This is a genomic window from uncultured Allobosea sp. (assembly GCF_945957345.1).
In the GTDB taxonomy this organism is placed as follows: Bacteria; Pseudomonadota; Alphaproteobacteria; order Rhizobiales; family Beijerinckiaceae; genus Allobosea.
In genome coordinates this window covers 1-43945 of record NZ_CAMFKW010000045.1, presented here as the reverse complement: position 1 = coordinate 43945, position 43945 = coordinate 1, and the positions used below count along the sequence as shown (strand labels likewise).

Annotated in this window: 41 protein-coding genes and 1 pseudogene; 20 read left to right on the top strand and 22 right to left on the bottom strand. The window is 66.3% G+C overall.

Translation table 11 applies throughout. From position 1 onward, the window contains the following. Both Q0Q36_RS19625 and Q0Q36_RS19620 read right to left on the bottom strand, forming a co-directional pair. Nucleotides 1-1062, bottom strand: a 1062-nt coding sequence (locus Q0Q36_RS19625) for a Re/Si-specific NAD(P)(+) transhydrogenase subunit alpha (RefSeq protein ID WP_293800608.1), incomplete at its 3' end; no start/stop codon positions are given. Nucleotides 1063-1099: 37 nt separating this feature from the next. Beyond that, nucleotides 1100-1384 (bottom strand): aa3-type cytochrome c oxidase subunit IV, encoded by a 285-nt coding sequence (locus tag Q0Q36_RS19620; RefSeq protein ID WP_265056010.1) that lies wholly within the window; start codon nt 1382-1384, stop codon nt 1100-1102. 269 nt (nt 1385-1653) lie between these two features. On the opposite strand from Q0Q36_RS19620, the gene Q0Q36_RS19615 reads away from it, so the two are divergent. After that, the gene (locus Q0Q36_RS19615) at nt 1654-1872 is read left to right on the top strand and encodes a hypothetical protein (RefSeq protein ID WP_293800605.1); all 219 of its coding nucleotides are present in this window, start codon (nt 1654-1656) and stop codon (nt 1870-1872) included. 11 nt (nt 1873-1883) lie between these two features. On the opposite strand, the gene Q0Q36_RS19610 is transcribed toward Q0Q36_RS19615, so the two are convergent. The 3 genes from Q0Q36_RS19610 to Q0Q36_RS19600 all read right to left on the bottom strand — a co-directional run bounded on the left by Q0Q36_RS19610 (nt 1884) and on the right by Q0Q36_RS19600 (nt 5443). Next, nucleotides 1884-3245, bottom strand: a complete 1362-nt coding sequence (locus Q0Q36_RS19610) for an AarF/UbiB family protein (RefSeq protein WP_293800603.1) — start codon at nt 3243-3245, stop codon at nt 1884-1886. Between the two features lie 75 nt (nt 3246-3320). Further along, nucleotides 3321-4550, bottom strand: coding sequence for a peptidase T (pepT, locus tag Q0Q36_RS19605; RefSeq protein WP_293800601.1), 1230 nt, complete (start codon nt 4548-4550; stop codon nt 3321-3323). After that, complete coding sequence (locus Q0Q36_RS19600; RefSeq protein ID WP_293800599.1) at nt 4547-5443, bottom strand: 3-keto-5-aminohexanoate cleavage protein; 897 nt, start codon at nt 5441-5443, stop codon at nt 4547-4549. Before Q0Q36_RS19600 ends, pepT begins: the two co-directional genes overlap by 4 nt. A 118-nt stretch (nt 5444-5561) precedes the next feature. On the opposite strand from Q0Q36_RS19600, the gene Q0Q36_RS19595 reads away from it, so the two are divergent. Next, the gene (locus Q0Q36_RS19595) at nt 5562-7187 is read left to right on the top strand and encodes an acyl-CoA synthetase (RefSeq protein WP_293800597.1); all 1626 of its coding nucleotides are present in this window, start codon (nt 5562-5564) and stop codon (nt 7185-7187) included. 202 nt (nt 7188-7389) lie between these two features. Here the strand turns inward: Q0Q36_RS19595 and Q0Q36_RS19590 are convergent, their stop codons facing one another. Genes Q0Q36_RS19590 through Q0Q36_RS19580 form a run of 3 tightly spaced genes read right to left on the bottom strand, consistent with a single transcriptional unit; the run spans nt 7390 to nt 10756 of the window. After that, nucleotides 7390-8241 (bottom strand): DUF296 domain-containing protein, encoded by an 852-nt coding sequence (locus tag Q0Q36_RS19590; RefSeq protein WP_293800595.1) that lies wholly within the window; start codon nt 8239-8241, stop codon nt 7390-7392. Next, complete coding sequence (locus Q0Q36_RS19585) at nt 8238-9872, bottom strand: acyl-CoA synthetase (RefSeq protein ID WP_293800593.1); 1635 nt, start codon at nt 9870-9872, stop codon at nt 8238-8240. The genes Q0Q36_RS19590 and Q0Q36_RS19585 overlap by 4 nt, the downstream gene beginning before the upstream one ends. Then, a complete protein-coding gene (locus tag Q0Q36_RS19580) occupies nt 9869-10756 on the bottom strand; it encodes an IclR family transcriptional regulator (protein WP_293800591.1) in 888 nt (295 codons plus the stop codon). Before Q0Q36_RS19580 ends, Q0Q36_RS19585 begins: the two co-directional genes overlap by 4 nt. Nucleotides 10757-10990: 234 nt before the next feature. On the opposite strand from Q0Q36_RS19580, the gene Q0Q36_RS19575 reads away from it, so the two are divergent. The 8 genes from Q0Q36_RS19575 (at nt 10991) to iolB (ending at nt 21755) form a co-directional block, all read left to right on the top strand. After that, the gene (locus tag Q0Q36_RS19575; RefSeq protein ID WP_293800589.1) at nt 10991-12859 is read left to right on the top strand and encodes a TRAP transporter large permease subunit; all 1869 of its coding nucleotides are present in this window, start codon (nt 10991-10993) and stop codon (nt 12857-12859) included. A 61-nt stretch (nt 12860-12920) separates the two neighbouring features. Next, nucleotides 12921-13940, top strand: a complete 1020-nt coding sequence (locus Q0Q36_RS19570; protein WP_293800587.1) for a TRAP transporter substrate-binding protein — start codon at nt 12921-12923, stop codon at nt 13938-13940. 238 nt (nt 13941-14178) lie between these two features. Next, nucleotides 14179-14982 (top strand): SDR family NAD(P)-dependent oxidoreductase, encoded by an 804-nt coding sequence (locus Q0Q36_RS19565; RefSeq protein ID WP_293800585.1) that lies wholly within the window; start codon nt 14179-14181, stop codon nt 14980-14982. A 250-nt stretch (nt 14983-15232) separates the two neighbouring features. Further along, nucleotides 15233-16102, top strand: coding sequence for a MurR/RpiR family transcriptional regulator (locus tag Q0Q36_RS19560; RefSeq protein WP_293800583.1), 870 nt, complete (start codon nt 15233-15235; stop codon nt 16100-16102). 106 nt (nt 16103-16208) lie between these two features. After that, nucleotides 16209-18143 (top strand): 5-dehydro-2-deoxygluconokinase, encoded by a 1935-nt coding sequence (gene iolC / locus Q0Q36_RS19555; RefSeq protein WP_293800581.1) that lies wholly within the window; start codon nt 16209-16211, stop codon nt 18141-18143. A gap of 21 nt (nt 18144-18164) precedes the next feature. Continuing rightward, complete coding sequence (gene iolD, locus Q0Q36_RS19550; protein ID WP_293800579.1) at nt 18165-20015, top strand: 3D-(3,5/4)-trihydroxycyclohexane-1,2-dione acylhydrolase (decyclizing); 1851 nt, start codon at nt 18165-18167, stop codon at nt 20013-20015. A gap of 32 nt (nt 20016-20047) precedes the next feature. After that, nucleotides 20048-20932: a myo-inosose-2 dehydratase gene (gene iolE, locus Q0Q36_RS19545; protein ID WP_293800577.1), complete on the top strand. Its 885-nt coding sequence runs from the start codon at nt 20048-20050 to the stop codon at nt 20930-20932. A 25-nt stretch (nt 20933-20957) separates the two neighbouring features. Next, the gene (gene iolB, locus Q0Q36_RS19540) at nt 20958-21755 is read left to right on the top strand and encodes a 5-deoxy-glucuronate isomerase (RefSeq protein ID WP_293800575.1); all 798 of its coding nucleotides are present in this window, start codon (nt 20958-20960) and stop codon (nt 21753-21755) included. A gap of 46 nt (nt 21756-21801) precedes the next feature. On the opposite strand, the gene Q0Q36_RS19535 is transcribed toward iolB, so the two are convergent. Beyond that, on the bottom strand, nt 21802-22110 hold the full coding sequence (locus tag Q0Q36_RS19535; protein ID WP_293800573.1) for a hypothetical protein: 309 nt from the start codon (nt 22108-22110) through the stop codon (nt 21802-21804). Nucleotides 22111-22366: 256 nt separating this feature from the next. Here Q0Q36_RS19535 and Q0Q36_RS19530 point away from each other — a divergent pair, with 256 nt between their 5' ends. Further along, complete coding sequence (locus Q0Q36_RS19530) at nt 22367-22663, top strand: hypothetical protein (RefSeq protein ID WP_293800571.1); 297 nt, start codon at nt 22367-22369, stop codon at nt 22661-22663. Between the two features lie 103 nt (nt 22664-22766). Here Q0Q36_RS19530 and Q0Q36_RS19525 read toward each other — a convergent pair whose 3' ends face one another. Next, the gene (locus tag Q0Q36_RS19525; protein ID WP_293800569.1) at nt 22767-23429 is read right to left on the bottom strand and encodes a hypothetical protein; all 663 of its coding nucleotides are present in this window, start codon (nt 23427-23429) and stop codon (nt 22767-22769) included. Between the two features lie 175 nt (nt 23430-23604). On the opposite strand from Q0Q36_RS19525, the gene Q0Q36_RS19520 reads away from it, so the two are divergent. Continuing rightward, complete coding sequence (locus Q0Q36_RS19520; RefSeq protein ID WP_265056030.1) at nt 23605-23814, top strand: hypothetical protein; 210 nt, start codon at nt 23605-23607, stop codon at nt 23812-23814. Nucleotides 23815-23902: 88 nt separating this feature from the next. Here Q0Q36_RS19520 and Q0Q36_RS19515 read toward each other — a convergent pair whose 3' ends face one another. Beyond that, the gene (locus Q0Q36_RS19515; RefSeq protein ID WP_293800567.1) at nt 23903-24280 is read right to left on the bottom strand and encodes a DUF1232 domain-containing protein; all 378 of its coding nucleotides are present in this window, start codon (nt 24278-24280) and stop codon (nt 23903-23905) included. Nucleotides 24281-24419: 139 nt separating this feature from the next. On the opposite strand from Q0Q36_RS19515, the gene Q0Q36_RS19510 reads away from it, so the two are divergent. Beyond that, nucleotides 24420-24740, top strand: coding sequence for a polyhydroxyalkanoic acid system family protein (locus Q0Q36_RS19510; RefSeq protein ID WP_293800565.1), 321 nt, complete (start codon nt 24420-24422; stop codon nt 24738-24740). A gap of 197 nt (nt 24741-24937) precedes the next feature. Then, nucleotides 24938-26797, top strand: coding sequence for a YbaL family putative K(+) efflux transporter (gene ybaL / locus Q0Q36_RS19505; RefSeq protein ID WP_293800563.1), 1860 nt, complete (start codon nt 24938-24940; stop codon nt 26795-26797). 55 nt (nt 26798-26852) lie between these two features. Here the strand turns inward: ybaL and Q0Q36_RS19500 are convergent, their stop codons facing one another. The 3 genes from Q0Q36_RS19500 to Q0Q36_RS19490 all read right to left on the bottom strand — a co-directional run bounded on the left by Q0Q36_RS19500 (nt 26853) and on the right by Q0Q36_RS19490 (nt 29258). Then, on the bottom strand, nt 26853-27269 hold the full coding sequence (locus tag Q0Q36_RS19500) for a DUF3830 family protein (protein WP_047578809.1): 417 nt from the start codon (nt 27267-27269) through the stop codon (nt 26853-26855). Between the two features lie 133 nt (nt 27270-27402). Next, nucleotides 27403-28476, bottom strand: coding sequence for a patatin-like phospholipase family protein (locus Q0Q36_RS19495; RefSeq protein ID WP_293800560.1), 1074 nt, complete (start codon nt 28474-28476; stop codon nt 27403-27405). Then, nucleotides 28473-29258 (bottom strand): 3-hydroxybutyrate dehydrogenase, encoded by a 786-nt coding sequence (locus Q0Q36_RS19490; protein WP_265056034.1) that lies wholly within the window; start codon nt 29256-29258, stop codon nt 28473-28475. Before Q0Q36_RS19490 ends, Q0Q36_RS19495 begins: the two co-directional genes overlap by 4 nt. Before the next feature lie 112 nt (nt 29259-29370). Between Q0Q36_RS19490 and Q0Q36_RS19485 the strand changes: the two genes are divergently transcribed. From Q0Q36_RS19485 to Q0Q36_RS19475, 3 genes are all read left to right on the top strand, one after another. Further along, complete coding sequence (locus Q0Q36_RS19485; RefSeq protein ID WP_265056035.1) at nt 29371-29919, top strand: Fur family transcriptional regulator; 549 nt, start codon at nt 29371-29373, stop codon at nt 29917-29919. Between the two features lie 13 nt (nt 29920-29932). Continuing rightward, nucleotides 29933-31207 (top strand): flavodoxin-dependent (E)-4-hydroxy-3-methylbut-2-enyl-diphosphate synthase, encoded by a 1275-nt coding sequence (gene ispG / locus Q0Q36_RS19480; protein ID WP_293800557.1) that lies wholly within the window; start codon nt 29933-29935, stop codon nt 31205-31207. A gap of 78 nt (nt 31208-31285) precedes the next feature. Then, nucleotides 31286-33250: a potassium transporter Kup gene (locus Q0Q36_RS19475; protein ID WP_293800555.1), complete on the top strand. Its 1965-nt coding sequence runs from the start codon at nt 31286-31288 to the stop codon at nt 33248-33250. 316 nt (nt 33251-33566) lie between these two features. On the opposite strand, the gene Q0Q36_RS19470 is transcribed toward Q0Q36_RS19475, so the two are convergent. The 5 genes from Q0Q36_RS19470 to Q0Q36_RS19450 form a co-directional block, all read right to left on the bottom strand. Next, entirely contained in the window at nt 33567-34490 is a 924-nt protein-coding gene (locus Q0Q36_RS19470; RefSeq protein ID WP_293800553.1) for a DMT family transporter, read from the bottom strand. A 94-nt stretch (nt 34491-34584) separates the two neighbouring features. Next, a complete protein-coding gene (locus tag Q0Q36_RS19465) occupies nt 34585-35067 on the bottom strand; it encodes a MarR family winged helix-turn-helix transcriptional regulator (RefSeq protein ID WP_265056038.1) in 483 nt (160 codons plus the stop codon). 103 nt (nt 35068-35170) lie between these two features. Then, nucleotides 35171-35752: an NAD(P)H-dependent oxidoreductase gene (locus tag Q0Q36_RS19460; protein ID WP_293800550.1), complete on the bottom strand. Its 582-nt coding sequence runs from the start codon at nt 35750-35752 to the stop codon at nt 35171-35173. A 5-nt stretch (nt 35753-35757) separates the two neighbouring features. After that, on the bottom strand, nt 35758-37182 hold the full coding sequence (locus tag Q0Q36_RS19455; RefSeq protein ID WP_293800548.1) for an FAD-binding oxidoreductase: 1425 nt from the start codon (nt 37180-37182) through the stop codon (nt 35758-35760). Continuing rightward, on the bottom strand, nt 37179-38501 hold the full coding sequence (locus Q0Q36_RS19450) for a cytosine deaminase (RefSeq protein WP_293800546.1): 1323 nt from the start codon (nt 38499-38501) through the stop codon (nt 37179-37181). The genes Q0Q36_RS19455 and Q0Q36_RS19450 overlap by 4 nt, the downstream gene beginning before the upstream one ends. A gap of 190 nt (nt 38502-38691) precedes the next feature. On the opposite strand from Q0Q36_RS19450, the gene folD reads away from it, so the two are divergent. Next, nucleotides 38692-39552: a bifunctional methylenetetrahydrofolate dehydrogenase/methenyltetrahydrofolate cyclohydrolase FolD gene (gene folD / locus Q0Q36_RS19445; protein ID WP_293800544.1), complete on the top strand. Its 861-nt coding sequence runs from the start codon at nt 38692-38694 to the stop codon at nt 39550-39552. Nucleotides 39553-39653: 101 nt separating this feature from the next. Then, on the top strand, nt 39654-40445 hold the full coding sequence (locus tag Q0Q36_RS19440; RefSeq protein ID WP_293800542.1) for a trans-aconitate 2-methyltransferase: 792 nt from the start codon (nt 39654-39656) through the stop codon (nt 40443-40445). Between the two features lie 109 nt (nt 40446-40554). Here the strand turns inward: Q0Q36_RS19440 and lpdA are convergent, their stop codons facing one another. After that, nucleotides 40555-41955, bottom strand: coding sequence for a dihydrolipoyl dehydrogenase (lpdA, locus tag Q0Q36_RS19435; protein WP_293800610.1), 1401 nt, complete (start codon nt 41953-41955; stop codon nt 40555-40557). A 228-nt stretch (nt 41956-42183) separates the two neighbouring features. Here lpdA and Q0Q36_RS19430 point away from each other — a divergent pair. Next, nucleotides 42184-42504: pseudogene (locus Q0Q36_RS19430) on the top strand (L-lactate permease); the annotation flags it as partial. A gap of 211 nt (nt 42505-42715) precedes the next feature. Here the strand turns inward: Q0Q36_RS19430 and Q0Q36_RS19425 are convergent. Together Q0Q36_RS19425 and Q0Q36_RS19420 are read right to left on the bottom strand one after the other, a co-directional pair. After that, entirely contained in the window at nt 42716-43120 is a 405-nt protein-coding gene (locus Q0Q36_RS19425; RefSeq protein WP_293800540.1) for an MAPEG family protein, read from the bottom strand. A gap of 100 nt (nt 43121-43220) precedes the next feature. Continuing rightward, on the bottom strand, nt 43221-43945 hold a 725-nt coding region (locus tag Q0Q36_RS19420; RefSeq protein ID WP_293800538.1), incomplete at its 5' end, for an SDR family oxidoreductase.

Genomic DNA, 43945 nt, shown 5'->3' with positions numbered 1-43945 from the left:
CCAGTTCACCGCGAGCTTCTTCTCGGCCTTGTCGATCAGCGTCTCGACGAAGGCGTAGAGGTTCTTGGCATAGAGTGCCGACGAGGTTGCCGCGAGACGGCCGGGCACGTTGAGATGACCGACGATCTTGACGCCGTTATCGGTCGTCACGACCTCACCCGCCTTGGCCAGCTCGCAATTGCCGCCGCGCTCGACCGCAAGGTCGACGATCACGGAGCCGGGCTTCATGCTCTCGACCATAGCCGCCGAGATCAGCTTCGGCGCAGGCCGCCCCGGGATCAGCGCAGTCGTGATGACGATATCCTGCTTGGCGATATGGCTGGCGGTCAATTCCGCCTGCTTCGCCTGGTATTCCTTGGACATCTCCTTGGCGTAGCCGCCGGCGGTCTGCGCCTGCTTGAACTCCTCGTCCTCGACGGCGAGGAACTTGGCGCCGAGCGATTCGACCTGCTCCTTGGTGGCGGGGCGCACGTCGGTCGCGGTCACGATGGCGCCGAGGCGGCGCGCGGTCGCGATAGCCTGCAGGCCGGCGACGCCGACGCCCATGATGAAGATCTTCGCGGCCGGGACCGTGCCCGCCGCCGTCATCATCATCGGCAATGCCCGGCCATATTCGGCAGCGCCGTCGATCACGGCGCGATAGCCGGCGAGATTGGCCTGCGAGGAGAGGACGTCCATCACCTGCGCGCGGGTGATGCGCGGCATGAACTCCATGGCGAAGGCGGCGACATTGGCCTTGGCCAGGGCCTGGACCTGCGCCTCGTTGCCATAGGGGTCCATCGTCGCGACGACGAGGGCGCCGGCCGGCAGGCCGGCGATCTCGCCCTCGCCCGGACGGCGCACCTTCAGCACAATGTTCGCGCCGGCGAGCGCTTCCGCCGCCGTTTTCGCGATCGTTGCCCCCGCTGCCTCATAATCCGTATCGAGGATGCCGGAGGCTTTACCCGCCCCTGCCTCGACCACGACCTCGGCACCGAGGCCCTTGAACTTGCGGACGGTCTCCGGCGTCGTTGCGACGCGGGTTTCCGCCCCTTGCGTTTCGGCTGGGACAGCAATGCGCATGGCGGGGGCAGGCCTTTCCGGCGTTATGGGGAGACGGTCAGAGCAGGAGCAGCGCGAGAAGCATCAGGACGAGCGAGACGAGAGGCGCGCGCCAGCCGATCGAGGGGGCGGCAATGCCGACGCCCGTGCCGAGGACGGCGAGCAGCGTGCCGATCAGCGCCGTGCCCCAGGCATGCTTCGTGCCACCGACGGCGAGCGCCGCGACGATGGCAAGACAGGCGACCGTCCCAACCTCGGCGAAATGAATGAAGCCGACATAGGTCCGCTCATGCTCGGCATAATCCATCGCGGGAGTGTCGGCGGAATGGGCGTGGTCGGCCATGGTCTCAATCCTGAAAAAGACACAGTCTCTTTAAGCCTGTAGCGCACCCGCGACGCACGGGCAACGCAGCAGCGCGCCGCAACCGTGGAGCTTTGCGTCGCAGCGCCCCATAGCCACCGTCTAGCGAATGGAATGAAGCAATTCAATCGATTTAAATAGAAAGGAATTCTCTTTTCTCGTTCGATTTCAGAGGCCCTTAACGCCCACAGGCAAAGGCTGAGCGCTGCCCCAAGATTCGTCTATCCTTGAATCCGCGAAAGGACGGAGCGATGGACGGTCGCAGGAAGCCAATCGCGAAGGGCCGTCTCCTGGACCTCGACCCTGCCCTGCGCGAGAAGGCGAAGCGCTGGTTTGCCGAAGCGCGAGAACAGACGAAGCGCGACGACGAGGATATCGCCGCTTGGCGCCGCACATCCGGCGGCGGTGACGGAGGAAGCGGAAGCTTCGGCGACGACGGCGGCGGCGATTGCGGCGGCGGGAGCGACTGAGCCCTGCGAGGCTAGTGTTTCAAACCCGCCGCAACCAATGCCGCGCTCTGCCGCTGCGCGACGCGCTCCACCGAAAAGCCCTCGATCTCCGCCTCGAACAGCTGGTGGAAATTCAATTCGGTGTCGAGATGCAGGAAGACGCCGCCGAGCCCGATCGCGGCGCGGTCCATGAAGACGAACTCGCGCGGCACCGTCACAGGCCCGCGCGCCTTCAGCGCCTGATGCACCTGGAACGCCTGTTTGCGCCCGTATTCGGCCGGGCTGACATCCTCGGCGATGCGCCTCACCCGGTCTTCCAGCAGCGGCCCGTAGATGAAGCGTGCCCAGATGTTCAGGGTGTCGACGAGGTCTTTGGTCAGGCCCTTGAAGCCCCAGGTCTCGTAGGCATGGACGACGCGGGCCTCCTCGCCGTCGCGCAGGCCCTTGTAGAGATCGACCACGCCGCCCACGAAGCTCTCCGGGAAGATGCGGATACAGCCATAGTCCAGCAGGTTGATTCCCTGCGGCTCGCCGCCCTCAGCGAACACCGTGTAGTTCCCGAGATGCGGATCGCCATGGATGACGCCGTGGTGGCTGAACGGTCGCCACCACGCCTTGAACATCGCGGTCGAGATCCGGTCGCGCACCGCCTGCCCGTCCTGCTTGTGCGAGAGGATCGGGCTGCCCTCCAGCCAATGCATGGTCAGGAGCCGCCGGGTCGATAGCGCGGGCTCCAGCGCCGGCACGCGCACTTCCGGCGTATCCGACAGGATCGCCTGATAGAGCGCGGCATGCTTCGCCTCGCGCCGGTAGTCGAGCTCCTCGCGGACGCGGGCGCCGATCTCCTTGGCGATCTCGGTAGTATCGATCACCGCGCCCATGCGCCGGTGCAGCGAGAACAGCACCTCGAGCTGCGCGATATCGGCCTCGACGGCCGATTCCATGTCGGGATATTGCAGCTTGCAGGCCAGCGCCGCGCCGTCCAGCGTCGTCGCGCGATGGACTTGCCCCAAGGAGGCCGCCGCAGCCGGCTTCAGATCGAACTCGCCGAAGCGCTCGCGCCAGCTGGCGCCGAGCTCGGCCATCATCCGCCGCTTGACGAAGGCCGCGCCCATCGGCGGCGCCTGCGATTGCAGCTTCTGCAATTCGGCGGCGTATTCAGGCGGCACGACATCGGGAATGGTGGCAACGAGCTGCGCCACCTTCATGATCGGGCCCTTCAACCCGCCCAGCGCCTTGGCCAGGGCTTCGGCGTTGGTGGCGTCGCGCCCCTCGACGCCGAAGAGCCGCGCACCCGCGATCCGGGCCGCTACGCCGCCGACATTGGCGCCGACGCGAGCATAGCGCGCCGCGCGGGCAGAGAATCGGTTGGCTTCGGCGTCGCGTTCGGACATGCGTATGGCGCTTTCGCTGTTCCTGCCCACCTCATGTAGGTGCCGGTTCGCCCGGCGCCAATGCGACAAGCCGCGCTAGCCCTCCTGACCCGCCAGCAGGCAGATCCGCCGCGCGACCTCGTAGGAGGTCTCGAAAGCCGGCAGCGGCAGGAACTCGAAGCGCGAGTGGAAATTATGTGCGCCGGTGAAGAAGTTCGGCGTCGGCAGCCCGCGCGCCGAGAGCGCCGCTCCATCCGTGCCGCCGCGCATCGGAATCTGCTTCGGCGCGATCTGCAATTCAGCCAGCACCGCCATCAGCAGATCGACGGAGCGCCGGTCCTCGCCCAGGCTGTCGGCGATATTGCCGTAGACGTCCGCCACCTCCGACCTGACGCGCCCGGTCGGGTAGCGCCGGGCGATCTCGGCCGCGACCTCACCGATCCGGCGCTTGCGCGCAGCGAAGGACGCCTTGTCGAAGTCGCGGATATTGGCCCTGAGCACCGCCTCCGCCGGCGTGGCGACGAGTTCGAGGAACCAAGTGTAGCCCTCGCGCCCCTCCGTATGTTCCGGTGTCTGCGCCCGGTCGAAGGCTGCCATGAAATCCTGCGCCATCATCAGCGGGTTCACCAGCACGCCCTTGGCCGACATCGGGTGGGCGGTGACGCCGGTGAAGACGATCTCGGCCATGGCAGCGTTGAAATTCTCCCAGACGACCTCGCCGACCTCGCAACTGTCGATCGTGTAGGCGAAATCGCAATCGAACCGGGCGAGGTCGAGCGCCTTGGCGCCGCGCAGGCCGATCTCCTCGTCCGGTACGAAGGCGACGAGGATGTCGCCATGCTGGTCCTCGAGACGCAACTCCGCCAGCAGCGTCATCACGATCGCGACGGCCGCCTTGTTGTCGGCGCCGAGCACGCTGGTACCGTCGCTGAAGACGATCGAACTGCCCTTGTAGGGAGCGATCTCCGGATGCTCGGCGACGCGCAGCCAGATGTCCTTCTCCGCATTGAGGCAGAGATCCTCGCCCGCGAAGCGCAGCAGCTGCGGCTTGATCACCGGCGACAGGCCGACATCGACCGTATCGACATGGGCGATGAAGCCGATACGCGGCGCGCCCGGCTTCGTGCCGCGCTTCAGCGCCGTCACCGTGGCATGGTCGTCGATGACGACATTCTCCAGCCCGAGCGCGCGCAGCTCCTCCGCGAGCAATTCAGCCAGAACTTGCTGGCCGGGCGTGCTCGGCAGGCTCGTCGCCTTCATGTCGCTCTGGCTCTCGATCGCGACATAGCGCAGGAACCGTTCGAGCAGTTTGTCGCGCACGCTCATCGCGCCTCTCCCTTCGCCTGTCGCGACAGCCAATCCCGCACCTCGGCCGCGCTCGCAGGCTTTCCGCCGGCAGCCTCGACCAGGCGGACGGTGTCCGCGATCAATTCACGATTCGTCTTTTTGCAGCCAAAGGGCGCATCCTCCAGCCCGCCGCGGACATGGACGCCCCGCGCCACCGCCGGGCCGATGAGGTCGGCGAGATCGACCCCGAGCCCGGCGATCATCACCGGCGCTTCGGGCGCATCCTCGGCGAGCAATTGCAAATGCGCGTCCAGCGCCCATTCGCGCGGCGGAAAGCCCCAGGCGAAAGCATCCGAGAACATCAGCCGGTAGATCGGCATCGGCATGCCCGGATAGGCCTTGGCTAGCGCGGCACCGAGCCGCGTGAAGCCGGGCTCGTAGATCGCATAGCTCGGATGGACCTTGTGGCGCTCGGCGACCTCCATCCCCTCGCGGATATGCTCGCCCGGGTTCTGGTAGATGAAACCGGCTTCACCCTGCGGAATACCGGCAAAGGTCGTCCAGTTGCAGGAGCCGGGATCGAGCACGCCCCATTCGGCGAGGCCGCGCTTCGCCAGCTCTTCGAGATGGGTGTAGCGGCCGGACCCGATCATGTCGCCGGCATAGCCGGAGCCGAGAATCGGGATGGTCGGATAGACGATCGCATCGGCCTTGGCCCGGATACCCTCGATCGCCTGCGCATAGAGCTCCCAGTCGTCGCGCTGGCGGCCGGTCGCCATGTCGTAGACATGCAGATGCACGATCGCCGCGCCCGCCTCCACCGCGGCGATGCCGTCGGCGACGATATCGGGAATGCTGATCGGGATGCCGGGCTGGCGCTCCTTGCCCCAGGGGCCGTTGATCGCGGCCTCGACCCAGATCGGCTTGGTCACGGCGTTTCCTCTCGTCCCGCAATTTTGCGCAAACCGTAAGCTGCTCCGCTCGGGCTTGTCAGCCCACAGGCCGGCTGGGCAGGATCGGCATAAACGCATGCGAAGACCGGAGCCGACCATGCTCGAACGCCGCGCGACCTATCGCGAAACGCTGGACGCCTTCGCCTGGCGCATCCCCGAGCGCTTCAACATCGGCACCGCCTGCTCGGACGCGCATGCCGACGGCTCGGGCAAGCCTGCGCTGATCTTCGAGGAGGATGGCGGCAAGGTCGCGAAGCTCTCCTTCGACGATCTCGCCCGCGCCTCGAATCGCTTCGCCAACCTGCTCGGCGCTCACGGCGTCGGGCCGGGCGAGCGCGTCGGCATCCTCTTGCCGCAATCGCCGCAGACCGCGATTGCGCATCTCGGCTCCTACAAGCTGGGCGCCATCGCCCTGCCGCTCTTCATCCTGTTCGGACCGGAGGCGCTGGAGCACCGGCTCGGTCATAGCGGCGCCAGCGTGCTCGTCACCGACGCCGAGAACATCGGCAAGGTCGAGGCGATCCGCGACGCCCTGCCGAACCTGCGCAAGATATTCGTCGTCGGCGGCGCCGGCCATCTCGATTTCGAGGCGGAGATGGCGAAGGCCTCCGACCGCTTCACCGCAACCGACACGCGCGCCGACGATCCGGCCGTGATCATCTACACCTCCGGCACGACGGGGAAGCCGAAGGGCGCGTTGCATGCCCATCGCGTCCTGCTCGGTCATTTGCCGGGCGTGCAATTGCCTCAGGAATTCTTCCCGCAGGCGCAGGACCTGTTCTGGACCCCGGCCGACTGGGCCTGGATCGGCGGCCTGCTCGATGTCTTGCTTCCCAGTCTCTATTGCGGCGTGCCGGTGCTCGCCTCACGGGCCCGCAAATTCGACCCCGAGGCTGCCTTCGCACTGATGGGACGGCACAAGGTGCGCAATGCCTTCCTGCCGCCGACGGCGCTCAAGCTGATGCGACAGGTGCGCGATCCCCGGCGCTTCGGCTACGCAATGCGCTCGATCGGCACCGGCGGCGAGACGCTCGGCGCCGACATGCTCGACTGGAGCCGCGAGACCTTCGGCTTCCCGGTCAACGAGTTCTATGGCCAGACCGAGGCGAACCTGCTCGTCGCCAACTGCGCGAGCCTCTATCCCGTGAAGCCGGGCTCGATGGGTCGCGCCGTGCCCGGCCACCGCGTCGCGGTGATCTCCCCGGAAGGCCGCGAACTGCCCCCGGGCGAGCAGGGCCTGATCGCCGTCGCCAAGCCCGATCCGGTGATGATGCTGGAATACTGGAACCAGCCCGAGGCCACGGCGGCGAAGTTCATCGGCGACTGGCTCGTCACCGGCGATAGCGGCGCGTGCGACGATGACGGCTATTTCTGGTTCCAGGGCCGCGACGACGACATCATCTCCTCGGGCTCCTACCGCATCGGGCCCGGCGATATCGAGGATTGCATCATCCGCCACCCGGCCGTGCTGATGGTGGCGGTCGTCGGCGTGCCCGATCCCGTCCGCACCGAGATCGTCAAGGCCTTCGTGCTGCCGAAACCGGGGGTGACGCCGACGGCGGAACTGGCGGCAGAAATCCAGGCCTTCGTGCGCGACCGGCTTGCGGCCTACCAGTACCCGCGCGAAGTCGAGTTCGTGACGGAGCTGCCGCTGACCGCGACGGGGAAGATCATGCGCAAGGATTTGCGCAACCGGGAGATCGCGAAGCAGCGGGGCGGTTGAAAGGCGCGCCGCTAAGGTCCCAAGGCTCGGTATCCCCTCTCCTGTAAGGAGAGGGATAGGGGTGAGGTGTAGGCCCACGGATGAGTGAGCGACGCCCTCACCGCTACGCAGCGACCACCTCACAGCAAAAGCGGTGAGCGGCCTACCCCTCACCCTGCCCTCTCCCTCCGGGAGAGGGTTCCCCGCGGGTTCTGAAGAGCTGTCAGCGCGCCTCCAGCACCAGCTCGAACGTCATCAGCACAGGATTGTCGCCGCGAACCAACCGTCCACTCGCCAGCGCGCCGCTATAGTCGACCAGCGCAACATCGATTGCCGCTTCGAAGCCATCAACACCCGGAGCGACCCGCCCCTCAGTAATCACAACCTCCGTCGCGAAATTCTCGACCCCGCCGCCATCAACGAAGCGCGCACCAATGGTCGAGCCGACGCCGCCATGGATCACCGCCTCGCGTATGTCTTGCTCTGCGCAGAACGCTTCCAGCGCTCCGCAGAAATCGACATTCGGCTTCACCCGCAGCGCAAAGAAGCGACCTCCCCCGGCGCCACCGGGCACAGCGACCGCCGGCCCGAACAGCTTGAAATGCGTCTCGCTATCCGGCTCGGCTGCGAAGACCGCGCCGTCGAGCCCGACAGCCTCCACCGTGATCGTCTCGGCAACCGTCGTCTCGTCCGGCAGGATATGGCCGCCGCTGCGCTTGCCGTCGCGCTCTGCCCATAAGGCATGAGCATGGAAGAACGGCGCCCCGTCGCGCTGGCCCAAGGTCATCGCACCGACTTCGATCCGCGCCCCGCCCTCCGGCCGATACGTATCGCTGTAGAAAGCCGCATGCTCGGGCGTCTTCGACAAGGCCGGCATCACATAGGCGAAAGGCGAGAGCTTCAGCCCGTCGAGCTTCACGACACCCGAGGTAAACCCTTCAGCCTCAAAGCCGCTCCTCACCGCTTCCAAGAGCGGCACGCCGGCCGGCAGGGTCAGCGAAAACGCCCGCCCGCCACACGCCGCCCACTGGATGCGCTCGGGCGTACCGGTGCCGGGCTGCTCGATCCTCCTCACGACGCCTTCCCCTTCAGGAAATCGAGCTCGCCGCGCTTCTCCAGCTCATCCTTGACCAGCCGCTTCGGCACCTTGCCGTAGCCGGATTTCGGCAAGGCATCCCAGAACAGGAAGCGCTTCGGCATCTTGTAGCGGGAGATCTTCGGCCCGAGGAAATCCGCGATCTCGGCTTCCGTCGCGTTCTGGCCCGGCCGGTTGACGCAGACCGCGATGCCGATCTCGCCCCAGACCGGATCGGGCACGCCGAGCACCGCGACCTCGGCGATCGCCGGATGGGTCAGGATCTTCTCCTCGATCTCGCGCGGATAGATGTTCGAGCCGCCGGAAATGTACATATCCGAGGCCCGACCGGTGATGTAGACGAAGCCCTGTTCGTCCATATGGCCGAGATCGCCGGTCCGGAACCAGCCATTGCGGAAGGATTTCGCATTGGCTTCCGGGTTGTCGTAATAGCCGGCGAAGACCGCAGGCCCGATCACGCAGATCTCGCCCTGAACGCCGGGTTCGACCTCTCGGCCCGCCTCGTCCTGAATCTGCACCTGCATGCCGGTGCGCTCGAAGCCACAGGTGCCGATGCGGGCGTTCGGCCCGTCCTCGGCCTCGTGCAGGGCCGGCGGCAGCACGGTGATGTTACCGGTGACCTCGCCCAGCCCGAAATACTGCACGATCACCTTGCCGAGCTTTTTCAGCGCGGCCTTCTGGTCCTCGCGATACATCGGCGCGCCCGCATAGATGATGTAGCGCAGGCTCGAATGATCGTGCTGGTCGGCGGCGGGATGCTCGACCAGCATCTTCAGGATCGTCGGCACGGTGAAAATGTTGCTGATGCGGTGCTTCGCGATCAGGCGATAGGCCTCGTCGATGTCGAAGCGCTCGGTCGGCAGCAGGATCGAGGTCGCCCCGCGCGCCGAGATCATGAGCTGGTGCACGCCCGCGCCATGCGAGAGCGGCGCCACGACCAGAGACGCATCCTTCTCGGTCGAGCCGGGCACGAGATCGCAGAGATGGTTGGTGATGACGAAGCCCATCTGGCCATGGGTGAGCACTGCGGCCTTGGAGCGCCCGGTCGTGCCGGAGGTGAAGAAGAACCAGCATGGATCGTCATGCTCGACAGCTGCGTTCTCGACCTTTTCGCCGCGATGGCGCGCGATCACCGCGCCGACCTCGTCCTCGCCGAACGCCCCCGCACCGATCCGCCAGATGAATTCCGGCGCCGGGCTCGCAGCCGCGACGGCGGCCGCATGCTCTGGGAAATCGCCATGGCAGAGGAAGCCCTTCGCGCCGGAAGCCGTGGCGAGATAGGCGACCTCGTCAGGCAGCAGTCGGAAATTGGTGGGCACCCAGACGGCACCGAGCCGGAAGGTCGCGAACATCGAGACGAACATCGCGTCGCAATTCTTGGAATGGACGAGCAGACGGTCGCCCTTGCCGATGCCCCGCGCCCGCAGGCCCGCCGCCAGAGCCGAGACCTGCGCATCGATCTCGGCCCAGTCGAGCGTCTTGTCCCCCCAGATGAAGGCGGGATGCGCCGGCAGGCGTCGCGCATTCTGCGTCGCGATATGGGCGAGGTTCATGACGCGCCGCGTCATCGGCACGACGCCCCCGGTCTGAGCTGGCTTTGCAGAGCTCATCTTATGGCTCTCCCTGTCTCGATGGATCGCGATGCGGCGGTCATGATCGGCCGCGCGACCCGCTTGGATACGAACATTTCGGCCAGGAGCGTTTCCATGCGCTCGGCCTCTCGCGCCAGCGGCACGGCGAGTTCAGCCTGCCTGGCTGGCGTCATGCGGCTGTCGATCGCAGCGATCGACAGGGCGCCCGCGACGCGCCCATCCGGGTAGCGGAAAGCCCGGCCGATGCCCCATGAGCTGGCGACGAGCCGGCCGGGATTGAGCGAGAAACCACGTTCGCGCGTCGCCCCGACATCGGCCCGCAAGGCATCGGGCGCGAAGCCCGGATAGCGTGCCAGCAGCGCGGCCTCATTGGCCGTGATCACCCGGTCCACATCGTCGTCAGGCAGTGCCGCCAGCATGGCGAGCGAGCCGGCGCCGACGCCGAGCGGATGCTGGTCGCCCGCCTGCAAGGCATGGGTGCGGACCGGATAAGTTCCCTCCTCCCGATGCAGGCAGATCGCGTAATTCTCGCGCCGGACCGTGAGGAAGCTCGTATCCTGCGTTTCGGTGGACAACCGGCGCAGACCGTCCATCGCCAGCTCGATCAGGCCATGGCGCCGCGCCGCCAATACGCCGAGCACGAAGGCCTCCTCGCCCAGGCAATAACGCCGCGTCTGCGGCTCCTGCTCGACCAGCCCCGCCCGCATCAATGCCAGCAGCAGGCGCCGCGTCGTCGGCTTGTTGAGGCCGCTGCCGGAAACGATCTCACCGAGCGGCATGCCCTCGGCCGGCTCCCGCCCGATCAGCGAGAGCAGCCCGAGCGCCCGGTCGACGCTCTGCGAGCCGGACAAGCCGGCTTCGGGCGCGGAATTCTGCGGCAAGCGCTCCTCCAGATAGTCCATGATGTGGACCTTATTCTTGTACCCCAACCCTAGATGGGCGCTTTGCGGATTGCAATGCCGCGACCCTCGTGTAATCTGCCCGCCGTCCCGCTGACTGGCTATTCACAGTGTGGACCGCAATCGACGCCGGCGACATCACAAGATCGGCGCGAAGGGAGGAACGGAACGATGACCCTCCGGGCATCTCACATGACGGGCGAGTTGCGTCCGGCCAGCGGCATCTGAGGCCGTCGCATGAGCGATATCGCCGACACCCTGACGATCCCCGAGAACCTGAGCGAGAACGCGGATGCGCGTCCGGGCTCCGCTATCATGCGGCCCGTCGAGGCCGTCGCCGCTGCGCTGGTCGCCTTCATCATCGGTGTGCTGCTGCTCGGCGTCGTCTCGCGCTATGTCTTCGCGCTGCCCTTCGTCTGGGTCGATGAGGTCGCCTCGATCGCCTTCATCTGGCTCGCCATGCTCGGCGCCGCCATCGCCGTGGACCGCAACGAGCATCTGCGCCTGACGCTCTTCGTCGGCATGATGCCGCCGCGCCTGCGTGAGTTCGCCGAGACGCTGGCGCTGACTGCCGTCGCCGCCTTCCTCGCCGCGATGGTCGATCCGGCCATCGAATATGCGGTGGAGGAGAGCTACGTCACCTCGGCCGCGCTGAACATCCCCGTGAGCTGGCGGGTCTCGGCCATCGCCGTCGGCATCGCACTGATGGGGCTGCTGACGCTGCGCTACCTTTTCAAGACGGCGCGGCTCGCCGACATCGCCGCTGCGGCGGCAATCGTCGGCGGATTCGGGCTCGCCTTCTGGCTGCTCGGGCCGACCTTGAAGGGGCTCGGCTACTACAACATCCTGATCTTTCTGATCGGCGTGGTCGCCGCCTGCCTCGTCGCGGGCGTTCCGATCGCCTTCTGCTTCGGGCTGGGCACGCTCGCCTTCCTCGTCTTCTCGACCAATGTGCCGATGATAGTGATGATCGGGCGCATGGACGAGGGCATGTCGAGCCTCATCCTGCTCTCCGTGCCGATCTTCGTGCTGCTGGGCTGCATCCTCGACGCCACCGGCATGGGCAAGGCGATCGTCGATTTCCTGGCATCTTTGCTCGGCCATGTCCGCGCCGGCATGTCCTATGTCCTGCTCGGCTCGCTCTATCTCGTCTCCGGCATTTCGGGCTCAAAGGTCTCGGACATGGCGACGGTTGCCCCCGCGTTGTTCCCGGAGATGAAGCGGCGCGGCTACAAGCCCAAGGACCTGATCGCGCTGCTCTCGACCGGCGCCGCCATGGCCGACACCGTGCCGCCCTCGATCGTGCTGATCGTGCTCGGCTCCGTCGCCGGCGTCTCGATCGCTGGCCTGTTCAATGCCGGTTTCGTCATTGCCGGCGTGCTCCTCGTCGCGCTCGCCGGCCTCGCCCGCTGGAAGGCGGCGGCGGAGGACATGAAGGGCGTGCGCCGTGCCCCGCTCGCGGTCATCGGCAAGGTCGCGCTCGTCGCGGCGCCTGCGCTGGTCCTGCCTTTCATCATCCGCGCCGCGGTCGGCGGCGGCGTCGCGACTGCCACCGAGGTCTCGACCATCGCGGTGCTCTATGCGCTGGTCATCGGCATCGTGCTCTATGGCGGCATCGGCCTGCGCAAGTTCTACGCGATGCTGGTCGAGACGGCGGCGCTGTCCGGCGCGATCCTGATGATCCTCGGCACGGCGCTCGCCATGGCCTGGGCGCTGACCCAGACCGGCTTCGCGCGCGACCTCGCCAGCTTCATGGCGCACCTGCCCGGCGGCTGGCTCAGCTTCATGGCGGTGTCGATCGTCGTCTTCATGATCCTCGGCTGCGTGCTGGAGGGCCTGCCGGCGATCGTGCTGCTGGCGCCGCTGATGTTTCCAATCGCCAAGAGCCTCGGCATCAACGACGTGCATTATGCAATGGTCGTGGTCACCGCGATGAATATCGGCCTGATGGCGCCGCCCATCGGCATCGGCTTCTACATCGCCTGCAAGATCGGCAACGTCTCGCCGGACGAGGCGATGGGCGCGATCTGGCCCTATCTCATCGCCCTGCTCGTCGGCCTCGTCGTCATCGCCCTCGTCCCCGGCCTCTCGACCTGGGTGCTGTGAAGCTCACCGCCAACCATAAGAAACCTGCAAGACAACAGACGTTCTCAAGGAGAAAACGCCCATGACCATCTCGCGCCGTACCTTGCTCCAGGCGACAGCCGCCGCCTCCGCCATCGGCACCTTCCATATCGGCCGCGCCAATGCGCAGGCCGCCGAGTTCACCTATAAATACGCCAACAACCTGCCCGTCGCGCACCCGATGAACGCGCGCGCCAACGAGGCGGTGGCCAAGATCAAGGAAGAGACCAAGGGCCGCGTCGACATCCAGATCTTCCCGAACAACCAGCTCGGCTCCGACACCGACATGCTGAGCCAGGTCCGCTCGGGCGGCGTCGAGTTCTTCACGCTCTCGCCGCTGATTCTGTCGACGCTGGTCGCCAACGCCTCGCTCTCCGGCATCGGCTTCGCCTTCCCGAACTACGATGCGGTCTGGAAGGCGATGGACGGCGAGCTCGGCGCCTATGTCCGCGGCCAGATCAACAAGGCCAATCTCGTGGTCATGGACAAGATCTGGGACAACGGTTTCCGCCAGATCACCTCGTCCAAGGGCCCGGTCAATTCGCCGGATGACCTCAAGGGCTTCAAGATCCGCGTGCCCGTCTCGCCGCTCTGGACCTCGATGTTTACCGCCTTCCAGTCGGCGCCGGCCTCGATCAACTTTGCCGAGGTCTATACCGCGCTGCAGACCAAGATCGTCGACGGTCAGGAGAACCCCCTCGCGATCATCTCGACGGCCAAGCTCTTCGAGGTGCAGAAGTATCTCTCGCTGACCAACCACATGTGGGACGGCTTCTGGTTCCTGGCCAACCGTCGCGCCTGGGAGAAGCTGCCGGAAGACCTGCGCGCCATCGTCGCCAAGAACATCAACGCCGCCGCGCTCCTGGAACGCGACGATGTCGCCAAGCTCAATGCCGGCCTGCAGGGCGAGCTCGCCTCCAAGGGCATGACCATCAACGAGACCAAGGCCGACGCCTTCCGCGACGCGTTGCGCAAGGCCGGCTTCTACGCCGAGTGGAAGAAGAAATACGGCGACGAGGCCTGGGGCATCCTGGAGAAGGCCGTCGGCAGCTCGCTGAGCTGATCGGCTGTCAACCTCGTCATTCTCGGGCGCCGAACACGGCCACGAGGGCGCAGGGAACCCTCTCCTGTAAGGAGAGGGCAGGGTGAGGTGTCGGCCGTTTGACGCTTTAGCCGCGACCTGACCGCCGCTACGGCAAGGGCGTGTCTTACTGGTCCAGGGGCCTACACCTCACCCCTACCCTCTCCTTACAGGAGAGGGGATCCCGCGCCCTTCTCCTCCCTCATCGAAAGAACACCTCATGGTCGACCGGCTGAAGGGCAAGATCGCCATCGTTTTCGGCGCCGGCTCCTCCGGCCCAGGCTGGGGCAATGGCAAGGCCGCCGCCGTCGCCTTCGCTCGCGAGGGTGCCGGCGTCGCCTGCATCGACCTCAACCTGGCCGCAGCGCAAGAAACCGCTGCGATCATCACCGGCGAAGGCAGCATGGCTGTAGCGCTCGCCGCCAATGTCACCGATCTCGCTTCCGTCGAGGCCTGCGTCGCTGAAACCATCAGGCATTTCGGCCGCATCGACATCCTCCACAACAATGTCGGCGTCACCCATATGGGCGGCCCGGTCGAATTGTCGGAGGAGCAGTTCAACGCCTCGCTCCAGCTCAATCTCGGCTCGGTCTATCGCTGCGCCAAGGCCGTGATCCCGGAGATGCTGAAGGGTGGCGGCGGCGCCATCGTCAACATCTCCTCGCTCGCCGCCATCCGCTGGACCGGCTATCCGTATTTCGCCTATTACGCGACCAAGGCGGCAGTGAACCAAGCGACGGTCGCGCTCGCGATGCAATACGCCAGGCAGGGCATCCGGGCGAACTGCATCATGCCCGGGCTGATCGACACACCGCTGATCTACAAGCAGATCTCATCGCAATACGCCTCGGTCGAGGAGATGGTCGCCGCCCGCGACGCGCAGGTGCCGATGGGCAAGATGGGCACCGCCTGGGACATCGCCAACGCAGCCGTCTTCCTCGCCTCCGACGAAGCGAAGTTCATCACCGGCGTCTGCCTGCCGGTCGATGGCGGCCAGAGCTGCACCGCCGGCCTGCCGGGCTGAGCGTACAACGTCATTCTTGGGCGATGAGCCCGGAGCCGATACCGTGCCCGTCATGGTCGGGCTTGTCCCGACCATCCACGTCTTCCTTCAAGCCAGGAAGTGTTCAAGACGTGGATGCTCGCCACAAGGGCGAGCATGACGGAGAGGTCGCATCGCGCCTATCGAGCGTTCATTCCTCCATTGGAACGCTTGCTCCATTTCCGCTTCGCTGCCAGAACTGTTGCAACAGGGACGGCAACGGGAATCCAGGATGAGCGAAACCGCCGTTGCGGAGCTGCCGCGCGACTTCGACGAATTGCGCGCATCGATTCTCAGCCAGCGCGAGAGCCTGCCCAAGCGCATCGCCCAGATCGCGGCCTATGCTCTCGACAACCCCGACGAGATCGCCTTCGGCACCGCCGCCAGCATCGCGATCTCGGCGGGCGTGCAGCCTTCGACACTGATCCGCTTCGCCCAGCATCTCGGCTTCGACGGCTTCACGAGCCTGCAAGGCGTCTTCCGCGCAAGGCTGCGCGAGCGCAATTCCAGCTATGAGGAGCGCCTCAACACGCTGCGCGTCGGCGACGGCACGGCCGCCGGCAATCACCGCATCCTCGACGGCTTCCTGACCGCCTCGCGCAAATCGCTGGATGTAATGAGCCGCACGCTCGACGAGGACACGCTCGACCGTGCGATCGACGTGCTCGCCCGCGCCGAGACGATCTATATCCTTGCCCGGCGCCGCTCCTATCCGGTGGCGAGCTATCTCGCCTACGCGCTCGGCAAGCTCGAAGTCCGCAACCAGATGATCGAATCCGCCGCCGGGCTCGATCCCGAGATGATCTCCTTCGCCACGCCGAAGGATGCCGTCCTCGTCATCAGCTTCTCGCCCTACGCTCCCGCGACCATCGAGGATGCACGCGGCCTCGCCGAACGCGGCGTGCCGCTGATCGCCATCACCGACAGCGCTTTTTCGCCGCTCGCGAGCTTCGCAAAACTCTGGTTCGAGGTCGCCGAGGCGGATTTCGGCGGGTTCCGCACGCTGGCGTCGACCATGGCGCTCTCGATGGCGCTTGCCGTCGGTGTCGGCGAAGCACGCCGGGCCGGACGCGGCAAGGGCCGGCGCGGCGGACAAGCCTAAAGCCATAGGAATATACATTCCGTATTGACGAAGCATTGGAATTATTATTTCATTCTGGCAACAGGAGCCGTTCGACTCCGATGACCAGCGCAGCCGGGAGAGAGACATGACGGGACCGCTCGGCGGATCGACGCAGGCGCTCGACGTCATCACCATCGGGCGGGCCTCGGTCGATCTCTACGGCCAGCAGATCGGCTTGCGGCTGGAGGATGTCACCTCCTTCGCCAAGTCGGTCGGCGGCTGCCCGGCCAATATCGCCATCGGCACGGCCCGGCTCGGCCTGCGCTCGGCCCTGCTGACCCGCGTCGGCAACGAGCAGTTCGGCCGCTTCCTGCGCGAGCAGCTCGCCCGCGAGGGCGTCAACCTCGACGGTCTCAAGACCGACGCGGAGCGCCTGACCGCGCTCGCCATCCTTTCGGTCGAGAGCGACAAATCCTTCCCGCTGCTGTTCTACCGCGAGAACTGTGCCGACATGGCGCTGGAGGAAGGCGATATCGACCCGGCTTTCATCGCCAAGGCCCGCGCCGTCGTCGTCACCGGCACGCATTTCGCCCGCCCCGGCCCGGAGGCCGCGCAGCGCAAGGCAATGAAGCTGATGCGCGGCAACGGCGGCAAGGTCGTGCTCGACATCGACTATCGCCCCAATCTCTGGGGTCTCGCCGGCCATGACGCCGGCGACAACCGCTATATCGCCTCTCAGGCGGTTTCCGAGCGGATGAAGACCGTCCTGCCCGGCTGCGACCTGATCATCGGTACTGAGGAAGAGGTGCTGATCGCCTCCGGCGAAAGCGAACTCCTGCCCGCGCTGAAGACGATCCGCTCGCTGACGCCGGCCACGATCGTGCTCAAGCGCGGCCCGATGGGCTGCATCGTCTATGACGGCGCGATTCCCGACGATCTCGAGGAGGGCATCGTCGGCAAGGGCTTCCCGATCGAGGTCTACAATGTGCTCGGCGCCGGCGACGCCTTCATGTCCGGCTTCCTGCGCGGCTGGCTCGGCGGCGAGAGCCTCGCCACGGCCGCGACCTGGGCCAATGCCTGTGGCGCCTTCGCCGTCTCGCGCCTGCTCTGCTCGCCGGAAAGCCCGACCTTCGAGGAGCTGCAATACTTCCTCAAGAACGGCAGCCCGCACCGCGCTTTGCGCAAGGATGCCGACATCAACCACATCCACTGGGCGACGACCCGCCGCCGCGACATCCCCTCGCTGATGGCGCTCGCCTGCGATCATCGCTCGCAGCTCGAAGAGCTCGCCGCGAAGCTCGGCGCCGAGCCTGCCCGCATCCGCGACTTCAAGGTGCTCGCGGTCAAGGCCGCCGCCCGCGTCGCCGATGGCCGCCCGGGCTACGGCATGCTGCTCGACGAGAAGCATGGCCGTGAGGCGATGTTCGAATTCGCCCGCCATCCCTTCGCCTGGCTCGGCCGCCCGGTCGAGTTGCCGGGTTCGCGCCCGCTGCGCTTCGAGACCAGCCAGGACATCGGCTCGCTCCTGCCGGAATGGCCGGTCGACCATTGCATCAAGGCGCTCTGCTTCTACCATCCGGACGATTCCGAGGAGCTGAAGCGGGAGCAGCAGGAGAAGCTGCGCGGTCTGTTCGAGGCGGCGCGCAAGGTCGGCCGCGAACTGCTGATCGAGATCATCGCCAGCAAGAACGGCGCGCTCGGTCCCGATACGATCGCCCGCGCGCTGGAGGAGATCTACGCGCTCGGCATCAAGCCCGACTGGTGGAAGCTGGAGCCGCAATCCTCCCCCGCCGCCTGGGCCGCGATCGAGAAGACCATCGCCAGGCACGATCCCTGGTGCCGCGGCGTGCTGCTGCTCGGCCTCGATGCGCCGGCCGAGGAGCTGGAGGCCGGCTTCGCCGCAACGGCGGGCGCCCCGATCGTCAAGGGTTTCGCCGTCGGCCGCACCATCTTCATGAGCGCGGCTGAAGGCTGGCTTGCCGGCAAGCTCGACGACGAGACGGCGATCGCCGACATGGCCAGGCGCTTCGAAGCGCTGACCGGCCTCTGGCTTGCCACGCGCGGCCGCAAGGCGGCATAGCTTTCCGGCCTGGAGACCATCATGACCCGCACGATCCGCCTCACCATGGCGCAGGCGCTGACGCGCTTCCTTGCTGCACAGATGACCGAGATCGATGGAGAGCGCCTACCGATATTCGGTGGCGTCTGGGCTATCTTCGGCCATGGCAATGTCGCCGGCCTCGGCGAGGCGCTCTGGCACGAACGCGAGCGCCTGCCGACCTTCCGCGCCCATAATGAGCAGGCCATGGCTCATGCCGCCATCGCCTATGCCAAGGCCAACATGCGCCGCCGCTTCATGGCCGCGACGACCTCGATCGGCCCCGGCGCGACCAATCTCGTCACGGCCGCCGCACTCGCCCATGTCAACCGCCTGCCGGTGCTGCTGCTGCCGGGTGACGTCTTCGCCAACCGCATCCCCGATCCGGTGCTTCAACAGGTCGAGGCTTTCGGCGACGGCACGGTTTCGGCCAATGACTGCTTCCGGCCGGTCTCGCGCTATTTCGACCGCATCACCCGCCCCGAGCAGATCATCCCGGCGCTCACGCGCGCCATGCAGGTGCTGACCGATCCGGCCGAATGCGGCCCGGTCACGCTCGCGCTCTGCCAGGACGTGCAGGCCGAGGCTTATGACTATCCCGAGAGCTTCTTCACCGAGCGCCTCTGGGCGCCGCGCCGTCCCCGCTCCGACCGTGAGGAGCTGAAGGCGGCTGCCGAAGCCCTGAAAGCCGCGAAGAAGCCGCTGATCGTCGCCGGTGGCGGCGTGCTCTATTCCGGCGCCAGCGACGCGCTCGCCCGCTTCTCGGCCATGACCGGCATCCCCGTCTGTGAGACGCAAGGCGGCAAGTCCGCCCTGCCCGATGATAACCAGCTCAACATGGCCGCCGTCGGCGTCACGGGCACGGACGCCGCCAACCGCCTCGCGGCCGAGGCCGATCTCGTGCTCGCCGTCGGCACCCGCCTGCAGGATTTCACCACCGGCTCCTGGGCCTTGTTCGGGGCGGAGCCGAAGACGATCATCGGCCTCAACGTCCAGGCCTTCGACGCCGGCAAGCACCGCGCCCTGCCCCTCCTCGCCGATGCCCGCGAGGGGCTGGCCGAGCTGGCTGAGGCCATCGGCAGCTGGAAGGCGCCGGAGAGCTGGACCGCAAATGCCAAGGCCGGCAAGGCCGAGTGGCAGAAGGAGGCCGGCAAGGCGACCGCCGCCAGCAACGCCGCCCTGCCCTCGGATGCGCAGGTCATTGGTGCGGTCCAGCGCACGCTCGGATCCGGCGTCATCCTGCTCCATGCGGCGGGCGGCCTGCCCGGCGAGTTGCACAAGCTCTGGCAGGCCGGCGCGCCCGGCTCCTACCATGCCGAATACGGCTTCTCCTGCATGGGCTACGAGATCGCCGGCGGGCTCGGCGCCAAGATGGCGCGGCCCGACAAGGAGGTCGTCGTCATGGTCGGCGATGGCTCCTACCTGATGCTCAATTCCGAGATCGCGACCTCGGTGATGCTGGGCTTGAAGCTCACCATCGTCCTGCTCGACAATCGCGGCTACGGCTGCATCAACCGCCTGCAGATGGCCACCGGCGGCCAGAGCTTCAACAACCTGCTCAGGGACACCCGCCACGAGACGCTGCCGGAGATCGACTTCGTCCAGCACGCTGCCAGCATGGGCGCGATCGCCGTAAAGGCGGCCTCGATTGCCGAGCTCGAAACCGCGCTGGCTGAGGCCAAGGCCAACACTCGCACAACCGTCGTGGTCATCGACACCGACCCACTGATCTCGACCGGCGCCGGCGGCGCCTGGTGGGATGTCGCGGTGCCAGAGATCAGCGAGCGTGAGCAGGTCCGCACGGCGCGGGCGAATTACGACGAACGCCGCAAGCGTCAGACCATCGGCAACTGAAGCCGTTCCCATAGGCAAGAAAGACCCGACACATGATCCGCATCGGCGCGAACCCCATCGGCTGGTCGAATGACGACATGCTGGAGATCGGCGGCGATATCTCGCTCGAAACCTGCCTGAAGGAGGCTCGCGAAGCCGGCTTCACCGGCATGGAGCTCGGCAACAAGTTTCCGCGCGAAGCGGCGAAGCTGAAGCCGATCCTCGATGCCCACGGGCACGCGCTAGTCTCCGGCTGGTACTCGACCGAACTGCTCGTCCGCGACGTCGCCGCCGAGATGGCCGCCGTGAAGGCCCATGCGACGCTGCTGCGCGACATGGGCTGCTCGGTCCTGATCGCGGCCGAGACCTCGAACGCGATCCATTCCGACATCACCAGGCCGCTCTCGGCCCGTCCGGTCCTGCCGAAGAACCGTTGGGACGATTTCGGCGCGCGCTACACCAATTTCGCCGAAGCCGTGAAGACCGAATACGGTCTCCAGCTCGCTTATCACCACCATATGGGCACGGTGGTGCAGACCGAGTCGGAGATCGACCGGTTCATGGGCGTCACCAGCCCGGCCGTCGGCCTGCTGCTCGATACGGGCCATGCCACCTGGGGCGGCGGCGACCCCGCCCGGATCGCCCGCCACTGGAAGGCGCGCATCCACCACGTCCATTGCAAGGACATCCGCGAGGCCGTGATGTGGCGCTCGAACCGCGAGGACTGGTCCTTCCTCGAATCCGTGCTCGCCGGCGTCTACACCGTGCCGGGCGACGGCCTGATCGACTATGTCCGCGTGCTCCGGGAACTGCAGGGCTATTCCGGCTGGATCGTGGTCGAAGCCGAGCAGGATCCGAAGAAAGCGGAGCCCGCGACCTATGCGAAGCTCGGCCACGCCAATCTCACCCGCTTCATCAAGGAAGCCGGGCTGGCTTGATCGCGATACGGATAGGAAACAGCCGATGTCCCATCTCAAGGTCAAGCCGCAGGGCACGAGCGGCCGCGTCACCCATGTCACGCCGGAAAGCGCCGGCTGGACCTATGTCGGCTTCGACCTGCACCGCCTGAAGCCGGGCGAGACCGTTTCGGTCCAGACCGGCACCCGCGAGACCTGCCTCGTCTTCGTCACCGGCAAGGGCAAGGTCACGGCCGGCGGCAAGGCTCTCGGCGAACTCGGCCAGCGCATGAGCCCCTTCGAGGGCAAGCCCTGGTCGGTCTACCTGCCCGAGGGGGCCGACTGGTCGGTAACCGCCACCACCGATCTGGAGCTCGCGGTCTGCACGGCGCCCGGCCTCAAGGGCGGCCTGCCCGTCCGTGTCATCGGCCCGGACGATCTCGGCCAGGAGATTCGCGGCAAGGGTTCCAACACCCGCCACGTCACCAATATCCTGCCGGAAAACGAGCCGGCGGATTCATTGCTCGTGGTCGAGGTCATCACCCCCGCGGGCAATACCTCGAGCTATCCCCCGCACAAGCACGACCGGGACGATATCCCGCGCGAATCCCACCTGGAAGAGACCTACTACCACCGTCTCAACCCGCCGCAGGGTTTTGGCTTCCAGCGCGTCTATACCGATGACCGCAGCCTGGACGAGGCGATGGCGATCGAGGACGGCGACGTCGTGCTGGTGCCCAAGGGTTATCACCCCTGCGCCACCTGCCACGGCTACGATCTCTATTATCTCAATGTTATGGCCGGCCCGAAGCGGACCTGGAAATTCCACAACGCCGCCGAGCACGAATGGCTCTTGAAGGCCTGACGGACATCAGCCGGCCAAGCTGACGAAGGCGCGGCGCGGCCGCGCCTCAGGGATTGCACTTGTAGACGGTGCCCTTGGTATCGGGCCCCTTCCATTTGATGTCGGCGACGGCGGCGAAGACATGGGTCCCGTCCATCTCCGCCGCACGCAGCTTCATGCGCGTGATCACCGAATCACGCGTCTTGTCGATCGTCATGATCGCCTGGACGCTGTCCTGCCCGTCGATCTCGCCGAGCTTCGTGCAATTCTCCACAACGCTTTTCGCGTCGGTCATCACGACTATGCTGCTGCGCGAGGTGTGATAGGCGCAGGCGCCGAGCGCCAGGGCGGGCAGGAGGATGAAAAAGCGGGGCATCGTCACGTCCGGGCTGTCCTGATCGGGTCTCTAGCCCATGTTCCGCCGGTTTGGCGCAAATGCAAGCCTGAGCCAACGTAAAACGGCCCCAACGCCCTTACCGCATCGTAAGGAACAGCGATATCGGCACGATTGCAGCGGAATTGTCGTGATCGGACGCGGCGAACTTTAACGCAAAGCCCGTGTCATTCTTGACCTTCCCGCGTGGCTGCTCTTAAGTCCCTTCAGGCCAATGGGAGGCTGAAAAGGATATAATATGCGTAGCATTCTGATTGTTGGCGCCATGGCCGCTCTTCTCGCCGGTTGCCAGACCGCGCAGGAGTCGATGGCCGACGCCGAAGTGACCTGCGAGTCCCAGGGCTTCCGCCCCGGCACCCGCGCCTATCAGCAGTGCCGCTCGGCCAACTATGTCGAGAACCGTCGCGCCTCGAACGAGGCCGGCTCGGCCGTCGCCGCTGGCGTCGCCGCCGGTGTCGTCGGTGGTGCGCTCATCGCCGCTGATAACCGCTCCTATTATCGCGGCTACTACGGCCCGCGCCGCTACTGGTGGTAAGATAGCGGGCGCCTTCCGCTCGGAAGGCACCCCTTCTAATATTCGAGCCCTGCGGCGTTCTGCGCCGCAGGGCTTTTTCATGGGAGGCAGAGACCGGCCGCCGTCAGCGCCGGGCTGCCCGCTTGCGCGCGGGAGCCGCAGCCGGCGCACTGGCCGAAGACGAAGTCAGCAGCGAACCGATCACATAGGCCGCAAGCCCCAGGCCGACGACGAGCGCCATCGGCTCGCGCTCTGCACGCTTCGCCAGCATGCGCCCGCCCCTGTCGGCATAGTCTCGGGCCATCGCCGCATAATCGTTCGCGCGATCGGCATAGTCGTCAGCGACATCGCGATGCGAACTCAGCCAGCTCCTCCCAGACTTGAGAGCACGGTTGCCGGCGTCGGCGGCCTCGGAACCGTAATCCTGGAGCCAGCCGCGCCAGCGGCCGTAATCCGGCTGGTAGCGTTCCCAGCCCGAGGAAGGCTGGCTGCGCAGGGTCGCCCAGGCGACGAGGCCGATACCGACCGCCCCGAGCCCGAGCACGGCAAGCGGGTGGCGCTCGACGGTCCGCGCGACCGCCTGTCCGCCATCGCGAACCGTCTCCAGGGGCTCCGCCTCGTCCCAGGCTTCCTTCGCCCGATCGTAATGCTCCTTGACCGTCTCCTGGGCCTTGCCGGCGAATTCCGCCGCCTTGCCGCGCAGGCTGCTGACGCTGGCGCCCGCTGCCTCGGCTGCCTCTTCAGTGGCCTTCGGGACGTCGGGCGGGAAGCTGTTGCTGATCGCCATGGCGGTCTCTCCGTTCTTGAAAGGGGTCATGGCCAGAGAACGAAGCGGGCGCTGACGGGTTCCCGGCCGCGACAAAACAACCGAACCGCGTTTCTTCGCGGCTTCGGCCACGACTGCGTCACGATTGGATGCGACCTACCAAGGAACAGGGGCATTCAACGAGAAGGAGACGCGCATGCATGTTCAGCACCTCCAGATCGCTCACCCGTTCGTTCTCTCCGATCCCGAATGGATCGCACTCGAGAGCATCGAGGAGGAAACCCGCCACTTCATCTTCGACGAGACGATGCTGCTATCCCTGAAGGATCGCGGCCTCGTGGAGTCGGATGGAGCCATCTGGCGAGTCACCCAGTCCGGCCAGAAGCGCCTGAACGAGCGCGACTGAGGCGGGCGAGAGCCGGGGCGCCCGGCGATAGCGATGGATAACCAGGCCCGCCCATTCGGCGGGCTTTTCCATGCGCGGACGCGGAGATTCAGAACAGTCCGCCCGGCCATGACCACCGGAGCAGCGCGGCTGCGCCCCCGATCCAGATCGCCAGGATCGCGATCATGCCGCCATAGCTCGCCTGCTTCGCTCGCCCCGCCGCCTTTGCCCGGTACTCGGCCATCAATGGCGCCGGTATGAGCTTCACCACCAGCAGGATGCCCAGCGGCACGATGATCAGATCGTCGAGATATCCGAGGATCGGGATGAAATCCGGAATGAGGTCGATGGGGCTGAGCGCATAGGCCGCAATCGCTCCCGCCGCCAGCTTCGCATGCCAGGGCGTACGGCTGTCGCGCGCCGCGATCCAGAGGGCAATCACATCCCGCTTGAGCAGGCGCGCCCATTGCTTTGTTCGCTCCAGCATTCTCGGGACCTTCGGGAACGCGATCTCATGCGCGCTTCGGTTAGCAGATATCTTTCGCCGGGTCTCATGTCCGACAGCGCTGGAAAAATGCCCCCGTTGTTGCCATCTAAGGCCCTCCTCCCCTTTCCGACGAGTTGACATGGGCAAGCCCGTTTCCATCACCATCTCCCATGATCTCGGCCGGGATGCCGCGCTCGCCCGCCTGCGCGGCGGCGTCGACAAGATCCGCGATCGGCTCGGCATGGTCCGGATGCAGCTCGTCGAGGAACGCTGGGAGGGCGATGCCCTGCATTTCGGTGTCGGCGCTCTCGGCCACACCGTCCATGGCCGCGTCGAGGTCGAGGAGCGGCTGATCCGCGTCGAGGTGACATTGCCCTGGATGCTCGCGGTCTTCGCCGAGAAGCTCAAGATCGGAGTCGAGAAGCAGGGTCAGATCCTGCTGGAGAAGCCGAAAGGCTGAGTCACTGGCGGCGCGCCATTCTGCCCGCGTGCCGGAATCATGCGCGCGGCGCCTCCCGCTCATGCCAGCCCGCCGCGAATTTCGGCAATGTAGCCTGAAAAGTCGTACGCCTTTCGGTTGAAATCACAGTCCCAAAACCCCATGCTCCGAATGTTCAAACAATCTTGATTTCTTGACCTTTCGGATTCGGGAGACCCATGCATCACGGCCCGCTGATCGCCATCATCGTCGCGGGCCTCGGCCTGGCTTTCGTCTTCGGGGCTCTCGCCCAGAAACTGCGGATTTCTCCCCTCGTCGGCTATCTCCTCGCCGGTGTCGCCGCCGGCCCGTTCACGCCGGGCTTCGTCGGCAACCAGAACCTCGCCAACGAACTGGCCGAGATCGGCGTCATCCTGCTGATGTTCGGCGTCGGCCTGCATTTCTCCCTCAAGGACCTGCTCTCGGTGAAGGCGATCGCCGTGCCCGGAGCCGTCGTCCAGATCGGCATCGCGACCCTGCTCGGCCTCGGGCTCGGCACATGGCTCGGCTGGAGCTGGTTTTCGGGGGCGGTCTTCGGCCTGGCGCTCTCCACCGCTTCGACGGTCGTGTTGTTGCGCTCGCTGCAGGAGCGCCGGCTGGTCCAGACCGAACGCGGCCGCATCGCGGTCGGCTGGCTGATCGTCGAGGATATCGCGATGGTGCTGGCGCTGGTGCTGCTGCCGGTGCTGGCCGAGATCATCAACGGCGCGCCCTCCGGCGGCAGCGCGCCGCTAGCCACCCGTTTCGATCTCGGCGTCTGGGGCGTGCTCGGCCTGACCTTCGCCAAGCTCATCGGCTTCCTCGCCTTCATGCTGCTGATCGGCCGGCGCGTCATCCCCTGGGTGCTGCACTGGGTCGCCCATACCGGCTCGCGCGAACTGTTCCGGCTCGCGGTACTCGCGGTCGCGCTCGGCGTCGCCTATGCGGCCGCCACCCTGTTCGGCGTCTCCTTCGCGCTCGGCGCCTTCTTCGCCGGCATGATCCTGTCGGAATCGCCGCTCTCGCAGCGCGCGGCCGAGGAAACGCTGCCGCTGCGCGACGCTTTCGCGGTGCTGTTCTTCGTCTCGGTCGGCATGCTCTTCGACCCCGGCATTCTGCTCCGCGCGCCGGGCCCGCTGATCGGCACGCTCGCCATCATCCTGATCGGCAAATCCGTAGCGGCCTGGTTGATCATGCGCGCCTTCGGCCGCTCGCAGACCGCGGCCCTGACGATCTCAGCCTCGCTCGCCCAGATCGGCGAGTTCTCCTTCATCCTCGCCGGGCTCGGCACGGCGCTCGGCATCCTGCCGGCACAGGGGCGCGACCTGATCCTCGCCGGCGCGATTCTGTCGATCCTGCTCAACCCCGTGATCTTTGCCCTGGCCGAGCGGCTGGCGCCGGAGGCGCCGGCCGCCAAGCCGAAACCCGCGTCAGCGCCAGAAGCGAGCGCAGCCGAGGCTGCCGCTCCTGCCCCCCAGCCGGAGACGCCGCCGGAGCGCGACATCACCCCGACCAGCCTCGCCGATCACATCGTCGTCGTCGGCTATGGCCGCGTCGGCAGCCTGCTCGGTGCCGGCCTGCTCTCGCAGGGCGCGAAACTGCTGGTCATCGAGGACAATCCCGACGCGGTCGCGACGGCCAAGCGCGACGGCGCCGAACTGCTCGTCGGCAATGCCGCCGATCCGGAAGTGCTTTCTGCCGCCGCCGTCGGGCGAGCGGTGCGCCTCTTCGTCGCCATCCCCGGCAGCTTCGAGGCCGGCCAGGTCTGCGAGCAGGCCCGCGCCGAGAACCCTGCCCTGCCGATCGTCGCCCGCGCCCATTCCGATGCCGAGGTGGCGCATCTCACCAAATGCGGGGCGACGCTGACGATCATGGGCGAGGCCGAGATCGCCCGCGCCATGCTCTCGCTCTGCCAGAATCTCAAGGGCACCCCACCGGTCGAACCTGCTGCTCCCACCGAGCCGGCGAAACCTGAGAGGGTGGCCGAGTTGCCGCCTCCCAAGCCGCCAGCGGCCAGGCCGGCGGAAGACCCGCCGGCCGATCCTCCGGCTGCGGCATAAAAAAAGGGCGGAGCGCCAGACGCCCCGCCCTTTCGTATTCAAACGCTGACCGCGCTCAGTCGACGAGGTCGAAGCGGACGTCCTGCACGCCTTCGTAGAGCGTCTTGCGGCCGAGCGTGTAGAGATTCTCAAGGCCCGAGGTCAGGGTGATGAAGTGGTTGCCGGAGAGCACGCCGGCCTTGCTGGCGAACTGCACGCCGCCATAGGCGAGCAGGATCTCGGTCTCGCTGACGCCGCCCGGATACAGGATGATGTGGCCGGGAGCCGGATAGGCGGTGTTGTTCTCGTAGCCGACGCCGAAATCGAGATCGCCTAGCGGCATCCAGACGCCCTCGCCGCTCCAGCGCACATGCACCATCTTGCTGATGAACGGCATCTGCTTCTTGAAGGCGGCGCAGGTCTTCGGCGCGGCTTCCAGCTCGAACTTGGCGTCGAACTTGAACGGCCCGGCGGTGACGATCAGCTTGCTCATGAAATCCCCGTCTTCTTGGAAAAATCTTCGGACCCGCTGAATGGCATCAGCCCCAAGGCCCGCGCAAGAGCGCTGCCGGAACAAGTGCGACGCCGGAACGTGAAGGATGCGGGCTGCGAGTATCGGCAGCCGCTCAGCCGATCGCTTCCCTGAGGTCGAGCGTGCCGGCCTTGCCGATCGCTTCGTAGTTGCGCTTCAGCCAGCGCCGGCCGGCGGTACGGCCCATGTCCCGCAGTTTCAGCAGGAACGACCATTCCGCGTTCATCCGCGAGGACGAGGTGAGCTCGGCCAACGGCGGGCCGCCGTCGATGCGATGCATCAGCACGCGCTTGTATTCGTCGCGCGGCAGCTTGCCCTCGTCGATCAGGCGATTGACGAAGTCGATCGCCCGGAGCTCACGCAGCATCGAGGCGTTGAAGGTGATCTCGTTCAGCCGGTCCTGGATCTCGCGCGCCTTGGTCGGCAATTCCCGCCGCTGGATCGGGTTGATCTGGACGAGCAGGATGTCGTCGCAATGCGCCTTGTAGAACAGCGGGAACAGGGCGGGATTGCCCATATAACCGCCGTCCCAATAGGCCTCCCCGTCGATCTCCACCGCCTGGAACACCATCGGCAGACAGGCCGAGGCCATCACATGGTCCGGGGTCAGGTCCTTGCCGTCGAACACGGCGATCTTGCCGGTGCGGACATTGGTCGCCGCGATGAACAGCTTCACCGCGTCGCAGGCCCTGACCTTGTCGAAATCGATGAGGTCGGCGACGACGCCGCGCAACGGGTTGATGTTCAGGGGGTTGACGTCATAGGGGCTCGCCACTTTCGCGAACATCTCGAAGAACAGCATACCCGGCGGCGTGCCGTCATTATTGCCCCAGGCGCCGAGCATGGTGTCGAGCAGCGAGCGTTCCGAGCCGCCATATTTGCCATCGACGCTGATCGCCCGCCAGAATGCCTCGAGCTTGGTGCGGGCGCCGTCGGCCCCGCCATCGATCCAGCCCTCGGCGAGGACGACCGCGTTCATCGCGCCCGCGCTGGTACCGGTCAACGCCTCGATGCCGAGTCGTCCGTCCTCCAGGATGGCGTCGAGCACGCCCCAGGTGAAGGCGCCATGCGCGCCTCCGCCCTGTAGCGCCAGCGAGACTGTTTTCTCGGCCTTGGGGCCGACGAGCCCCTTGACCGGTTCGGCTTTGCGGGAGGGGCGACCGCTCACTCGGCGGTCCAGCCGCCATCGATCGGCAGCGTCGCCCCGGTGATCGACTTGGCCGAATCCGTGCAGAGGAACACGGCGAGCGCCGCGACCTGCTCGACCGTGACGAACTCCTTGGTCGGCTGCCCGGCCAGCATCACGTCGTTGATGACCTGTTCCTTGGTCAGGCCGCGCACCTTCATCGTGTCGGGGATCTGCTTCTCGACCAGCGGCGTCCAGACATAGCCGGGCGCGATCGCGTTGACGGTGATGCCCTTGGTCGCGACTTCCAGCGCCACGGTCTTGGTAAGGCCCGCGATGCCGTGCTTGGCCGCGACATAGGCCGACTTGAAGGGCGAGGCGACCAGCGCATGCGCCGAGGCCGTGTTGATGATGCGACCCCAGCCCTTCTCCTTCATCTTCGGCAGGGCGGCGCGGATCGTGTGGAAGGCCGAGGACAGGTTGATCGCGATGATCTGGTCCCATTTCTCGATCGGGAACTCGTCGATCGGCGCGACGAACTGGATGCCGGCATTGTTGATCAGGATGTCGATCGCGCCGAACGCCTTCTCGCCCTCGGCAATGAAGCCTGCGATCTCGTCGGGCTTGGTCATGTCGGCCGGCGAGAACACCACCTTGATGCCGAATTCGGCCTCGAGGTCGGTGCGCAATTTCTCGGCATCGGCCGGCGGCATGATGCCGTTGATGACGAGGTTGGCCCCCTCGGCGGCCAGCGCGCGGGCATAGGCGAGCCCGATGCCGGAGGTCGAGCCGGTGATCGCAGCAGTACGGTCTTTGAGGAACATGAGCGTCAAGGCTCCTGACAATCGGGGAGAAAATGCTTAGGTTCAGGCGGAACAGGGCAATGGAGCGACGGGATATCGTCGCACGTTGCCCGATGAGTCTTCGCAACGCAACATGACGAAAATGCAGCCGAACGCGCACCATCACGGCGAACATGACCATGCGTCGCATGCCCATGGCGAAGGCGCCTGTCGCCATGCCGAGGATCACCGTCGCCACGCGGCCGAAGCCCTCGCCCGCGCCGAGCGCATCTGCCGCGAGCGCGGCCTGCGCCTGACCCCGATCCGGCGGCAGGCTCTGGAGGCGCTCCATGCGGACCACCGTCCGGTCGGCGCCTATGATCTCGCCGACCGCATCTCACCGGCCGGCGGCCGGCGGCTGGCGCCGATCTCGATCTACCGCGCGCTCGATTTCCTGGTGGAGCAGGGCTTCGTCCACCGCCTCTCGTCGAAGAATGCCTATATCGCCTGCCTGCACGGCCATGGCGCGAACGAGGTCGTCGCTTTCCTGATCTGCGAGTCCTGCGGCGGGGTCGACGAGGATTCCTCGCCTGCCATGAAGAAAGCGGTGGCGGCGATCGCGGAAAACCGGCAATTCTCTCCGTCGCACCAGATGGTCGAGATCGTCGGCCGCTGCGAGCATTGCCGGAATGCCGGATCGTGATAGAGCAGCCCGCATGAACGAGCGCGCCTTTTCCTATCTGACGCCGGAACGCGCTGGCCCGCTGGGCCGGCAGCTCACCGTCCCCGTCAAGGTCGGCCATGTCATGGTCGGCGGCGGCGCGCCCATCGTCGTGCAGTCGATGACCAATACCGACACCGCCGATATCGCGGCGACAGTGGCGCAGGTCGCTGCGCTGGCGCGTCAGGGTTCGGAACTCGTCCGCATCACCGTCGACCGCGACGAGGCTGCGGCAGCCGTGCCGAAAATCCGCGAGCGGCTGGACCGCATCGGCGTCGACGTGCCGCTGGTCGGAGACTTCCACTATATCGGCCACAAGCTGCTCAGCGACCATCCGGCCTGCGCCGAGGCCTTGGCGAAATACCGGATCAACCCCGGCAATGTCGGCTTCAAGGACAAGAAGGACAAGCAGTTCAGCCAGATCATCCAGCTCGCGATCAAGCATCGCAAGCCGGTGCGCATTGGCGCCAACTGGGGCTCGCTCGACCAGGAACTGCTGACCGCCCTGATGGACGAGAACGCGCGCGCCGTCCGCCCGCTCGATGCCCGCGCCATCATGCGCGAGGCGATGGTGCAATCGGCCCTGCTTTCGGCCGAGCGTGCCGAGGAGCTCGGCCTCGGCCGCGAATACATCATCCTCTCCGCCAAGGTCTCCGGCGTGCAGGATCTGATCACGGTCTATCGCATGCTGGCGAGCCGGGCGAACTATGCCATCCATCTCGGCCTGACCGAGGCCGGCATGGGCTCGAAGGGCATCGTCGCCTCCTCGGCAGCGCTCGGCATCCTCCTGCAGGAAGGCATCGGCGACACCATCCGCTATTCGCTGACGCCCGAGCCCGGCGGCGACCGCACGCTCGAGGTCAGGACGGCGCAGGAATTGCTCCAGACCATGGGCTTCCGCGCCTTCGTGCCGCTCGTCGCCGCCTGCCCCGGCTGCGGCCGCACGACCTCGACGGTGTTCCAGGAGCTGGCCCAGGATATCCAGGGCTGGATTTCCTCTTCCATGCCCGAATGGAAGACGCGCTATCCCGGCGTCGAGAACCTCAACGTCGCCGTCATGGGCTGCATCGTCAACGGCCCCGGCGAGTCCAAGCATGCCGATATCGGCATTTCGCTTCCCGGCACCGGCGAGGCGCCGACGGCGCCCGTTTTCGTCGACGGCAAGAAGGTCGCTACCTTGCGGGGTGCCGGCATTGCCGCCGAATTCAAGGCCATGGTCGCCACTTATGTCGAGCGGCGCTTCGGCGCCGGTCTCGGTGCGGCCGGCTGATCCTGCCTTTGCGTGCCGCCCGCAACGTGCTAGAGGCCCCGGCCTTTCGCTGCACCGCAGCATGCGCGGAGATCCCTGATGGGGCATGAGAACCCGAATCTTGCGACCGTTCGGCCGGAGGATTCACGTTTGGGCCTCGACGCCGGCCATGGCCAGAGCGGCGCCCACGGCCACGGCAAGCAGGGCTTCGCCGCGCTGGCGCTGGGCGCGCTCGGCGTCGTCTATGGCGATATCGGCACGAGCCCACTCTACGCGCTGCGCGAGACGATTCTGGCTGCGACCGGCGGCGCGGAAAACGCCACGGTTCCCCCGACGGTCGTCATCGGCGTGCTCTCGCTGATCCTGTGGTCGCTCGTCGTGGTCGTCACGCTGAAATATGTCGTGCTGCTGATGCGCGCCGACAATAACGGCGAAGGCGGCATCTTGACCCTCGTCGCGCTGGCCCAGCGCAGCCTCGGCCGCGCCCGCAGCCATGTCGCGCTGCTGCTCGGCATGATCGGCGCCGGCCTTTTCTATGGCGACACGGTCATCACTCCGGCGATCTCGGTCCTCTCCGCAATCGAGGGCGTCAAGCTCATCACGCCGGCGCTCGACGACTACATCCTCTGGATCGCCTCGGTGATCCTGATCGGCCTGTTCGTCATGCAGAGCCATGGCACCCATCGCGTCGCGACCCTGTTCGGGCCGATCATGCTGGTCTGGTTCCTGACGCTCGCGGGGCTCGGCATCTACCACATCTCCGACGATCTCACGGTCTTCCGCTCGATCAACCCCTATTACGCCCTGCTCTTCTTCCGCGATCATGCGGGCGTTGCGCTGGCCGTGCTCGGCTCGGTCTGTCTGGCGGTGACCGGCGCCGAGGCGCTCTATGCCGATATGGGCCATTTCGGCCGGGGCCCGATCCGTGGCGCCTGGCTCTATGTCGTCTTCCCGGCCCTGTGGCTGAACTATCTCGGCCAGGGCGCGCTGATCCTCTCCGACCCGACCGCGATCGACAATCCGTTCTATCGGCTCGCGCCGCAGGGCCTGCTGCTGCCCTTCGTCATCATGGCGACGGTCGCGACCATCATCGCCAGCCAGTCGGTCATCACCGGCGCCTTCTCGCTGACCCGGCAGGCGATCCAGCTCGGCCTCCTGCCGCGCATGGAGATCCGCCACACCTCCGAGCAGACCTCGGGCCAGATCTACGTGCCGCGCGTCAATCTGCTGCTGCTCGTCGTCGTGCTGATCCTGGTCTGGTCGTTCCGCACCTCGTCCAGCCTGTCGCATGCCTATGGCATCTCGGTCTTCGGCACGATGGTGGTCTCGTCGATGCTGGCCGCCATCGTCATCCGCCGGCACTGGGGCTGGAGCCCGCTGGCGACCGGCGCGCTCATCCTCCCCTTCTTCCTGGTCGACGTCTCCTTCTTCTCGGCCAACATGCTGAAGCTGCTTCATGGCGGCTACGTGCCGGTGCTCCTCGCCATGGCGCTGACGCTGGTGATGTGGACCTGGATGCGCGGCACCAAGATCCTGTTCGACAAGACCCGCAAGACCGACGTGCCGCTGCTCGAACTCGTCACCATGCTCTCGAAGAGCCCGCCCGCCCGCGTGAAGGGCATGGCCGTCTTCCTGACCAGCGACCCCGAGACGGCACCGGCCTCGCTGCTCCACAACCTCAAGCACAACAAGGTGCTGCATGAGCGAAACGTCGTCCTGACCGTGCGCTCGGCCGACACGCCCCGCGTCGTCGAGGAGGAGCGCGTGCGCCTCGCCCGCATCACCGACGATTTCTGGCGGGTCGACATGGTCTACGGCTACATGGAAAGCCCGAACGTGCCGAAGGGCCTGGCCATGCTGCGCAAGCAGGGCTTCAAGTTCGACATCATGTCGACCTCGTTCTTCCTGTCGCGCCGCTCGATCAAGGCTTCCCCGCAATCGGGCATGCCGATCTGGCAGGACAATCTCTTCATCGGCCTGACCAAGAGCGCGACCGACGCGACGGACTTCTTCCAGATCCCGACCGGCCGCGTCGTCGAGGTCGGCACGCAGGTCACGGTCTGATCCGGTTCGGATAGCCTCGAACACCTTACACAAAAGGGCGCGGGGAACCCCTCTCCTGCATCGAAGTCGGCTGTTGCCGACTTCGACACTTTGAATGCTGATCTCGGCAACAGCCGAGATCAGTGAGAGGGGCAGGGGTGAGGTGTAGGCCGCTGGACCAGTTCGCAAAACCTCACCGCAGCAGCGGTCAGGTCACAGCTACAGTATCCAACGGTCTACCCCTCACCCTGCCCTCTCCCTATGGGAGAGGGTTCCCCGCGCTTTTCCTTCCAGAAATGCTCGGGTCAAGCCCGAGCATAGCGCGCCTTGCGTCGTTTCAGTCGAGCCGCGCCGAAGCCGCCTCCTGCGGCACATGCCGCACCCGCTCGCGATAGAGCAGGTAGAGCCCGGACGAGATCACGATGCCGGCGCCGATAAAGGTCCAGCGATCCGGCAACTGGTCGAAGACCAGCCAGCCGAGCAACAGCATCCAGACGATCTGCGAATAGATGAAGGGCGCCAGCACCGTGGCCGGCGCCAGCCGGTGCGCCAGGATCAGGAGCCAGTGGCCGAAGCCGCCGAGTGCACCGACCGCGATCATCAGCAGCCACGGCAAGAGCGTCTGCGGCGTCTCCCAGATCCAGGGCAGGAGCGGAATGGTGGCAAGGGTCCCGGCCGCACCGGAATAGATCATCGTCGTCTCCGAGGAATCATGGCCGGAGAGCATGCGCGTCGACAGGGAGTAGAAGGCGTAGCAGAGGCAGCCCACGACGCTGAGCAGTGCCGCAGGATGCATGCCGCCGATCCCCGGCCGCGTCACCACCAGCACGCCGAGGAAGCCGACGCCGATCGCCGCGAGCCGACGCGGCCCCGGCCATTCCCCGAGCAGCGGCCCGGAGGCGAGCGCCACCAGCAAGGGCGTCGCGAACATGATCGAGACCGTCTCGGCGAGCTGAAGATAGCGCAGCGCGATGAAGTTCAGCGCGGTCGAGCCGAGCAGCAACAGCGAACGGCCCCATTGCAGCCAGGGGCGCCTGGTCCGCAACACGCCCGGATGCGTCCATGGATTGATGACCGCCAGGACCAGGATCATGCTGCCGGCATAGCGCGCGAACACCACCTGCAACGGGTTCATCGACTGGCCCAGCCATTTCGCGCTGGTGTCCAGCATCGAGAACAGCAGGACGGCCGCACACATCAGGCCGATCGCGGCCATACGTGCACGGCCCGTCTCGGAAGGCGCGACTGAGGGGGAGGACACGGAGTCTCGCCATGCTCTGGAGGAATGACGAGGGCAGATTGAACCGATTTAGGTAGCGTCGCCAGCACGCTGAAGCATGCGCTCCATGCAGAAATCAGGCGTCGCTATCGGCCTCGTCGAGATCGCCATCGGGATCGTCATGATCGGCACCGGCCTTGGACAGGCCTTTCGCCGCCTTGCGCAGGAGCTTGCGCAGCTGCTTGCGCTCCTTGCCGTCAAGCTTGTCGAGGAGCTCTTCCTCGACCTCGTTCCAGACAGCGTCGAGCTCGGCCGCCGTGCTCTGGCCGGCTTCCGTCAGCGCGACCTGCACGAGGCGGCCGTCGCGATTGCCGCCTTCGCGGGTCACGAGGCCCTGCAGCGAAAGCCGCCCGATCGTCTTCGACACGGTGGGCGGCTTGACGCGCAGCAGCGCCGCCAGCTCGCCCATTGTCATCGGGGCCGGCTGCAGCGCCTTCAACGCCTGCTCCTGCCCCGGAAACAAACCAAGGCCGTTCAGCCTCTCGCCCATCCGCGAGCGGTGCAGCCGCGCGGTGACGAGCAGGGCACGGCCGACACTCTTCTCGATTGCCTTGGTCATGGGGTCGATCCTTCGGGCCGATCCTTGGACGGGTAAGCAGACGCTTCGCCGGCTGCGTATTCGCGCGCGAACATGACAGACGGATGACAATCGGATGTCAGAGCTACGAGAGCGTGAGTTTGGTCGCGACTTTTTTCAGAAATGCCGCGCGACTGGCCGGAGTCGAGAGGTTCATTTCGTGATGGGCGAGATAGGTCGTCCGCGTCAACGGGTGACAAACCGCTCGCAGCGCTCGGCAGACCGCCTTGCGCGGCGGGTCGCCCACCAGGAAGGCCCGCCAGCGCGAGCCGCCATAACTGGTTACCGCGACGAGCCGGCGAATATTGTGCAGAGCCGGCTGCGCCTTGCCGTCGACCATCTTGAAGGACACGCCGGGCAGGAAGACGCGGTCGAGGAAACCCTTCAGGATCGCGGGATAGCCGAAATTCCAGACCGGGAAGCACAGCACCAGCGCCTCGGCCCGCCTCACCCGCTCGACATAACCGGCGACGGGCAATGTATTGCTGGCGACGTCGTGATAGCCGCGCCGCTCCTCCCGGCTCAGCACCGGATCGAAACCCTCGGCATAGAGATCGCAATCATCGACCTCGTGCCCCGCCGTCTTCAGGCTGGCGACAACCGTCTCATGGATGGCCGCGCCGAAGCTTTCAGGCACCGGATGGGCGTAGAGGACGAGGACACGCATGGTATTTAGCCGACGCCGGCTTCGGCGAGGCTGCGGAACAGGAAGGTCTTGCCCGAGCGGTAGTCGTAGCTCGGATCCTCCCAGGCGATCATCTTGCCGGGGTTGAGCAGGCCCTGCGGATCGGCCTCGCGCTTGAAGGCGAGCTGCGTCTCGTCGGTCTGCTTCATGCCGCCTTCCTCCAGCGTGTAGCGATGCGGATTGAAGATCGGCGCGCCCATCTCCTCATGGATTGCCATGATCTCCTCCAGCCGCTCCTCACTGGTGAAACGCACCAATGGCAGGCCAAAGCAGGTGATCTTGCCATCGAAGCGCACGAATTCGAGATGGCAGGTCACCTCGTCGCCGAAGCGGGCATGGATCCTGTCGACGAGATCGACCTGGTTCGGGAAGGGATAGAGCACCTGAAGGTAGGTGATCGCCGGATCGACGCGCAAAGCTCTGAGCGTCGTGTGGTTCCAGCCGAGTTCATAGGTCGGCGGCAGGCCCTTGGCATCCTCCGGTGAGAGCTTGTCGGTGCGCAGCAGCAGCTCCGCGCCCTTGAAGCGGCGCGCATAAGCACAGAGCGCATCGACCGCGAAATCGGCCGCCATGACGATGACGAGATGGCTGTCGCGCGGCAGGAACTTGCGGTGGCGCAGGAAGTAGTCATGCGGCGCGGGCGCAGCGACGACGCAGAGGTTCTTCAGCGCCAGCCCGTCCTGCTCGCCGACGGCATTGGCGAACTCGGTCGCGGCGCGCAGATTCTCGAAGCCGACGATGACATCAACCCAATTGTAGGCCGGGCCGAGCGGCATCTCGACCTCGGTGATGATGCCGTTGGTGCCATAGGCATGCGCGACCTTGTGCAGATCCTCGCCGGAGAATTCGAGGATGCGCGGGTTTTTCTCCATCGTCGCGACCTTGAGCCGGATGATGTTGCCCCAGTCGCGCAAGCCCCCCCATTTGATCGAGCCGACGCCGCCCGAACCGCCGGCGATGAAGCCGCCGATCGAGGCCGTCTGATAGGTCGAGGGGTGCAGGCGCAGCTCCTGCCGCGAATGGGCGCGGGTCTCGTCGTCGATCCGGGCCATGATCGCGCCGGGCTCTGCGACATAGCGGCCGGCCGCGATCTCCTTGACCTTGTTGAAGCCGGAGAGATCGAGCAGCACGCCGCCGGAGAGCGGCATCGCCTGGCCGTAATTGCCGGTGCCGGTGCCGCGCGGCGTCACGGGAATGCCGAGTTCGTGGCAGGCGGCGAGAACCTGCACCACCTCCGCCTCGCTTGTCGGCGAGGCCACGATATCGGCGACGACATGATCGAGCTGGCGCTTCAGGATCGGCGAATACCAGAAGAAGTCGCGGCTCTTCTGCTTCACCAGCGCCGGGTTCTCCTCGATGCGGATGCTGCCGAGCCGGCCCTTCAGCGTGGCGATGTCGTAGCGTTGGGTCATGATGCTCTGCCCATCAGATGGTCGAGTTCGCGGTAGTCCGGCAAGGTCCGGTCGATCGCCTTTCCAGCTACCAGCACGGTGCGATCGGCCTGCGGCCGGGAGAAGAGTTCGGTCCAGTCGCGCGCCCGCGTCAGGATGAGGTCCGCCGGCGCGCCGACCGCGATGATGCCGGCTGCGATGCCCATCGCCTGCGCCGGCGTACGCGCGACCGCATTCGTCCAATCCGGTCCGGAATGATCGAACTGGAGGATGCGCGTGCCCTCGCGCAGCACCTCGACGAGATCGAGATCGCCATAGGCATGGAACGGATCGCGGGTGTTGTCGGAGGCGATCATCACCGGCACGCCGGCAACCTTCAATTCATGCAGCGCCGTGACGCCGCGCCAGCGCGGCGTGCGGCCGGCCTGCCGGTCCTGCAGATACATGTTGCACATCGGCAGCGAGACCACGGCGATGCCCGCCTCGTGCACCTTGGCGATGATCCGCGCCTCATCCTGAGGTGTCTGCAAGGCCAACGAGCAGCAATGCCCGCAGAGGATTTTGCCCGCGAAGCGATGACGCAACGCCGCGTCCGCAATGTGTTCCAGCGAGCGCGCCGCTGGGTCGTTGGTCTCGTCGACATGGAAATCGAGATCGAAGCCGTTCTCGATCGCCGCCCGGAACAGGATGTCGAGAGCCCGGTCGAGATCCGGGATCATGTAGGTGACGCAACCGAGCAGCCCGTCGCCATGCGCTTTCACGGCAGCGATCACCGCCTGCATATGCGCGGGATCGAGCGCGGCATCCGCTCCGAACAGCGGCGTGGCCTGAAGTGCGATGCGCCCGGCCCATTCGGCCCGCAATTCCGCATAGACCGGCCAGGAAATCCTGATCTGCTTGCCCAGCGAATCGAGATGCGTCCGCATCGCCGCCGTGCCGTGCGCGAAGGCGGTTCGCAGCGAGAAATCCATGCGCGCCCGCACATCCTCAGCCGACCAGTTTGCCTCGCGATCGGCTCCCACGGTATTCAGCGCGCCGGGAAAGGTGCCGTCCGGATTGGGGCTGCGCGGCCAGATATGGCCCTTGTCGAGATGGACATGCGCATCGACGAGCCGCGGCAGCACGATGCCGCCATCAAGGTTCAAGGCAGGCCCTGCCCCTACAGCCGTCCCGGAAGGCTCGATCGCGGTCACGCGGCCATCCGCAATGGCGAGATCGACGCGCGCCAGTCCGTTGCGGTCGGCTGCGATATCGATGCCCTCGATCAGGCAGGCGGGAACGCGCAGATCGGTCAGGCGGAAAGCGGAGGCATCGGGCAGGCGGGCGAAACCGGTCGTCACGTTGTCTCGCCTCTCCTGCCTCTCAAGCTCCGGTTCGGAGATACCGGGCCGATGGAACACCCGCAAGCCGCGCCAGCCCCTCCTCCCCTGTTGATGGCGTCGCAGCCGGGAAAGCCGCGCATTCGGGCTTGTTCATGCGGGCGGGATCGCGCATGAGGGCGGCATCATCAGCAAGCACGAGGTCGGACCCATGACCGGCGAAGCCCGCATCATCGACGGCAAGGCCACGGCCGCTGCGCTCAGGACCGAGATCGGTCGCGAGGTCGCCACCATCAAGGCCGCACGGGGCATCGTGCCCGGCCTCCATGTCGTGCTCGTCGGCGAGGACCCGGCCAGCAAGGTCTATGTCGCCTCGAAGGAGAAGCTCGCGGTCGAGATTGGCATGAACTCGGTCGCCCACCGGCTGCCGGCCGAGACCACCGAAGCACAGCTCCTCGCCAAGCTCGCCGAGCTGAACGCAGACGACAATGTCGACGGCATCCTGGTCCAGCTCCCGCTGCCGAAGCATATCGACACCGGCCGCATCATCGACGCCATCGATCCGGCCAAGGATGTCGACGGTCTGCACCCGATCAATGCCGGCCTGCTCGCTGGCGGGAAGAACGGCCTCGTGCCCTGCACGCCGCTCGGCTGCATGTTGCTGCTGAAGCAGGCCCTGCCCTCGCTGTCCGGCCTCGACGCCGTCGTGATCGGCCGCTCCGAGCTGGTCGGCCGCCCGGTTGCGCAGCTCCTGCTCCAGGCCGATTGCACCGTCACCATCGCCCATTCGCGCACACGCGACCTGCCGGTGGTGGTCAAGCGCGCCGATATCGTGATGGCCGCCGTCGGCCGCCCGCGCATGGTCAAGGGTGACTGGATCAAGCCCGGCGCGACCGTGATCGATGTCGGCATCAACCGCCTGCCTGACGGCAAGCTGACCGGCGACGTCGATTTCGCTGAGGCCGCGAAGGTCGCGGGCGCGATCACCCCGGTCCCCGGCGGCGTCGGCCCGATGACGATCGCCTGCCTGCTCAAGAACACGCTGACGGCGTTCCACGCCCGGCGGGGATAGGGCGCTAGCGAGCGGTCGCGTTAAGCATATCTTAACCAAGAATTTGTTTGGCGCGTCGCGCGGGTGCACCTTGCGGTTCTCGCAAGGCCCGGAGGCGCGCCATGCATGGCACGACCATCGATATCGCCCGGCACAATGCCGAACTGTTCGATCGGGCCGACATCGCCGAATGGTATGGCGCGCGGAGCCTCTTCGCCTCCGAGCGCGTGATCTTCGAGCGCTTTCACGAGAGCTTTGCCGGCAAGCGCCTGCTCGACCTCGGCGTCGGCTCGGGCCGGACGACGCGGGCGCTGCTGCCGCATGTCGCCGACTATGTCGGGATCGACAAGGCCCAGGCGATGCTCAGCGTCGCCCGGCGCAATTTCCCGAGCGCCACCTTCCTCGATCTCGATGTCCGGTCGCTCGGCGAGTTCGGGCCCGGCCGCTTCGACTTCGTGCTCGGAGCGCTGGCCATCCTCAGTGCCTTCGACCATGCCGAGCGCCTTGCCGTGATCGAATCCGTGCATGACGTGCTGGCGCCGGGCGGTGTCTTCGCCTTCTCCTTCCACAATCGCGGCTGGCGCCGCGCCGGCGGCATGCCGCTGCACGCGCGCTCCTGGCATCCGCGTGAGATCGTGAATTCTGTGCATCCGCAGAGCTGGCTGAATTATCTGCGGCTGCGGCCCTTCGCACATGAGGAAACGGATTACGCCATCCATGTCGATCCCGCCCATCGCTGGAATGGGCTGTTCTACTTCATCGACATGGCGACGCAGGAACGCCAGCTCGCAGCGGCGGGTTTCGAGATCCTCGCCCGCTTTGGCGAGGACGGCCGCCCCATCGGCGCCGGCGACGACACCACGCAGGACGGGCTCCTTCACCTCGTCTGCCGGAGGATCGGCGCGCCTCACTGAACGGGCGCCGGTCCACGTGAAGAACAGACGATGGGCCACAATGCAAAACAGCCCGCGTTCAGGAGAACGCGGGCTGTTCCAATACCTGCGGCCGTGACAGCCGCTGCGATCACATATGGATCTGGCGCTTGTCGACCGCGAGCGCAGCTTCCTTGACCGCCTCGGCCAGCGTCGGATGGGCATGGCAGGTGCGGGCGAGATCCTCGGCCGAGCCGCCGAACTCCATCAGAACGGTCACTTCCGCGATCAGGTCGCCGGCATGCGGCCCGATGATGTGGCAGCCGAGGACGCGGTCGGTCTCCGCATCGGCCAGCACCTTCACGAAGCCCTCGGTATGGCGCATGGCGCGGGCGCGGCCGTTCGCCGTGAACGGGAACTTGCCGATCTTGTAGGCGACGCCGGCTGCCTTGAGCTCTTCCTCGGTCTTGCCGATCGCCGCGACTTCCGGCGCGGTATAGACGATGCCGGGAATGGCGTCGTAGTTCACATGGCCGTGCTTGCCGGCGATGATCTCGGCGACAGCGACGCCCTCGTCCTCGGCCTTGTGCGCCAGCATCGGCCCGCGCACGACGTCACCGATCGCGTAGATGCCGGCGACATTGGTCTTGAAATGATCGTCGATGACGACCCGGCCACGCTCGGTGGCAACGCCGGCCTTGTCGAGGCCGAGACCATCGGTGTTCGGACGACGGCCGATCGCGACCAGCACGATATCGGCATTGAGCGTCTTGGCCTCGCCGCCGGCGGCGGGCTCGACGGTGACGGTCGCGCCGCCCTTCTTGGCCGTTTCGACCTTGGTGACCTTGGAGCCGAGCTGGAAGGTGAAGCCCTGCTTCTCCAGGATGCGCTGGAACTGCTTGGCCACCTCGCCATCCATGCCGGGCAGGATGCGGTCGAGGAACTCGACGACCGTGACCTTGGCGCCGAGGCGGCTCCAGACCGAACCGATCTCGAGGCCCATCACGCCGGCGCCGACCACGACGAGCTCCTTCGGCACGGAGCCGATCTCGAGCGCACCGGTCGAGGTCACAACGGTCTTCTCGTCGATCTCGACGCCCGGCAGCGGCGCCGATTCCGAGCCCGTCGCGATGACGATGTTCCTGGTCTCGATCTCCTGCGTCTTGCCGTCCTCGGCGGTCACGACGACCTTGCCTGCGGCGGGGATCGAGGCCGTGCCGTGGAAGGCATCGATCTTGTTCTTCTTCAGCAGGAAGCCGACGCCGGTGACGTTGGCGTCGATCGTCTCCTGCTTGTGGGCCATCATCGCCTTGAGATCGAGCTTCGGCTTGCCGACGACGATGCCGAGCTTCTCGAAGGTGTGGCCGGCCTCCTCGAACATCTCGGAGGCATGGAGCAGCGCCTTGGAGGGGATGCAGCCGACATTCAGGCAGGTGCCGCCATGGGTCTTGCGCTTCTCGACCACCGCGACCTTGAGGCCGAGCTGGGCGGCGCGAATGGCGCAGACATAGCCCCCGGGGCCGGTTCCGATGACGACGAGATCGTAGGCCATGACGTCCTTCCGCTGCTGTTCCATGAGGCCACCGGCGTGGGCGGCGGCGCGTTGGGGCGGGCATACATCGGTTCCGCCCCCGGCGCTACGTCATTCCTGTGTTGACGAAAGGCCGGCCGCCCTTGCTGCGGCAGGCTGTCGCAGGCTTACTGCGCCGACCACCAGACAAGGACGAAACGCATTCGCTGAAGCACATCGCAGATCAGCCCGCTGGAGGGGCACGCCGTCATGTGGAATCAGGTCTATGATCCATTCGGCAACAGCGTCCTGTCGACGCTCGCAGCCGCGCTACCCGTCGTCGTTCTGCTCGGTCTCATCGCGTCCAACGCCGTCAAGGCGCATATCGCCGCCGTCATCGCGCTGATCGTCGCCAATCTGGTGGCGATTTTCATCTTCACCATGCCCGCCGGCATGTCGCTGCGCGCCACCGTGCTCGGCGCAGTCACCGGCTTCTTCCCGATCGGCTGGATCGTTCTCAACGTCATCTTCCTCTACCGGCTGACGGTCGAGAAAGGAGCCTTCGAGATCCTGCAGACCACGATCGGCGGCGACGCCCAGTCGATCGTCGTTGCCTCGACCGCCACCGGCTGGTTCGGCCATGAAGGCGTGATCCTGCGCTTCGTCTTCTGGCACTCGATCGCGCTGGCGAGCCTGGTCGGCAGTTTCGTCATGCTGCAGGCCTACGTCCATCCCTTCTCGGCGATGGTCGTGAAGTAGACGGCAAGAACGGTGCGGCGGCCAGCCGCCGCGCCGGTTTCGTTCAGCTCATCAGCCGGACCAGCATCATCACCAGGCCGACGATCGAGGCCACCCAGACGAGGGTGCGGATCACCGGGATGCCGGCGGCGTAGATGATGACGAAGACCACGCGCGCCCCGAGATAGAGCCAGGCGCCGGTGACGGCGATGCCGCCCGCTTTGCCGGAGACGGTCAGCGCCAGGGCCAGGGCGATGAAGGCGGGATAGGTCTCGAGCAGATTGTCGAGCGCCCGCTTGAGCCGCCGCGAGATCAGGCTCCCGGGCTCGCGCGGCACGTCGCGCGGGCTGAACAGATAGGCCGGGCCGAGATCGGCCGAGGTGCCGGCCTGCAGGGCGATCTGCACGAGCAGGAGCACGACGCTCCAGCCGAGAACGGTGATTTCGGTCGTCATCGCAAGCGCAGGCATGCCCGTCTCCTCTGTCGCGAAACGAGGAGGATGGCAGCTTTGCCCGGTTTGCGCCAATCCGTCCGCAACGCGCCGACAGCCGCCGCGCGGCGACGGCGGCTCAGCGCCCGCCGGTCACGCTCAGAACGGTTCCGTTGGTGTAGGAGGCTTCGTCCGAGAGCAGCCAGGCGATTGCCTGCGCCACCTCGCGCGCCGTACCCTCGCGCTTCATCGGAAGCTGGTCGCGCAGCAACGCAACGCGATCGGGCATGCCGCCGCTGGCGTGGATCTCCGTATCGATGATCCCGGGCCGGACGGCATTGACCCGGATGCCTTCGGCCGCGACCTCGCGAGCAAGGCCGAGCGTGAAGATGTCGATGCCGGCCTTCGCGGCGGCATAGTCGAGATATTGTCCGGCGCCCGCCAGCACCGCCGCGGCGGATGACAGGTTGACGATGCCGCCGCCCTTCCCGCCATGGCGGGTCGACATCCGCTTCACCGCCTCGCGGGCACAGAGGAAGCTGCCGGTCAGGTTGATCCGGAACATCCGCTCCAGCCGCGCGAGGTCCATCTCGTCGAGGCGTTGCGGGGTATCGATCACGCCGGCATTGTTGACCAGCGCGGTCAGCCGCCCGAGTTTGTCGGCCGCCGCGAAGATCGCGGCGACATCGGCCTCATTGCCGACATCGCCCCTGACCGCGATAGCCTCCCTGCCCTGCCGGAGCACGGCCGCGACCGTGTCAGTCGCGGCCTCGGCGTTGGACTGGTAGTTGACGACGAGATCGTAGCCGCGCTCCGCGAGCAGGATCGCGGTCGCCCGGCCGATTCCCCGGCTTCCGCCGGTGA

What these genes read in the sequence shown, in the direction of transcription:
- iolD (WP_293800579.1), top strand. Translation starts at nt 18,165, where the DNA reads ATGACCCGCACGATCCGCCTCACCATGGCGCAGGCGCTGACGCGCTTC.
- Q0Q36_RS19570 (WP_293800587.1), top strand. Translation starts at nt 12,921, where the DNA reads ATGACCATCTCGCGCCGTACCTTGCTCCAGGCGACAGCCGCCGCCTCC.
- Q0Q36_RS19615 (WP_293800605.1), top strand. Translation starts at nt 1,654, where the DNA reads ATGGACGGTCGCAGGAAGCCAATCGCGAAGGGCCGTCTCCTGGACCTC.
- Q0Q36_RS19565 (WP_293800585.1), top strand. Translation starts at nt 14,179, where the DNA reads ATGGTCGACCGGCTGAAGGGCAAGATCGCCATCGTTTTCGGCGCCGGC.
- Q0Q36_RS19585 (WP_293800593.1), bottom strand. Translation starts at nt 9,872, where the DNA reads ATGAGCTCTGCAAAGCCAGCTCAGACCGGGGGCGTCGTGCCGATGACG.
- Q0Q36_RS19580 (WP_293800591.1), bottom strand. Translation starts at nt 10,756, where the DNA reads ATGGACTATCTGGAGGAGCGCTTGCCGCAGAATTCCGCGCCCGAAGCC.
- iolE (WP_293800577.1), top strand. Translation starts at nt 20,048, where the DNA reads ATGATCCGCATCGGCGCGAACCCCATCGGCTGGTCGAATGACGACATG.
- folD (WP_293800544.1), top strand. Translation starts at nt 38,692, where the DNA reads ATGACCGGCGAAGCCCGCATCATCGACGGCAAGGCCACGGCCGCTGCG.
- ispG (WP_293800557.1), top strand. Translation starts at nt 29,933, where the DNA reads ATGAACGAGCGCGCCTTTTCCTATCTGACGCCGGAACGCGCTGGCCCG.
- Q0Q36_RS19620 (WP_265056010.1), bottom strand. Translation starts at nt 1,384, where the DNA reads ATGGCCGACCACGCCCATTCCGCCGACACTCCCGCGATGGATTATGCC.
- iolB (WP_293800575.1), top strand. Translation starts at nt 20,958, where the DNA reads ATGTCCCATCTCAAGGTCAAGCCGCAGGGCACGAGCGGCCGCGTCACC.
- Q0Q36_RS19560 (WP_293800583.1), top strand. Translation starts at nt 15,233, where the DNA reads ATGAGCGAAACCGCCGTTGCGGAGCTGCCGCGCGACTTCGACGAATTG.
- Q0Q36_RS19425 (WP_293800540.1), bottom strand. Translation starts at nt 43,120, where the DNA reads ATGCCTGCGCTTGCGATGACGACCGAAATCACCGTTCTCGGCTGGAGC.
- Q0Q36_RS19610 (WP_293800603.1), bottom strand. Translation starts at nt 3,245, where the DNA reads ATGTCCGAACGCGACGCCGAAGCCAACCGATTCTCTGCCCGCGCGGCG.
- Q0Q36_RS19510 (WP_293800565.1), top strand. Translation starts at nt 24,420, where the DNA reads ATGGGCAAGCCCGTTTCCATCACCATCTCCCATGATCTCGGCCGGGAT.
- Q0Q36_RS19575 (WP_293800589.1), top strand. Translation starts at nt 10,991, where the DNA reads ATGAGCGATATCGCCGACACCCTGACGATCCCCGAGAACCTGAGCGAG.
- Q0Q36_RS19515 (WP_293800567.1), bottom strand. Translation starts at nt 24,280, where the DNA reads ATGCTGGAGCGAACAAAGCAATGGGCGCGCCTGCTCAAGCGGGATGTG.
- Q0Q36_RS19475 (WP_293800555.1), top strand. Translation starts at nt 31,286, where the DNA reads ATGGGGCATGAGAACCCGAATCTTGCGACCGTTCGGCCGGAGGATTCA.
- Q0Q36_RS19460 (WP_293800550.1), bottom strand. Translation starts at nt 35,752, where the DNA reads ATGCGTGTCCTCGTCCTCTACGCCCATCCGGTGCCTGAAAGCTTCGGC.
- Q0Q36_RS19520 (WP_265056030.1), top strand. Translation starts at nt 23,605, where the DNA reads ATGCATGTTCAGCACCTCCAGATCGCTCACCCGTTCGTTCTCTCCGAT.
- Q0Q36_RS19485 (WP_265056035.1), top strand. Translation starts at nt 29,371, where the DNA reads ATGACGAAAATGCAGCCGAACGCGCACCATCACGGCGAACATGACCAT.
- Q0Q36_RS19595 (WP_293800597.1), top strand. Translation starts at nt 5,562, where the DNA reads ATGCTCGAACGCCGCGCGACCTATCGCGAAACGCTGGACGCCTTCGCC.
- ybaL (WP_293800563.1), top strand. Translation starts at nt 24,938, where the DNA reads ATGCATCACGGCCCGCTGATCGCCATCATCGTCGCGGGCCTCGGCCTG.
- Q0Q36_RS19500 (WP_047578809.1), bottom strand. Translation starts at nt 27,269, where the DNA reads ATGAGCAAGCTGATCGTCACCGCCGGGCCGTTCAAGTTCGACGCCAAG.
- Q0Q36_RS19525 (WP_293800569.1), bottom strand. Translation starts at nt 23,429, where the DNA reads ATGGCGATCAGCAACAGCTTCCCGCCCGACGTCCCGAAGGCCACTGAA.
- pepT (WP_293800601.1), bottom strand. Translation starts at nt 4,550, where the DNA reads ATGAGCGTGCGCGACAAACTGCTCGAACGGTTCCTGCGCTATGTCGCG.
- lpdA (WP_293800610.1), bottom strand. Translation starts at nt 41,955, where the DNA reads ATGGCCTACGATCTCGTCGTCATCGGAACCGGCCCCGGGGGCTATGTC.
- Q0Q36_RS19490 (WP_265056034.1), bottom strand. Translation starts at nt 29,258, where the DNA reads ATGTTCCTCAAAGACCGTACTGCTGCGATCACCGGCTCGACCTCCGGC.
- Q0Q36_RS19440 (WP_293800542.1), top strand. Translation starts at nt 39,654, where the DNA reads ATGCATGGCACGACCATCGATATCGCCCGGCACAATGCCGAACTGTTC.
- Q0Q36_RS19535 (WP_293800573.1), bottom strand. Translation starts at nt 22,110, where the DNA reads ATGCCCCGCTTTTTCATCCTCCTGCCCGCCCTGGCGCTCGGCGCCTGC.
- Q0Q36_RS19455 (WP_293800548.1), bottom strand. Translation starts at nt 37,182, where the DNA reads ATGACCCAACGCTACGACATCGCCACGCTGAAGGGCCGGCTCGGCAGC.
- Q0Q36_RS19530 (WP_293800571.1), top strand. Translation starts at nt 22,367, where the DNA reads ATGCGTAGCATTCTGATTGTTGGCGCCATGGCCGCTCTTCTCGCCGGT.
- Q0Q36_RS19465 (WP_265056038.1), bottom strand. Translation starts at nt 35,067, where the DNA reads ATGACCAAGGCAATCGAGAAGAGTGTCGGCCGTGCCCTGCTCGTCACC.
- iolC (WP_293800581.1), top strand. Translation starts at nt 16,209, where the DNA reads ATGACGGGACCGCTCGGCGGATCGACGCAGGCGCTCGACGTCATCACC.